This is a genomic window from Achromobacter sp. Root83 (genome assembly GCF_001428845.1).
Classification (GTDB): Bacteria; Pseudomonadota; Gammaproteobacteria; order Burkholderiales; family Burkholderiaceae_B; genus Achromobacter.
The window spans coordinates 449,713-491,743 of sequence record NZ_LMIU01000025.1 but is presented as its reverse complement, the minus strand read 5'-3'; the positions used below and the strand labels follow the sequence as shown (position 1 = coordinate 491,743).

Genomic DNA, 42,031 nt, shown 5'->3' with positions numbered 1-42,031 from the left:
TCCAAGCTGGGCTATCGGGCACCGGCTGCGTATGAACGCAGCCAAGCGCCAAAACTACCTATGCAGGTGTCCACTAAAACTTGACCACCACACAATCGCAGCCCCGCCCCCCCCAGGCCCCCGCCACGCCAGGCGTCTCAAGAACTCAACACGAACCCCAAAAAAACACCCCCCCCATCACCCCCCCGAAAAATCACAACAACTCTCCGCCAACCCCGCAACACTCTCGCAAAACGCCACATCCGCATCCCGGCGGAACATTGCGCTATAGACCGATTGCGGCGGCGCGGTGCTGGTGCGGGCGATCACCAGTTGTTTTGCGCTCACCATGTCCGCGAAGTAATCGCGCGGCAGGCAGCTCACGCCGAAGCCGGCCGCCGTCAGGCCCGCCATGGCGATCAGGCTGTTGATCGTGAAAATATTGCTGGCCGGCGTGTGGGGGCGCAGCCAGCCGTCGTAGATCATGTTCAGCCCGGACTCCCGGCTCTGCCGCAGCAGCGGCAACCGCGCGATATCGGCGGGCGTATAGATGCGGCTCGCGTCGATCAGGTCGGAGCTGCCCATCCACGCGAACTCCAGTCTTTGCAACGCCACCACTTGCAGATTCGGTTCGGCGAATTCTCCGTGCAGGAAAGCCATGTCGAGCTGCCCCGCCTGCAGGCGCTTGAGCAGGTCGGCGCCCAGGTCGATGTGCGGCTCCAGCGTGATGCGCGGGTAGTGCGCGCGCAGCAGCCGGATCAAGGCGGGCAGCCACGTCATCGCCGTGATCTCCGTGATGCCGAAGCGGAAGGTGCCGGTGAGCGTGTGCTGGCCCTTCAGCCGCACCAGCAAGCGGTCGCGGTGGCCCAGCATTTCCTCGGCCAGGGCATAGACCTCGTGGCCCCGCGCCGTCAGTTCGGCGCGATGGCCCGAGCGATCGAACAGCGCGATGTCGAAGTCGGCCTCCAGCTCCTGGATGCGCTTGGTGATCGCCGATTGCGTCGTATGCAGCTTCTGCGCCGACGCCGAAAACGTGCCCAGCCGGACGGTCCAGTACAGGGCTTCGATCTGTTTGAAAGTCAGCATGGGCGACTACCCGGCAACGCGAAGTTCATTCCGAAATTTCCATTAAGGGCTAACCCTTATATTCCAAAAAGGGATAAAGTTCGTGGAAATTTAATCCCTTTTTCGGAAACGGAAAAGCTCGCACCATTCGATCTGACTTACTTCCCGGCCGTCCGGCGCAAGGGCTCGAACTCCCTGAAACCGGCGGCATCCGAATCAGGATACGCAGATCGTCATGGCTACCATCTCCACCGGCGCCCGCATATTGCCGGCTTCCCCCGTCGCTCCCGCTTCCATTCTCGAAGCGCTCGCCGGCATCGTCACTCCGCACCTCAGCGACAACCTCGCCCGCCGCGAAGGCATCGCCGGCCTGCGCCGCTACAACGGCGCCGGCAAGCTGGTGGGCACCGCGCTGACCGTCAAGACGCGGCCGGGCGACAACCTGCTGATCTACAAGGCCATGATGCAGATCCAGCCCGGCCACGTGCTGGTGGTGGACGCCGGCGGCGACCTCTCCAACGCGGTGCTCGGCGAGATCATGAAGCGCTACCTGCAGATCCACGGCTGCGCCGGCGTCATCGTCGACGGCGCGATCCGCGACGTGGCGGCGTTCGAAGCCGACAGCTTCCCCTGCTACGCGCGCGGCCACATCCACCGCGGCCCCTACAAGGACGGCCCCGGCGAGGTCAATGTGCCGGTGTCCATCGGCGGACAGGTCATCAACCCCGGCGACATCGTCGTGGGCGATGAAGACGGGCTGGTCAGCTTCGCGCCGTCCGAAGCCGAAGCGCTGATCATCGCCGCGCGCGCGCATGCCGACAAGGAAGCGCGCATCATGGCCGAAATCGCTGGCGGCGAAAAAAACCAGAGCTGGATGCAGGCCGCGTTTGCCGCCAAGGGGCTGGCATGAGCGGCGCCGCAAGCGACTTCCTGGCCGAACGGGCGCGCGTCATCAAGCCGTCGCCCAGCATGATGGCAAAGAGCCGGGTCGACCAGCTCCGCGCTCAGGGCCGCGACATCATCGACTTCACGGTCGGTGAGCCGGACCTGCCCACGCCCGCGCACATCGTCCAGGCGGGAATCGACACGCTGAACAGCGGCGATATCCGCTACACCGCGTCCACCGGCTCCAAACCCTTGCTGGAAGCGGTGCGCGCCAAGTTCCAGCGCGAAAATGGGCTGGACTACGGGCTGGACGAGCTGATCGTCGGCGTGGGCGCCAAGCAATTGATCTTCACGGCGCTGGCCGCCACCGTGCAGGCGGGCGACGAGGTCATCATTCCCGCGCCGTATTGGGTGTCCTACCCGGACATGGTGCTGGTCAACGACGGCGTGCCGGTGGTGGTGGTCTGCCCGGAATCCGACGGGTTCAAGCTGACGCCCCAGGCACTGGAACGCGCCATCACGCCCCGCACGAAGTGGGTACTGCTGAACACGCCCAGCAACCCTACCGGCGCAATGTATGACGCGGCGGAACTGCGCGCGCTCGGCGAGGTCCTGGCGCGCCATCCGCACGTCTGGCTCATGACCGACGAGATCTACGAACACCTGGCGTATGGCGATGCGCCCCATGTGTCGCCCGCCGCCGCCGCGCCCGCGCTCGCCGCGCGCACGCTGACGATCAACGGGGTGTCCAAGGCCTACGCCATGACGGGTTGGCGCCTGGGATACGCGGGCGGCCCGAAGGCGCTGATCAAGGCCATGGCCACGCTGATCTCGCAAAGCACCAGTTGCGTCAGCGCGATCAGCCAGTCGGCATCGCGCACGGCGCTGACCGCCGACCAGCAATGCGTGCGCGATGCCGCCGCCCTGTTTCATACGCGGCGCGACCGCATCGTGGCGCTGCTGAACGAGGTTCCCGGCATACGCTGCCCGCGTCCGCAAGGCGCGTTCTATGTCTATCCGTCGGTTGAGGGCCTGCTGGGCAAGCGCACGCCGGCCGGCCGCAGGCTGGAAAGCGATCTGGACGTGGTGATGTTCCTGCTCGACGAGGCGGGCGTGGCCGGCCTGGACGGAGCGGCCTACGGCCTGTCTCCCTATCTGCGCCTCAGCTTCGCGACATCGATCGACAACATCGAAGAAGGCTGCCGCCGCATCCGCGAGGCCTGCGCAAGCCTGGTTTGAACGCACGCATTCCTGCAGTACCCATACCTATATTTCAGGGGAATTTCATGAAGACCTTCATCTCATCCTTCGCCGCCGCCATCGGCCTGGCCACCACGCTGGCGCCCGCCGCCCACGCCGATACGCTTCAGGACATCAAGGCGCGCGGCAAGTTCATCTGCGGCACCATGGGCACCGCCGAGCCGTTCAGCTTCCAGGATCCGAAGACCCGCGGCATCGTCGGCTATGAGGTCGACGTGTGCCAGGCGCTGGCCGACAGCCTGGGCGTGCCGCTCGAATTGAAGCTGATCGCCGTCGAAGCCCGTATCCCCGAGCTGATCGCGGGCCGTGTGGACGTCGTGGCCGCCAATCTGGGCTGGAGCCCCGAGCGCGCCCAACAGATCGACTACTCGCACCAGCATTTCGTGAGCCTGCAGAAAGTGCTGGCGCGCGATTCCGAAAAAGACCTGAAGGCGCCGGCCGACCTGGCCGGCAAGCGCGTCAGCGCGGTGCGCGGGTCGTCGTCGGAGCAGGGCGCGCGCAAGAACATCCCCAACGTCGAACCCGTGACCTTCAAGGACCCCAGCGGCGCGTTCCTGGCATTGCAGCAGGGCAAGGTCAGCGGCTTCGTGGGTTCCGAGCTGATGCTGGTCAAGCTGCAAAACCAGGCCGCCGCGAGCGCGGTGCCGGTCAAGATCCTGGAGCCCGCTTTGTTCGTCGAGCCCTGGGGCGTCGGCGTGCGCAAAGGCGATGCCGCCATGCTGAACCAGGTGAACAAGGTGCTGGATGGCATGGAAGCATCCGGCCAGGCCGCCAAGACCTTCGACAAGTGGTTCGGCGCGGGCACCCAGTTCAACATCAAGCGCGACTTCCGCATCGAAGCCATCAAGGGTTGATGCGCCGCGCGCGCTGGAGCCTGGTTCGATGCATTACGTCTTTGACTTCAGCGCCATTTTCCAGGGCGAGTATCCGGCTTGGCTGCTCAGGGGGTTCATCACCACCCTGGCGCTGGCCGGGATTGCCTGGATTCTGGCGTTCTTCGTGGGCAGCCTGCTGGCGGTGATCCGCCTGACCGGCTCGCCCGTCGCCAACGGGCTGATCGCGACCTACGTCGCGTTTCACCGCAACGTGCCCATGCTGGTGCACATCCTGTTCTGGTACTTCGGCGTGCCCGCGCTGCTGCCGCAGGCCGTCACCGACTGGCTAAACGGCCACGGCAGCGAATTCATTCTGTCCTGCATCGCGATCGCGCTGGTGATGTCGGCCTACATCTGCGAAGACCTGCGCAGCGCCGTGCGCGGCATTCCACCCGGGCAGGTGGAGGCGGCGCGCGCGCTGGGCCTGAGTTTTCTGAAGACGATGCGCAAGGTCATCCTGCCGCAAGCCTTCCGCATCGCGATCCCGCCGCTGCTCAACCAGACACTGCTGCTGTTGAAGAACACCAGCCTGGCAATGGCCATCGGCGTGACCGAACTGACCGCCGCCGGCCGCGAGATCGAGAACAACACGTTCCGCACCTTCGAAGCCTATGCGGTCGTGACGGTCATCTATCTGGTGCTGTCGTTTCTGATCATGGGCGGCGGCGCGATCCTGCAACGGCGTTACCGTCCCCTGGGAGTTCGCTGATCATGTGGGACATACTCAAAGACAACTGGCTCCTGCTGCTGATCGGGCAGTATCCGCACGGCCCGGTCGGCGGGCTCGCGGCCACCTTGGGGCTGGCCGCCGTCAGCCTGGCGCTGGCGTTGCCTTGCGGCGTGCTGCTGGCGCTGGGCCGCATCAGCCCCTACCGCATCCTCTACTGGCCTTCTTCGGCGGTGGTCTATCTGGTGCGGGGCCTGCCGCTGCTCATGTTCATTTTCTGGGCGTACTTTTTCGTGCCGCTGCTCATCGGCCGTCCGGTGGCCGGCACCACCACGATGGTGGTGGCGCTGGTCTGCTACGAAAGCGCCTATCTGGCCGAGATCATTCGCGCCGGCATTCAGGCGCTTCCGCCGGGCCAGCAGGAGGCCAGCCGGGCGCTGGGTCTGTCATACATGCAGACCATGCGGCGCGTGATCCTTCCGCAGGCGCTCTACAACATGCTGCCCAGCATGCTGAGCCAGTTCGTGTCCACTGTGAAGGAAACGTCGTTGGCCTACGTGATCAGCGTGCAGGAACTGACCTATGCCGCCAACCAGATCAACAGCGTATTGCTGACCAAGCCGTTCGAGGTGTTCGGGCTGCTTGCGCTGACCTATTTCGTCCTGAATTTTGGCCTGAGTTCCCTGGTGCATCTGACCGAACGCCGCATCGGCCGCCGGCGCGCCGGCCTCGCGCCTACCCCCAAAGTGGTGCCGACATGATTCGATTTTCCGAAGTGCAGAAGTGGTATGGCGACTATCAGGCGCTGGCCGACGTGACCGAGCGGGTCAAGCAGGGCGAGGTCGTCGTGGTGTGCGGCCCGTCGGGCTCGGGCAAGTCCACGCTGATCAGGACCGTCAACCGGCTGGAGCCCATCCAGAAAGGAGTCATCGAAGTCGATGGCAAGGATATCTACGGCGGCCAGATCCACCTGGATACGCTACGCAGCCACATCGGTTTCGTGTTCCAGCAGTTCAACCTGTTCCCGCATCTGTCCGTGATGGAAAACCTGATGTTGGCGCCGCTGCAACTCAAACGCGCCAAGCGCCCCGAGGCCCGCGACCGCGCGATGCAGTTGGTGGAGCGGGTGGGCCTGGCGCACAAGGCGGACGCCTACCCGGCGCAGCTTTCGGGCGGCCAGCAGCAACGCGTAGCCATCGCGCGGGCCCTCGCCATGAATCCGCCGGTGATGTTGTTCGACGAGCCGACCAGTGCGCTGGATCCGGAGATGGTGGGCGAGGTGCTTCAGGTGATGAAGGGACTGGCGAAGGACGGGATGACCATGGTGTGCGTGACGCACGAAATGGGCTTTGCGCGGGAAGTGGCGGACCGGGTGTGGTTCATGGACGCGGGTCGGATCGTGGAGACCGGAACGCCGGAGGATTTCTTCAACCGGCCGGGAACGGCGCGGGCGCAGAAATTCCTGGCTGAGATTCGACACTGAGGTCACCGCGACTGCGGGGCCGTTTCGGCCTGCGTGACACGCGCTGCGGCCAGCGCGCAGCCCCGTTGATGCAAGTGAACGCTTACCTCATGCGCCGGTATTGCGCCTTTACAGAAGCGGCATTGACACCGGAAGGCGACAGATTTACCGTTGCACGAGTTCTATGCTGCAGTTGCCTGGAGAGGATGATTTCCAGGACATTCCGACGACGTGTTGCGACCAATCAGCTTCGTGGCCGCGTCCCGCGATGTATCAATACCAGCAGAATCCAGACCCGGGAAAAAGCACGCCGATAGGCCAGTTCCAATCTTTGGAAGGAGGGCCCGTCATGCAGGAAATGCTGATCCTCGTTGACCGCGAGGACCGCCCGATCGGGTCGGGAACCAAACTTCATGTCCATCAAAGCGGCGCGCTGCATCGCGCATTTTCCATCCTGATCTTCGATCGGCTGGGAAAGCTCCTTCTGCAGCGCAGGGCATTGGACAAGTACCACTCGGCGGGTCTGTGGAGCAATAGCTGCTGTGGCCATCCACGGCCCGGCGAAGACACCGACGCCGCCGCGCATCGACGGCTGCAAGAGGAAATGGGATTCGATTGCGGGCTGCGCAAGGTGCTCGCCCTGATCTATCACGCGAGTCTGTCCGGCGGCCTGATCGAGCATGAATACGATCATGTCTATCTGGGCCGCTTTGACGGGGACCCGAATCCAGACCCGCAAGAGGCAGTGGACTGGCGATGGAGCGAGCCGGCCGAGGTGCTCGCCTGGATGGCGGATCGCCCCGATGACTTCACGATCTGGTTCAAACGCATCCTTGAGCATATCTCGCCGGTGGGGCTGGGCCACTGGGCGGCGCTTGCACAGCAGCAACCGCAGAGCTGACTTCCATGAAATCCCAGCTTTGCACGCTCGAGTCACCCCATATGTTGCGGACCTTGGCTCGGAAGGATCTGCGCGATCTTGCCGCGGAACTCCGGGCATTCGTACTGGAAAGCGTGTCTTCCACCGGCGGGCATCTTGCGTCCAATCTCGGGGTGGTGGAACTGACCATCGCGCTTCACTATGTCTTCGAGACGCCGCGCGATCTGCTCGTCTGGGACGTGGGGCATCAATGCTATCCGCACAAGATCCTCACTGGCCGGCGCGATGCGATGCGTACGCTGCGGCAGATGGGCGGGATCTCGGGCTTCCCCCGAAGAGAGGAATCGGAGCACGATACCTTCGGCACGGCGCATTCCAGCACCGCGATCTCCGCCATGCTCGGCATGGCCCAGGCCTCCCGCCTGAAGGGCGAAGACCGGCATTGCGTGGCCATCGTCGGCGATGGCGCAATGAGCGCCGGGATCGCGTTCGAAGCGCTCAACAACGCAGGCGCATGCGACAAGTTGCGCACGATCGTCGTCCTGAACGACAACGATATGTCGATATCGCCGCCCGTCGGGGCGCTGCGCAAGCTGCTGCTGCAGTTGGCCGCGCCGCATCGGCTGTTCGCCGAGGCCCGGAATCTTCTGGCGCGCGAGATCGCCGCGAGCGCGGGCGGCCTTGCCGCGCGTGGTGAAAGCCTTTGCCTGGGTGGCCATCCCGGCAAGGCGGGATTCTTCGAAGACCTGGGTTTCAGCTATCGCGGCCCTGTCGACGGGCATGACCTGGACGCCTTGCTTGACGCGCTTGAGTCAGTGAAATCGGGTGATGGCCCGCAGCTGCTTCACGTCATCACGCGCAAAGGCCAGGGCTACGCGCCGGCCGAAGCGGATCCCGTTCTTTATCACGGACCGGGCAAGTTCAATCCGACCGTCGGCATCGTCGCGCAATCCAAGCCCGCGCCGCGCACTTACGCACAGGTCTTCTGTCAGTGGCTCTGCGAAGCGGCCGAGAGCGACAAGCGGGTCGTCGCGATCACGCCCGCGATGCGCGAGGGCTCCGGGCTGAACGATTTCGAGCGCCGGTTTCCCGACCGCTATTTCGATGTCGGCATCGCGGAGCAGCACGCCCTGACCTTCGCCGCGGGCCTTGCGACCCAGGGCCTGCGGCCGGTCGTCGCGATCTACTCGACCTTTCTTCAGCGGGCCTATGACCAGTTGATTCACGATATCGCGATTCAGCGGCTGCCGGTGGTGCTTGCCATCGATCGGGCCGGCGTCGTCGGCGCGGACGGCGCGACCCATTCGGGCGCCTTCGATATCGCTTACCTGCGATGCGTTCCCCATCTGGTCGTGATGGCGCCTTCGGACGAGAACGAATGCCGGCGCATGCTTCACACCGCCTTGCTGCACGATGGCCCGGCCGCGGTCCGCTATCCGCGGGGCCATGGCCCGGGCGCGGCGACGGATCCGATGCCCAGGCGCATCCGGATCGGGAAGGCCCAGGTCAAGCGGCGGGCGCTCACCGCCCACGCGGGCGCGCGGATCGCCATCCTCGCATTTGGCCCGATGCTGGCGCCCGCTTTGATCGTGGGAGAAAGGCTGGATGCGACGGTAGTGAACATGCGGTTCGTCAAGCCGCTGGACCACGACCTCATTCGCCGTCTTGCCTCGATGCACGACGTGCTGGTGACCGTCGAGGAAGGCTGTATCGCGGGCGGCGCGGGAACCGCTTGCCTGGAATCGCTGGCGATGCAGCAGATGACCCCGCCTGTGCTGCAGCTTGGATTTTCCGATCAGTTCATCGAGCACGGAGATCCCGCCAAGCTGCTCACGGCATCGGGCCTGGACGCCGATGGGATCGAATGCTCCGTGCTGCGTTTTGTCGCGCGCCTTCGGCGCGCGGCCAAGGCGGCGGGGCCTCGTCCGGCATCGGCCCCGCCTGCTGGCGACGTAAATCACCGCGGCCTGGCCGCTGGCGCTGCGCAACTCGGAGAACTGTGATGGAAAGACACGCCCAAGTCCCTGATCAGGCTTTCATCAAGCCCGCCAACGCGGCCATGCCGCAAGCCGCTCCGTATACGGTCATCCGGGGTCCGAATCCTTGCGATTATGAACCCAAGGTCGTCCAGACCTACAGCGAAGATCCCGAGGACTGGCGCAAGGCGATAGGGGATTATCTGCTGTTCCAGTTTGGCGTATACGACGATCCGCTTTCGCCGCAGCCGGTGTCGCTGGACGAGTCGGGCATACGCTATTTCGAGCGTCAGCTCAGGCTGGCGGGGTTTGACGAGCCGGACCGCAAGCCCGTCAAGCGCATCCTCGACATCGGGTGCGGCTGGGGCCACATCCTGAGGCATCTTGCGGGCCGCTTTCCGGAATGCCAGCGGCTCGACGGCGTCAATGTCAGTGTCAGGCAACTGGAGCACTGCGCCAGGCTGTACGAGCGCCTGGACCTGGGCTGGCGCATCAACCTTTATCTCTGCAATGCTCAGGATGTGGACCTGCTCCCCGAGCCGGATAAGCCATACGACCTGGTCATCATCCGCGGGGTGATATCCCACTTTCCCGACACGCTCTACGAGCGTGCCATGAAGGCGCTCCACGCGCGGCTCCGGCCAGGCGGCAAGGTGGTGATCTCGGACAACCTCTACAACATCGACCTGGACAGCTACCAGTCCGATACGCAGGACGATGTCGACAGGATTGCGTGCAAGCACCGCAAGACGCCTGCGTATTTTCGGCAGGTCCTGGAACAAACTGGATTCGACATCCATGACATGCGCGTGCTTCCCTCCAATATCGACGTGGCGCACTGGCTCATGGATTCGAAGGCCAACATCGAGAAGCACTTTCCGAATGGGGCGCGCGGCACGCTCGAAGAGCTGCGGGTGCTTGCCGAAAACTGGTCCGTGGCGCTGATCAAGAACAAGGTTTCCACATACAGCGTCATCGCCCGCAAACCCGGGGACTGACGGCGCGCCGCCGCGCCGGGCGCTTTCCCGGAACCAACTTGAAGGAGTCGGCATCATGGACGCAGCCAAGCAAGGCCGGGAACTCGTCGCGGACTATGAGTTGCCCGAAGTGCCATGCGGTGTTCCTCCGCGGATCAATACGTACTACCCAACCATTCGAGAGCGGCACGCCGCCTGGGTTTACCAATTCGTGCCGCCGCTGCACCCCGGAACGCTTCAGCGCGGCATCGCGCAGATGGACGCGATGTACGACTCGCTGGTGTTTCCGGACGGCGTGCCGGAACGGGTCTGCAACCACGCCTGCCTGACGACGATGATCATCGATTGCGACGATCTCGCCCAATTGAAGATGGCGCTCTTTGACCAGATCGCCGAGGGCCAGGCCAGCGATCCGCACAGCCTGGCCTTTGCCGATGTCTGGTCCACCTTCAGGAAAAACGCTCCCACCGAGGCGCTCTACCGGCGCATCCGGTCCGCATGGCGAGACTGGCTGGATGCGGTGGCAACGGAGAATCGGCTGCGCCGCGGCGGTAATGTGCCGGACGTGGAAACCGTCTTGCATCTGCGCCAGACCTCGGTGGGCCTGAGACCCTATTTCATCGCCGTCGAGTATGTCCTGGACGCGGATCTTTCCGACATCACCCAGGACCCCGACGCATTGCGCGCCGTGGAAGCCGGCATCACGCACATCGAGCTGGTCAACGATCTGTATTCGTACCGCAAAGAGTACTTCCACGACGACAGCATCAATACGGTCGCCGCGCTGCGCCGCTTCCACGGCTTCAGCCTGCAGGACGCCATCGACCGCGTGTATGGGCGTCTGCACGAGTTGAACCGCGAACTGGAGGCCCTGACTTCCACCCTGTCCGAACGGTATGCGCGGCATCCCGACGGCACCCGCGCCAGGCAGTGCTTCGACGCTTATCGGTCCCTGGTGGCGGGAAACGTCCAATGGCATCTGGAAACGCCCCGCTATAACGGCAGGGGCTATGTCTGGGATGGGCGCCGTTCTCGCCGGATCACGTCCGACAGCATCCTGGCTCCGGTGGACCCCCTGTAGCCGGCGCAGGCCGGACTTTCTCGAGCGCTCTAGCCAACCCATGAAGCTGCCTGAAATCAACTGCCCCTTCCCCAGCGCCATCCACCCGGATGCGCAGGAAGCGGATATCCAGTCCATCGCCTGGATGAGAGGGTTGCGGCTGTGCCCGAACGAGGAAGAGCGCCTGCGGCTCGAACGCACCGGCTGCGGCAAGCTCGCGGCGCGCATCGTTCCGCACGCCAGCAGACAAACGCTGCAGATCGTTTCGGATTTCTTTATCTGGAACGTGTCGTTCGACGACGAGTATTGCGATGAAGGCCCGCTCAGCACCCAGCCGGGAGAGCTTGCCCAGGTTCTTGCGCGCATGCTGCGCGCCATCGATACGCCGGAAGCCGCGGTGTTCGCCGACGACCGGTACGCCTGCGCGATGCGTGAAATCCGCCTGCGATTGGAAGAGCACGCAACCACTGTGCAACTGCATCAGTGGCTCGAGACCATGCGGGGTTGGTTCTTCGCGGAAGTCTGGAAGGCGGGCAACGTGGCCGCGCATCGGACGCCCTCGCTGGAGGACTACGCGGTCCTCAGGCTTTACAGCGGAGGCGCGCTCGCATTCCCGGTGCTTGCGGCCATTGCCGAGGGCTACGATCCGCCGCTGCACTGGCTGCAGAGCCGTCCGGTGCGCGCGTTGACCGAAATGGCGGCGACGCTCTGCACCTGGGCCTCGGACATCGTCTCCTATGAGAAAGAGCTACGCCGCGAAATAGGCGGGCATAACCTCGTCTGCGTGGTTCAGCACCAGTTCGCATGTACGGCCCCGGCCGCCCTGGATGCCGCGGCCGCGATGTATCACGAGATCATGGAATTGTTCGTGCGCCTCTACGGCCACGTCAGCCTCTCGTCCCGCGACATCCCGGGCGCGCAGCAGTATTTGCGCAGTCTGGGCTATCTGGTGCGCGCATCGGTGGACTGGTGCCGCAGCTCGGAACGCTACGCGGCGCCTGACCCTGGGGCGCCGCTCATCGCCGCCGGCGGCGTCCGGGACAGCCTTCCGGCCCGCGCTGCGATGGCTCGCGCCGCCGCCCTGGGAACGATCAGTTGGTGGTGGCGATACGATCCGTTGCGCGCATCCGGACGCGACGGCAACGGCCCATCAGCCTAACGCTCACGAACATTAAAAATGACCGATAACCCGCTGCCCGTTCATGTGCTGTCCCCGCCGCCGCCGTATCCCGACGGCTGGTTTGTCCTGTGCCGCAGCGAAGACCTCAAACCCTCGGCCGTATTGAACGTCCCTTTCATGGGAGAGGACGTGGTTCTTTATCGGACGAAAGCGGGCATCGCGCGGGCGATCGAACCATTCTGTCCCCACCTGGGCGCGCATTTGGGGCACGGAGGCAAGGTCGAAGGGGAAGAAATCGTTTGTCCGTATCACCGGTTTGCGTTCGCGCCGGACGGCCGGTGCGTGCGGACCGGCTTCGATACCGCGCCTCCCGACGCGGGGCTTCGCTTGCTGGAGATGCGGGAGCAGAACGGTTGCATCTTCGTATGGTGGAGCTTTTCAGGAGAGCCGCCTCATTGGGAAATGCCTGAGCAGGACCTGGAGGGCTTCTCGCCGTCGCTCACGTGCCGTTTCGATGTGTCGGGCCATGTGCAGGACGCCGTTGAGAATTTCGCCGACGTCACGCACTTCAAGTTCATCCATAAATGGGACAACTGCGTCATCAAGGATATTGGATTCGACCAGCATCTCATGAAGGTGGAGATTTCGGCCACTTCCTGGGGGCTGCCGGTGAGCCTGCGGCTGGCCTGCCACGGACTGGGCTGCATTCTGGCGGAAAGCGAACTCATCCCGTTCGGTGTCACGACAAGATTCATGGTCGCCGCGACGCCCATGCACGCCGGCGCCTGGACCTTCCGGGTCACGGATGCCTTGCGGGTCAATCGCTTCATGAAGCTTCCGGGGCCGCTGCGCAGGATGCTCCATGCCATGAGCATTCACCTCGCGCACCGCTGGACGGTAAGCCAGATCAAACCGGATGTTGCCGTGTGGAATCACAGGCGGTATCTGGTTCGTCCCAAGCTGACCGCCCAGGACAAGTCGATCGTGGAGTTCCGGCGCTGGTCCCGGCAGTTCTACCGCACCGGGTCCACCGCTTTCACTCCGACATCGGATCCTGGAACTGCGAGCACTTGACCTGCACCAGCTTCCGATCCTGCAGGCGCAGCGCCGTCAGCGACCCTCCCCACACGCAACCGGTGTCCAGGCAGATCACGTCCGGGCGCTGCAGCAGCCCCAGCGTCGACCAGTGACCGAAAACCGTCGTGACGTCGCGGGTTGCGCGGTTGGGGACGTCGAACCACGGGACCAGCCCGGACGGCCAGGCGCCCGGCGTCACCTTGGTGGCGAATTCCATGTGGCCGTTGGGCGTGCACAGCCGGATCCGCGTGAGCGCGTTGATGATGACCCGCATCCGCTTGCCGCCCTTGTGGTCTTCCTTCCACGTGGCCGGCTCGTTGCCGTACATCTTTTGCAGCGCCTTCTGCCAATTGGGGCCGCGTAGCGCGTCCTGCACTTCGCCGGCCAGGGCCAGCGTCTTGGCGACGTCCCACTTGGCCAGCGTGCCGGCATGGACCAGCAGGTGGCCTTGCTCGAAATGCGCCAGGGGACGGAACCGCAGCCAATTCAGCAGGTCGGCCGCGTCCGGCGCGCGGAGGATGTCCTCGAGCGTGTCGGATTTGGACGGCTTGCGCACGCCGGCGGCCGCGGCCAGAAGATGCAGGTCATGGTTGCCCAGCACCACGGTCGCGCGGTCGCCCAGGTCGATCACGCGCCGCAGGGTTTCGAGCGACTGCGGGCCGCGATTGACCAGATCCCCGGCAAACCAGAAGCGCGATTGGGGGTCGCCGACCAGTTCGGGGTGGGACAGCAAGCGATCCAGCGGTGAGCAGCAACCCTGCACATCGCCGATCATCCAGATACTGCCGTTCATGCGGGACTTTTGCTCCAAGGCCAACGTTGCTGGAGGATACGGGTGATGGTGTGGCGGTATTCCATGTAGCTCATGGCGCCCAGCGCCAGGGCCATGGCGCCCAGATTCGGGCCCAGAGCGGTCAGCCAGGGCGGCCACTTGCCCAGCATGCCCACGTTTAGGGCAAGCTGGTTCAACATGAAGAAGCCCACGCCCAGCAGGATGCCCACGAAAACCTTGGCGCCGACGCCGCCGCGGCGGGTCTGCATCAGTCCGATGGGAGCGGCGATCGTAATCATGACCAGCAGGGTGAATGGGTAAGCCAGTTTGCGCCACAAGGCCACAACCTGTCGACCATATTGGAGCTGGTTGTTGCGCAAATAGTCCACATAGTCCAGCAGCGTGACGATCGACATGCGCTCCGGGGTCAGCACGCGCGCCAGCAGGCGTTCGGCGCTCAGCGTGGTGTCCACGGTGCGCTCGGGCAGCTTCACCACGGTGGCGGGCGGGTTCTTCGGCGGGCGCGCGTTGGCCAGCGCTTCGGAGGCCTCGGCGTCCAGCCGCGTCTCGGACACGTCCTTGAGCACCAGGTCGCCATGGGCGAACAGGCCGAACGGGGCGGTCGACAGCGCGGAAAGCGTCAGGTCTTTCTGGAATTCGTAGAGCATCACGCCGGCCACCTGGCCGTCGCCCTTCAGTTCGGCGATGTTGATGATGCGCGTGCCGCCATTGGCGGTGGGTTCCTTGAACCAGTAGCCGCTCTTCAGACGATCGCCGCCGGCTTTGCCGCGGAACATCAGGTTGGCCTCGCCGGTTTTTATCTCGGCCCACGGCGTGACATATTCGGACAACAGGCCCGCACCGATCATCAGGGGGATCGTGACCACCCACAGCATCCGCAACAGGCGCATGCCGCTGACGCCGGACACCCGCAGGATGACGAGTTCGTTGCGCTGGGCCAGTCCGGCCAGCGCCAGGATGGCGCCGATCAGCAGCCCGATGGGCAAAAGGTCGTAGAGACGGGTGGGGATCGCCAGCGCCTGCATGTAGAGCAGGGCCATCATGGAGAACTTGTCGCCCACGTTGTCCAGGTCGTCCACCAATGCGAAGAACGTGAAAAGCCCCAGCAGGGCCAAAAGGACCACTGCGCAAGAGCGATAGATCTCGCGGGCAAGGTAACGACGTGCGGTACGCATGTAAATGATAAAGGGAGTGGAGCGCGTAAACGTGAAAGCTTAACAAATCCCGCTGCTCAGGGTGGGACGGCCAGACCTATTCTTCCGGTTTTCGGGTCAGGGGATATCAACCATCTGCATCCGGCGCGTCAGCGTGCCGACCCGGGAGTTCAGATAGTTGGATTTGCGGTGGCTGTCGTAGAAGCGCGGGTTGGGCAGCATCGCGGCCAGCCGGGCCGACTGGCTGGCCCCCAGATTGGCGGCCGAGGTATTGAAATAATGCTTGGCGGCAGCCTGGGCGCCGAACACGCCCACTCCCCATTCGGCCACGTTCAGATACAGCTCCAGGATGCGTTCCTTGCTCATGACGTGCTCGATCATGTAGGCCAGGACCAGCTCTTGCCCCTTGCGCAGATAGCTGCGGGAACCAGACAGGAACAGGTTCTTGGCAAGCTGCTGGGTAATGGTGGAGCCGCCGCGCATCTTGGTGCGCCCGGCTTCTTCCTGCTTCTGGTTGTATTCCCAGGCCTTGCGGATGGCGTCCCACTCGATGCCGTCGTGCCCGGTGAAATTGGAGTCTTCCGATGCGACGACCGCGCGCTTGAGCGTGCGGTTGATCTTGTCGTAGGGCACCCATTCGTACTTCAGTTCGAATGCGGGGTTGGTTTCGCGCAGGCGGGACAATTCTTCGCGCATCATCGCGCTGCTGCCGGGGTTCTGGTAGTTGTACCAGACGACCTGCGCGAACAGCCAGAACTGATAAAGCAGGACAGCGCACACCAGCGCCATCAGAATGCCGGTGGTGACCCGAAACCAATGCCTGCCTTTTCCCTGGCGGTCCGTGCGCTTGGCCATGCCGCTCAATGTCCCGCCACGAGCGCCTCGCGCAGCGCCGTCAGCACTGGCGCGGGGTCGGGCCGCACGCCGTGCCAGATGAAGAAGCTCTCGGCGGCCTGGCCCACCAGCATGCCCAGGCCGTCGGCCGTCAGCGCGGCGCCATCGGCCTCGGCCTGTTTCATGAAGGCGGTGGGCTGGGCGCCGTACATCATGTCGTAGCCGGCCGCGCCGGCCGCGTACAGGCCGGGGGGGAGGTCGGGGGCTGCGTCCTGCAGTCCGCTGGCCGTGGCGTTGACGACCAGGTTCCAGCCGCCGGTGATGGCGGCGTCCGCCAACGCGCCCGCCGTCACCTGGGTCGGGGGCGATACGCCGCTCTCGCGCCAGGCAGTGGCCAGTGCCTCGGCGCGGGCGGCCGTGCGGTTGACGATATGGATGCGGGCGCAGCCGGCTTCGGCCAGCGGCTGCAGCACGCCGCGCGCGGCGCCGCCCGCGCCCACCAGCAGCACGGACGCGCCGGCCAGGCGCACGCCCAGGCGCAGCAGGTCGGATACGAGCCCGACGCCGTCGGTATTGCAGCCGTGCCAGGCGCCGTCGCGCCAGGACAGGGTGTTGACCGCGCCGGCCAGCCGCGCGCGGCTGGACAAGTGGCCGGTGGACAAGGCATAGGCGTCCAGCTTGAACGGCACCGTCACGTTCAGGCCCAGCCCGCCCTCGGCCACGAAGGCGGCGACGGCCTCGGCGAAGCCGTCCACCGGCGCCAGCAGGCGCTCGTAGCGCAGCGGCTTGCCGGTCTGCTGGGAAAACAAGGCGTGGATCTGGGGCGAGCGGCTGTGCGCGATGGGATTGCCGATGACGGCGTAGCGGGCTAGGGAAGTCGCCTCGGTCATTGGGCTTGGGTTTCCAGGGTGTCGTTGACGAAATGCCAGGTGCGGGTGATGACCAGCACGTCCGTATCGCGGGCGATATCGGGGGGGAATGGGGGGAAGGGGGCGGCAAGCTGGACGATGCGGCGGGCCGCCTGGTTCAGGACGGCGTGCGGCGAGGGCTGGTCGATCTCGACATTGGCGATGCTGCCGTCGGCGCGCACCGATACCGTGATGCGCAGCGACCCGTAGATGCGTCCGCGCGCCTCGTCCGGGTAGTGCTGGGTGCCGACCGCCTCGATGCGGGTGCGCCAGGCATCCAGGTAGGCGGCGTAGCGCGACGCTTCGGCGGAGGGGGCGACGAATTGCTTGCGGGGTTCGGCGTTGTATTGCTGGACCCGCGCCGCCAGGGCCGCTACCTGGGCGTTCTGGATGACGCTGGCCTGATCCTGGGAATCCTGGCCCAGGTCGGCGCCGTCCGGCCACGGATTGACCGCCTGGCGCTCGGTGCCGGCGTTGTGCGGGGAGCGCAATTGCGTCATCAGCCGGGTCTGCTCGGCCTCAAGCTGCACCTGACGGCGGCGCATGGCCTCCAGCACGATGGTTTCGGCCGACTCGCCGGTCTGGGGCAGGGGGGTAGTGGACAAGCCGCGCTCGGCGTTGCCGCCGCCGGCCATCTGGTTCTGCGCCTGGGCGCGGGGGGCGTCCGGCGGCTTTTCGCTGCGGGCATTGAGCAGCACGACTTCCAGGCTGGTGACGGGCGGCCGCGTCAGGGCGGGCGCGCCAAAACGCCACGCCAGGGCGCCGGCGTGAACCAACAACGATATTGCGATGCCGATGCGCAGGTAGTGCTGGGCGGGGGCGCCCAGCCACCAGAGGTAACGGCTCAGCGTGGAGGGGGAGTCAAGGCGTTGCACCAAGGCATTGTAAGGCGAGTCCAGGTCCGCCGCGTGGTCCGTCCGGGGCTGTAACAGCTCTCGGACGGACGGTCTAGGACAGCATCAAGCGGATGCCCTAGGGAAGACCCAGACCTTGTCCGCGGGCAGCGCCAGGCGGCATGGGCCGGGCTCGCGGCCCTCCGGGCCATAGGCGCGCAAGGCCAGCGTGCGGGCGGGATCGGCGTCCGGCGTGCGGAACAGATACTCCCAGCGATCTCCCAGGTACATGCTGGTCAGGAGCGGCATGTCGACGTGGTTGCCGTCCGCGTCGTCCGCCAGGCGCACCTGCTCCACCCGGATGACCGCGGTGGCGTCCTGGCCCTGGGCGACGCCGGCGCCGGCCTTGCCCCACAGCGCCCAGCCGCGGCCTTCGATCCGTGCCTGCCCGTCGCGCAGTTCGGTCACTTTGCCGTCCAGCCGGTTGTTGCTGCCCATGAATTCGGCGGTGAACAGCGTGGATGGCGACCCGTACATTTCCTGCGGTGTGCCCTGCTGTTCGATCTTGCCGTTGTTCAGCAGCAGGATGCGGTCGGAAATGGCCATGGCTTCGCTCTGGTCGTGCGTCACCATCAGTGCCGACAGCCCCAGGCGGATGATCAGCTCGCGCAGGAAGGCGCGCGCTTCCTCGCGCAGCTTGGCATCCAGGTTTGACAGAGGTTCGTCCAGCAGGATGACGGGCGGGCTGTACACCAGCGCGCGGCCGATCGCCACGCGCTGCTGCTGTCCGCCGGATAGCGCGTGCGGATGGCGCTGGCCCAGCTTGCCCAGGCCCAGCTGGTCCAGCACCGCCTGCACGCGCTCGCGCACTTCGGCTCCCGATGTCTTGCGCAGCTTGAGCGGGTAGGCGACGTTCTCGAACACGGTCTTGTGCGGCCACAGCGCGTAGGACTGGAACACCAGGCCCAGGTTGCGTTCCTCTGCCGGAATCTCCTGGCGCGCGCCACCGTCGTAGACGACGCGGTCGCCGATGGTGATGCGGCCCCGCTTGGGGCCTTCCAGGCCGGCCACGGCGCGCAGCAAGGTCGTCTTGCCACTGCCGGAGGGGCCCAGCAGCGATACCACTTCACCCTGGCGCAATTGCATCGACACGCCCTTGAGCACCGGGTTGTCGCCGTAGTCCAGATGCAGGTCTTCTACAGAAAGCTCAATCATGAAGTTTGACTCCGAATCGCAACGCGACGCCCAGGCCGATCACGACCAGAACGATATTGATGAAGGAAAGCGCGGCCACGATGTCGATGGCGCCGGAAGCCCACAGCGACACCAGCATGGACCCGATGGTCTCGGTGCCGGGCGACAGCAGATAAACGCCGGTGGAGTATTCGCGCTCGAAGATCAGGAACATCAGCAGCCACGAGCCGATCAGGCCGTACTTGGCCAGGGGCACCGTGACGTGGCGGGTGACCTGGCCGCGGCGCGCGCCGGCGCTGCGGGCGGCTTCTTCCAGTTCCGGCCCCACCTGCAGCAGGGTCGACGAGATCAGGCGCAGGCCATAGGCCATCCATACGACCGTGTAGGCGATCCACACGCTGAAGATCGTGCTGCGCATGGCGCGCAGCCACTCGACGAAGTTTTCGCGCAGCCACTCCGCAAAGGGCAGGGCCGACAGCCAGCCGTTTTCGTCCACGTCGAGCGCGTTGTCCAGCCACATCGGCACGAACAGGAACACCCACAGGAACGCCAGGCCAGCCAGCAGGCCCGGCACCGCGCGCGGCACCAGCACGCTGTAGTCCATGAAGCGCGTGACATTGTCGGGCTTGCGGTGCATCGCCAGGCCTACGAACATGTAGCACATCACCGCCAGCGCGCCGCCGATCACGCCGATCGCCACCGAGTTCACGATCGCGCGCATCAGGTTGGGCTGCGAGAACACCGTATGGAAAGCATCCAGCGACAGCACGTCCAGCAGCGATACACCCATACCCCAGTTGGACACGAATGCGCGCAGCAGCACGCCCATCAGCGGCACCACCACAGTGACCAGCAGCCACAACGCCACCACCGCGCCGGCCAGCCAGCGCCACTTGCCCAGCGGCAGCGGGCGCGCGCGCGAAGCCTTGCCCTTGACGGTCACGAAGCGGTTAGCGGTGCGCATCAAGCGGCGCTGCAGCATCACCAGCGGTATCGTCATGCAGATAAGCACCACGGCCACGGCGGCCATCAGGTGATAGGACGGGATGCCCAGCTTGTTGGTCAGCTTGTACAGGTATGTCGCCAGCACCAGGTTGCCTTCCGGGTCGCCCAGCACCAGCACCAGGCCGAATACCTCCAGGCCCAGGAAAAACAGCAGCACGGTGGCGTACAGCATGGCCGGGCGCACCATCGGCAGGCTGACCGACACCATCACGCGCAGCGGCGTGGCGCCCGCCACGCGAGCGGCCTCTTCCACGTCCGAGCCCATGCTGCGCAGCGCCGACGAGATGTACAGATAGGCGTGCGGCACGTGCGTCAGGCCGGCGATGATGACGATGCTGGTCAACGAATAGACGTTCCAGGGCACGAACCCCAGGATGTTCTGCGCCCAGATCGAGAAAAAGCCCACCGGGCCGGCCGCGACCACGTAGCCGAAGCCCAGCACCATGGGCGACACGAATACCGGCACCAGGATCAGCGGTTCGATCCACCGGCGGCCGGGCAGGTCGGTGCGGATCATCAGGAACGCCAGCATGCCGCCCAGCGGTATGGCGATGATGGCCAGCCCGAAGGCCAGGATAAGGCCGCTACGCAGCGCCTTGTAGAAATCGGGGTCCGCGAAGATGAAGCGGAATGCATCCAGGCTGAACGCCTTGGACGGAGCAAAGAAGGGCGCGGAGAGAAAGCTCTGGACGATGATGAACGACAGCGGGACGTAGATGGCCAGTGCCGTGATCAGCACCACCACGCCGCGTGGCAGGGACTGCCATTTTCTGCGCAATGACTGCATGGAGAATCCTGTGGTCTTGAATGACGCGACGGTCACGCCGCCGGAGGGGACGAACCCGCCCCGGGGGCGGTCGGGCGGGCGGCATGCCGCCCGCTACGCGCGCGGCGGGTCGGGGCAAGCGTGCTGCCCCGAACCCGCGCGGCATCATTTGCCCGTCGCCGCCCGCCATTGCTTGATGAATTCCAGGCGCTTGTTCTGCTCCAGGTAGTCCAGCAGCGTTTCGTTGACCGGAATCGGCTTGAGCGAAGCGCCCAGCTTCTTGGTCATGCCGTCCACATCGTTGTCACCGTCGATGTCGTCGCGCACGGACGCCAGATCGGCCTGGTTGGCCATGATTGCCTGGCCCTTCTGCGACAGCAGGTAGTCCATCCACAGCTTGGCGGCGTTCCTGTTCTTTGCCTTCTTGCTGATGAACGCCACGCGCGAGAGGACCAGCGCGTAGTCGGTCGGGTAGGCCACGCCCAGCGACGGGTCGGTCTTGGCGCGTGTTTCGGCGTAGGAACCCAGGATGTTGTAGCCGATCAGGTTTTCGCCCGACGACACACGTTCCATCATGGTGCCGGTGGACGACTGCACGATCAGGCCGCCCGCGCCGATGCCCTTGAGCGTCTCGAAGTACTTCGGGTCGTTGGCCTTGTCCTGCACCGCCAGCATGAAGCCGACCGCGGACTTCTCGATGTCGTAGGTGGTGACCTTGTTCTTGAACTTGTCGGGCTGGCTGGCGATCAGCTTGGCCAGGGCGCCGTGCGTGGTCGGCACTTCGTTGGCGGGAATCAGTCGCTTGTTGTAGATGAAAACGGCCGGCTCGTACGTGGTGCCGTAGGCCGAGTCCTTCCAGATGGCCCAGGCCGGCAGCTTGCTCGCTTCGGGCGACTTGTACTGCAGTGCGTAGTCGGTGGCCAGCTTCAAGGCCGAATCCATCGACGAGCTCCAGACGATGTCGCCGCTGCCGCCGCCCGCCGCCTGTTCGCTGATGTACCGGTTGTACAGCTCGGTGCTGTTCATGTCGTTGTATTCGACCTTGATGCCGGGATACAGCGCTTCAAAGCCCTTGATGATGGGGCCGGCGGCCTTGGTGTCGGTGGTCGAGTAGATGACGACCTTGCCTTCCTTCTTGGCGCCGTCCAGGATTTTCTGGTAGTCGGCCGGGTAACCCGCCGGCACGGCTTGCGCGCAGGCGCTGCCGGTGGCGATGGCGAATGCGGCGGCGCAGGCGGCCGCCAGGTGGGACTTGGCAAGCATGGGTGTAGTCTCCGATTTGGAATTGGCATCAGCCGGATCTCGGTCCAGCCTGCGGCCATCTTAGGAGCGGGCGTCTGTCGTCGTCCTGTCATGGCGGCCGGCGGCGCCTAGGGGATATCCCTTGGCGGCCACCGGCTTACGGCCGTTGCGGCGTATCCGTAACCAGCCGGATCCAGTTCTGCACGAACCGTGAATGCCGCCGCTGGTCCAGCCCCACCAGCAGCGCCGGGCTCAGCACCACCGGCTGCACGATGCCTTGGGAGCGGGCCAGCACCGCTTCGGAGGTCCAGCGGCCCGGCGTGTCTTCCATGATGGAGCCCAGCGCCGCGTGGCTGGATGCCACCTGCTGGCCGGCGGGTGAAAGCAGCCAGTCGACCAGCGCGCGGCCCAGGTCCGGATTCGGCGCGGTGCGCGCGATCAGCACGGAACGGGCCAGCACCAGCACGTAGTCCTGCGGGAAGACCACGCCGATCGCATGGCCGGCGGCCTGGCGCGAAAGGGCATAGGAGCCAAGGACGTTGTAGCCGATGTCCAGTTCGTCGCGCTCGATGGCGTCCAGGATCTCGGCGCTGGTAGCGGCCAGCCGAACGCCTGCCTGGCCCATGGCGTTGGCCAGCCCCCAGAAGTTGGAGGACACCAATTCATCCTGTTCGGCCAGCAGATAGCCCACGCTGCTGGCGGCGATGTCGTAGGTCCCGATCCGTCCGCGCAGGCGCGCGGGCTCCCGTTCCAGCAGGCGCAGCAGGTCTTGGCGCGAACGGGGCACCGCGGCCTCTGCGAAGCGCTTGGGGTTGTAGACGATGACGGCGGGTTCGAAGGTAAAGCCGTAGACCTCATGGCGCCAGACGGCCCATGATGGAAGCTTGGCGGCATACGGGGAGGCATGGCTCAGCGCGTAGCCGTCGTTGGCAAGCCGGATCTGCAGGTCCGAGGCCGAGCTCATCAGCACGTCCACGTCTTTCAGGCGGCCTTCGATGGCCGCTTCGTAGAGTTCGCGGCTGCCCATTTCGCGGTACACGACGCTCACGTCCGGCCGGTGTGACTGGAAGCCCTGGATCAGCGGCGCGACCACCGGCGTGTCCGTCGGACCGGCGATGGTCAGCACGCGGGAGGAGGTTTGCGGCGCGGGGTAGCGGGTGACGATTTCAGGAATGCCGGCGGCATGGACCTGGGCGGGTTGCGCGGTCAGCAACAGGCCGGCCGCGCACAGGGCGGCCACCCCTGCGCCCAATCCCGCGGCCAGCGCGCGTCCCGGTGTCGACCGCGCCAGCGGCAGGACGACGCGGGCGGTCAGTCCGCCGCCCGGCCGGTCCAGCAGCCACAGCGACCCGCCATGAGCCGCGGCAACCGAGCGGACAATGGCCAGTCCCAGCCCCGATCCGGGCAGGGACTCGCCCGCGCGGCCGCGGGCGAACCGTTGCTGCACTGCGTCTTTCTCGTCGTCGGCCACGCCGGGCCCGCGATCGGATACGGTCAGCGCCACCCGGTATCCGGCCACGGGCGTGGCCTGAATGTCCACGGGGCCCTCGGGCGCGTAGCGCAAGGCGTTGTCCACCAGGTTGCGCAGCATCTCCCGCAGGGCGACGCGATCGCCGCTGACCCGGGCGCGGCGGACTTCCGGCGCGATCGCAATGCGCAGCCGCCGCGCGTCCAGCGGACCGATCCGGCGCCGCGTCTCGTTGATGGTCTCCGCCACGCCCACGGGCACTCGCGCACCCTTGCCCAGGCGGTGGGTGATGGTGGCGTCCATCAGCAGTTGGTTGATCAACTGGCTGGCATGCGTGGCGTTCAGGTGGATACGTTCCAGTCTTGCGTGCAGCCGTTGCGGATCGGTCTCGTCCAGCGCGACCTCGGCCTGCGCGCGCAGCGACGCCAGCGGGGTGCGCACCTGATGCGCCGCATCGGCCACCAGCGTGTTCAGCGTGTCCATGGTGCCGGACAGCCGCTGCATGAATGCGTTCAGCGCCTCGATCAGCCGCCGCACTTCGCGCGGGACGGGCTTGACCAGGGGCGCCAGGTCGTCGGGCGCGCGGCGCCGCAATTCGCGTTCGACGACGGCCAGCGGCGCGAAGGCGCGCTGCACGCCGAACCACAGCAGGCCCAGCGCTACCAGCGACACCACGACCAGCGGCAGCACGCTGCGTCCCAGGATCTCGCTGGCCAGGGCCTCGCGCGAGCCCAGTGTTTCGGCCACCCGCAAGGTGACCCAGCCGGCGTGCTGGCTGGCGGATACCAGCCGCCCCACGGTGGCGACGCGGACGGGATCGCCGTGATAGTGCAGATAGGCGAAAACGGGCGTCGCGGATTGCGCTAGCGGCAAACCGGGCGCCAGGTCGGCGTAGCCGGTGATCAGGCGGCCATTGGATGTGCGCGCTTCATAGAACACGCGCTCGCCCGCCGACAGCATGGCCAGGGACGATACGGGCGGTTCGACCGTGACATTGTTGTCTTCGATCTGCACTGAGCCGGCGATGGTCAGCGCGGAGGCAGCCAGCAACCGGTCAAAGGCCTGCTCCGCGGCCCGCTGGGCGTAGCCGCGCAGGAAGAACACCAGGCCGATCAGGGCGCAGGCCAGCAGCAGCACGCCCAGCGTGAAGATGCGCCGGCGGATGGAAAAGCTCTCAGGGATGCTCATGGCTGCGGGCCTGGTAGCCGACGCCGCGCACAGTGACGATATCGATCGAGGCGCCCGCCAGCTTCCTGCGCAGCCGCGATATCAGCAGTTCCAACGCATTGAGCGACCCGTCGTCCAGGTCGAACAGTTGGTTCATGAGGCGTTCCTTGGCGACGGTCTGGCCCAGTTTTCCAACCAGGATCTCCAGCAGGCGGAATTCCCGCCGCCCCAACTCCAGTGGCGCGCCCGAGAGCTCAACGTTGCGGTTGGCGAAATCCAGGCTGAGGTTGCCGTAGCGGGTGACGCTGCTGGTCTGCCCGGCGGGGCGCCGCAACAGCGCGCGCAGCCGAGCCTCCAGTTCACGCAGGTCGAAGGGCTTGACGAGATAGTCGTCCGCGCCGAGGTCCAGCATGTCGATCTTGTCTTCGATTTCCGCGCGCGCGGTCATCACCAGCACCGGCGCTTCCAGGCCGGCGGCGCGCAATTCGCGGATGATGGTGAAGCCGTCCTTGCCGGGCAGGTTGATGTCCAGGACCAGGGCATCCCAGGTTTCATCCAGCCCCCAGCGCGACGCCGCCATACCGTCGCGCACCCACTGCACGCTATGGCCGGCCGAGCGCAGCTTGCTCTCCACGGCATCGCCCAGATCGAGGTTGTCCTCGACCAGCAGAATGCGCATGTTTGCTCCTCCCGGGTTGTTATGGCTTTTGGGGGGAGTTTAACGGGGAGAGGGCGGTGCGGGGAGCGCCCGCACCGCATGCAAGATCAAGAAGCCGCCGCGTCCTCGGCAGCCTCAACCTTCACCTGCCCCACATACCGGCAATCCAGTTCCAGGGACAACTCGTCCATCCCCAGAATATCGATCTCGACGGCCGTGCCGCGTTCCAGCTCCGGCATGCCGCCCACCCGCGTGACCAGCGGCGCGTTGGCAAAGCGCACCAGATCGTCGCGCAGGACGTGGGCCACCGTGCGGGTCACGCCGTTCTGCTTCAGCCAGCGCAGGCACCAGTAGCGTTCCATCGCGCTCTGGAACTCGGCCCAGGCCGCGTATTGCGCGTCGAAGGCGCCGATGATGGCGAACAGGTCCGCGTCGCGCGGCTTGAAGGGGGCGATCAGGCGCGCCGACACGCCGTGCTCGACCGCGGCGATCAGTTGCCATTGATTGACCAGGTCGACATAGCGGCGCAGCGGCGACGTGCTCCAGGCGTACTGCGGCACGCCGATGGCCTCGTGCGGCAGCGCCTGCGTGCTCATGCGCACGCGCCCCGCCTGTTGCGACCGGTAGATGCCCGGCACGCCATGCTGGTTCAGCAAGCCGCCCCACAGGTTGTTGGCCAGGATCATGTATTCGGCCACCATGCGGTCCAGCGGCGCATTGCGCTGGCGCGGGACCAGGCGCACGGTGGTGTCGGGGTCGTCGGGGTTGCCGTCCAGGTAGAAGCTGTATTCCACCCGTGAGTTGTTTTCCGGCTTGCCGCGCACGTTCTCGCGCTGCGCCGACAGCGCCTGCGCCAGCTTCCAGAGGGGGCGCAGCCAGTGGCCGTAAGGCAGCTCCGCCGACGGATCGGCCAGGCTGGCTTCGGTGACATGGGCGTCCAGCATGTTGTGGCGCAGGTTCTCGCGCACGACGATGCGTTCCAGGCGCGTTTCCGATTCGATGACCTCGCCGGTCTCCGGGTCGGCCACGACGTACAGCGACAGCACGGGCACTTCGCGGCCCGCGTCCAGCGAAAACGCCTTGATGACGCTGTCGGGCTGCATCGGGATCTTGTCGCCCGGCATGTAGACCGTGGACAGGCGCGCGCGGGCCAGCTTGTCGAACTCGCTGTCGCGGGTGACGGTCAGGCCAGGCGCGGCCACGTGGATGCCGACGCGCAGGCGGCCGTCGGGCAGGGTGGTGACGGACAGCGCGTCGTCGATTTCGGTGGTCGTGACGTCATCCACCGAGTAGACCTCGGCGTCCGACAACGGCAGTTCGCGGTCGACGGGCGGCAGTTCCAGGTCGGGGAAGGCCAGTCCTCGCGGGAAGTTCACCGCCAGGAAGCGGCGCTTGTGCAGCGCCAGCGCATGCGGCCAGGCGCCCAGTTCGAGCAGCAGACGGTCGGGGCTTTTGCCCAGCTTGGCGCAGGCGGCGTCCAGCGCCTTCCATTGCTGCGAATTCTTGTCCGGACGGATCAGGAGCGACTCGGCGGCCTGGGCGATGGGTTCGGGCAGGCGGCCGGCGGCCATGTCGTCGACCCATTCCTGCTGCTGTTCGGCCTGGCGCTGCTTCTTGTCCAGGGCGGCCAGCGCGGCGGCCAGGATGTCAGGCGGGGCGGGACGGTAGCGGCCCTTGCCGCGGCGGTGGAAGTACGCCGGCGCGCCGTGCAGGCGCATCAGCAGCGCGGCCTGTTCGACGGGCGTGGGGGCGTGTCCGAAGTAGTCTGTGGCCAGGGCGGGCGAGTCGAATTCTTCCTGGGGCGCGCATTCCCACAGGAATTGCAGGTCCAGCGATTCAGCGGTGGCGGCCGCCTGGCTCATCAGCGCGGCCGGTTCGGGCGCGGCGAAGTTGAACAGGGTATTGGCGCGCTTGATCTTGCTGCGCTTGCCCGAGTCCGACTCCACCTGAAGGCTGGCGTCGGTCTCGGACAGGATGTTGCCGGCCTTGAAGCTGCCGTCGTCTTCGTAAAACACATACATGGTGGGGATCGTCCTGGGCGGCGCGCACGCGCCGCCTTGCGCAGCTATATAGAGAGTTGAGGTTTGATACTGATTATTGAGGGCGAACCTGCTTGTCGCCAAGGGCGAATTCAAGCACTTCGGGCATCCATTCCGCGAAATCGGACAAACCGTGGTCGCTGCCTTGCACGATACGCTGGCGGCAGCCGGCATACCGATCGCGCATTTCACGCCAGTCCAGCACCTCGTCGCCGGTCGCGGCCACCAGGAAATACCGGTCGGGCAGCGTGATGCGCGGGGCATGGATGGCGGCCAGTTCGTCCACATATTCAGGCAAAAAAACGAACGGCGCGTCGGAATGATACATGTGGTGCTCGCCGACCTGGGTCGCGAGGTCCCGGGCGGCCTGCACCGCCGGATTCAGGAGCACCGCCTTGCAGCCCAGTTGCTCGGCGATCCAGGTGGCGTAGAAACCGCCCAACGAGGATCCGATCACGGTCAGGCTGCGCGGGTCCGCGCAGCCCTCCAGCCGGGACGTGGCGATGCCCATGGCAAGCGCCATGGCTTCGCGGGGGCTGGCGGGCAACTGCGGGCAGGCCCAGTCCGCGGACAGGCGGCGCCCGGCCATGGCGTCGGCCATCATCCGGGCCTTGAAGGACTCGGGCGAGGAACGGAAACCGTGTAGATAGAGGATCATTGCTTGCCGTTCCCGTCGTGCGTTGCTGGAACCCGCCGAAAAATCAGCCGCGCGCCTGCAGGGCGTCCAGCAGCTTGCCGTGTATGCCGCCGAAACCGCCGTTGCTCATGACCAGTACCTGGTCGCCCGGGCGGGCGGCGCCGGCGACGGCATCCACCAGCGCGCCGATGTCGTCGTAGCTGGAAGCCCGGTCGCCCAGAGGCGCCAGCACCTCGGCGGGATTCCACCCGAGCGCGTGCTTGCCGCCCTGGGCGCCGAAGCAGAACACCAGGTCGGCGTCGGCCAGGGCATCCGGCAGGCGGGCCGCCATGGTGCCAAGCTTCATCGTATTGGAACGCGGCTCCAGCACAGCCAGGATACGCGCCGGGCCGACCTGGCGGCGCAGGCCTTCCAGCGTGGTGGCGATGGCGGTGGGGTGATGGGCGAAATCGTCGTAGACCTTGATTCCGGTGACCGTGCCGCGCAGCTCCATGCGGCGCTTCACGCCGGCAAATCGCGTCAGCGCGGCGATGCCCTGTTCCACCGGCACGCCCGCATGCTCCGCCGCGGCCAACGCCGCCAGCGCGTTCATGCGGTTGTGCTCGCCCGTGAGGTTCCATCGCACCGTGCCGGCGTCCACGCCGCCGCGCCGCACGCCAAAGGCGCCGTCGGCGTCCGGCGCGGTGGCCTGCCACGCGCCATCCGGGCCGAACGTGACGGTATCCGACCAGCATCCGCGCGCAATCACGCGGTCCAGTGCATCGGAGCGGGCGGGTCGCACGATGCGGCCCGAGCCAGGTATCGTGCGCACCAGATGATGGAATTGGGTTTCGATCGCGGCCAGATCGGGAAAGATGTCGGCGTGATCGTATTCCAGGTTGTTCAGGACGGCGGTTCGGGGGCGATAGTGGACAAACTTGGACCGCTTATCGAAAAACGCGGTGTCGTACTCATCCGCTTCGATCACGAAGGGGCGGCGGGCCGGGTCGTAGCGCGCTGATACGTGCAGGTCCTGCGCCACGCCGCCGATCAGGAAGTTGGGGGCCATGCCCGCGGCCTCCAGCACCCACGCCAGCATCGAGCTGGTGGTGGTTTTGCCATGGGTGCCCGCCACCGCCAGCACATGCGCGCCGGGCAGGATGTTGTCGCCCAGCCATTGCGGGCCAGATACATAGCGCGCGCCGGACTCCAGTATGGCTTCCATCAGCGGGTTGCCGCGGCTGACCACGTTGCCGATGACGTACAGGTCTGGCTTGAGGGCCAGTTGTTCGGCGCCGAACCCTTCGATCAGCGCGATGCCCTGTTCGGACAGTTGCGTGCTCATCGGGGGGTAGACCCCCGCGTCGCAACCGGTGACTTTGTGGCCGGCCGCCCGCGCGATCAGCGCCAAGCCGCCCATGAACGTACCGCAGATGCCAAGAATATGCAGGTGCATTGAAAACTCTCCTGTCCTGCATTGTATATATAGCGGGCGGGCGGGCCGACGGGGCGGGGCCTTGGGCCTGTGCGGCGAAAAACGTCCGCAACGGTTATGATCGCGCCATGAATCGACGCCTACTTCTTTCCGCCGGCGTGGCGGTGGCCGCCACGGTTGCGGGCGGCTTGACCTTGTTTGGCCGCAAACCCGAAGCCCCCGCGGCTGCGCCGGCTGCCGGCGATCCTGTCGCCGCGCTGGTGCAGATGAAGCTTCCGGACCTGAGTGGCGCGTCGCATTCGCTGGCCGATTGGAAAGGCCAGCCCATGGTGGTGAATTTCTGGGCAACCTGGTGCGCGCCGTGCGTAAAGGAAATGCCCGCGCTCGATGCCTTGCAGAAAAAATACCCGAATGTCCGATTTGTCGGCATCGGGGTGGATTCTGCGGCCAACATGCAAAAATTTGCCGAGAAAGTCCAGGTTTCCTACCCCTTGTGGGTAATCGGCGCGGGTGCCATCGATACCCTGCGGAAGCTGGGAAACCCTAGCGGTGGCCTGCCTTTTACTATTGTTTTCAACGAAGATGGCGGAATTAACCGGAAAATATTGGGCGAAATACAGCCCGATGATCTGGACAAGACCCTATCCGGTTTAAAGGCGTAAGTCTGTTGGACAAATAGTATGAATTGGCGTAAAAAGCTGGTTTATCGGCTGTTTTGCCAACAATTGGCAATCCACTCACTGGCAAGCGCATGGCGCAAAACATACTGGTATTGCATGGCCCGAACCTGAACCTGCTGGGCACCCGGGAACCTCATATCTACGGCAGTCTGACGCTGCTCCAGATCAATGAGCGTCTCGAGTTGCTTGCGGGGGAATTGGGCGCCAGGCTGACCGCCTGGCAAAGCAATCACGAGGGTGCGCTGGTTGACCGCATTCAGGCGGCCCGGCAAGACGGCACGGACTTCATCATCATCAACGCAGCGGCATATACGCACACCAGCGTCGCAATTCGCGATGCGCTGGCTGGGGTCGCGATCCCATTTATTGAAGTACATTTGTCCAATCTGTATAAGCGAGAGCCCTTCAGGCATCACTCTTATCTGTCCGACTTGGCGCAAGGCCTGATTTGCGGCCTGGGCGCGGACGGCTACGAGGCGGCTCTGCGTTACGCAGCGCGGCACTGATCTCGCACCAAACTCATCGCTTTTACATCTTATACGGCGCGGACCCCACGCTGGGACGCCGCCGACACTATCTCGGGAAGCAGCTCTATGGATCTTCGAAAACTCAAAACCCTGATCGACCTGGTGGCTGAATCGGGCATCGCCGAGCTGGAAATCACCGAAGGCGAAGGCAAGGTAAGAATCGTCAAGTTCTCGCAGACCTTGCAGCCCGTCGCCTACCACCAGCCCGAAGCCGGCGTGCCCGCCGCGCCCGTGGCCGCGGCGCCCGCTGCAGCGGCAGCGCCCGCCGCGCCGGTCATTCAGGGCCACGTCGTGAAGGCGCCGATGGTCGGCACGTTCTACCGTTCGCCGAATCCGGGCGCAGCCCCGTTCATCGACGTGGGCGCCACCGTCAAGGAAGGCGACCCGCTGTGCATCATTGAAGCCATGAAGCTGCTCAATGAAATCGAAGCCGACAAGTCCGGCGTCATCAAAGAAATCCTGGTCGAAAACGGTGAGCCCGTCGAGTACGGTCAACCCCTCTTCGTCATTGGCTGATAGCTGAAAATGTTCGAAAAAATCCTGATCGCCAATCGGGGCGAAATCGCCCTGCGCATTCAGCGCGCCTGCCGCGAGCTGGGCATCAAAACCGTGGTCGTTCACTCCGAGGCCGACCGCGAAGCCAAGTACGTGCGCCTGGCCGATGAATCCGTGTGCATCGGGCCCGCGCCGTCGCGTGAAAGCTACCTGAACATGCCGGCCATCATTTCGGCCGCCGAAGTCACGGATTCCGAGGCAATCCACCCGGGTTACGGGTTCTTGTCCGAAAATGCCGACTTCGCCGATCGCGTCGAAAAAAGCGGCTTCGTGTTCATCGGCCCGCGTCCCGACACCATCCGCCTGATGGGCGACAAGGTCAGCGCCAAGCGCGCCATGATCGAAGCCGGCGTGCCGGTGGTGCCCGGTTCCGAAGGCGCGTTGCCCGACGATCCGCAGGAAATCGTTCGCATTGCGCGCGAAGTCGGCTATCCGGTCATCATCAAGGCGGCTGGCGGCGGCGGTGGCCGCGGCATGCGCGTGGTGTACACCGAGGCCGCGCTCCTGAATGCCGTCACCATGACCCGTTCCGAGGCGGGCGCCGCGTTCAACAACCCGGAAGTCTATATGGAGAAGTTCCTCGAGAACCCGCGCCATATTGAAATCCAGGTGTTGGCCGATGGCGGACGCAACGCCGTCTGGCTGGGCGAACGCGATTGCTCCATGCAGCGCCGCCACCAGAAGGTCATCGAAGAAGCGCCGGCTCCCGGCGTCGCCCGGCGCCTGATCGAGCGCATCGGCGACCGCTGCGCCGACGCCTGCCGCAAGATGGGCTATCGCGGCGCCGGCACGTTCGAGTTCCTGTATGAAAACGGCGAGTTCTATTTCATTGAAATGAACACCCGCATCCAGGTGGAACACCCGGTGACCGAACTGATCACCGGCATCGACCTGGTGCAGCAGCAGATCCTGATTGCCGCCGGCGAAAAGTTCACTTTGCGCCAGCGCGACGTCGCGTTCAAGGGACATGCGATCGAATGCCGCATCAACGCGGAAGATCCGTTCCGCTTTGTGCCCAGCCCCGGCCGCATCACCAACTGGCACACGCCCGGCGGCCCCGGCGTGCGTATCGACTCGCATGCGTTCAACGGCTATTTCGTGCCGCCGAACTACGATTCGATGATCGCCAAGGTCATTACCTATGGCGATACGCGCGACCAGGCGCTGGCCCGCATGCGTATCGCGCTGTCGGAAATGGTCGTGGAAGGCATTTCCACCAACATTCCGCTGCATCGCGAAATGCTGCAGGATGCCCGCTTCATCGAAGGCGGCACCAGCATCCACTATCTGGAAAACAAGTTGGCGCAGCGTCCCTGACCAACGATCCGGGCTCTCAGGGAGCCCTTTTTTGTTTTGTCTTTATGTATTAGGTCGATCGGGCCGCGGCACATGCCGCGGCCCGTTGGCCAGATGGAAGAAAAATCATGCGTGAACTCGTGCTCCACTGCCTAGAGGCACAAGCCGAAGCTCTGTCGGACGCTTTGCTTGAGGCGGGCGTGCTGTCCGTGTCCGTCGAGGACGCCGACCTGGGCACCGAAGTCGAGCGCCCCTTGTTCGGCGAGCCGGGCACGGAACCCGACGTCCAGGCCTGGGACCGCAACCTTGTCGTCGCCTTGCTGCCCGATGGCGCCGATCCCACGCAGATCATGGAAGAAGCCGCCGCGGCGGGCGAACTGGACCCGGCCGTGTTTGCCGGCTGGAGCCTGCGCGACGTGCCCGATGCCGATTGGGTGCGTCTGACGCAGTCGCAGTTCGGTCCCATCCATATCGCCGAACGCCTCTGGATCGTGCCTAGCTGGCACCGCGACAACCCCGAGGTTCCCGGCCTCGATCCCGCCGCCATCCCCACGCAGGACGGCGCCATCCACATCGAGCTTGATCCTGGCCTGGCCTTCGGCACGGGCAGCCACCCCACGACGCACCTGTGCCTGGCGTGGCTGGAAGCGGAGCTGCCCGCGGGCGCCACCCTGCTCGACTACGGTTGCGGCTCCGGCATCCTGGCCATCGCGGCGCGCAAGCTGGGCGCGGGGCCCACCCAGGCGGTGGATATCGACGCCCAGGCGGTGCAGAGCACGCTCTTCAACGCCGAGGTCAACCGCGTCGAACTTCAAGCCATGTTGCCCGACGCCCTGGCGGACGGCACCTTCGAAGTGGTCGTCGCCAACATCCTGTCCAATCCGCTGAAAGTACTGGCGCCCATGCTGGCTGGCCGCGTCGCCGCGGGCGGCCATCTGGTGCTGTCCGGCGTGCTCGAACGCCAGGCCGAGGAAGTGGCCGCCGCCTACGCGCCCTGGATCGCCATGTCGGTCTGGCGCGCGCGCGATGGCTGGGTGTGCCTGCACGGCCAGAAAGCCTGAACGGCGCGACGGCAGGATCTCGCATCATGGCTCTGACCACCCGTTGCCCGCAGTGCGGCACCTCGTTCAAGGTGGTGCCCGACCAGCTCCGGGTCCGCAATGGCCTGGTGCGTTGCGGCGCCTGCTCGACCGTGTTCGACGGGCGAGCCTGCCTGCTTTCCGAACCGGGCGCGCCCGTCGCGCCGACGGCGCCGGCCAGCGCGCCGTTGCCATCCTCCGTCTCGGCAGCCGGCGCGCCCGTGCTGGCCGCACCCGCGCAGCCGCGCATGATCGCGCCCTGGGAGGACGAGCCCGTCGCGCCGCAAGCCCCGGCGGTTCCGCCCGCCGTGCTGCGCGGCCGCGACCACATCCGCCGGCGTGCCGAGCCCGATCCGGACCTTCCCGAACAAGACGCCGACGACGCCGATGATGGCGACGCGGGCGGCGACACTTTCTTCCGCGAGGCGGAACCGCGTCTGACGGCGCCCGTCGCGCCACCCGTCGCGCCGCCCGCGTTCCGGGACGAACCCCGGGCCGCGGGGCGGGGCAGCGAACCGGTCTTCGATTGGGCCGCCAGCCGCCAGCACGACGATGTGCGCGATACAGAGCGCGACGACGAATACCAAGGCGAAGACGAATTTGATCCGGCAGGCGCCCGCGAGCCGGTGCTGGGCGATGCCCGAACCCGCTATTCCAGCGCCACGGACGTCGGCCGGGCGCCGCCCGAGTTCCTGGATCAGGACCGGCAGGAACGCCGCAGCCTCTGGCGCAAGCTGTGGGGCTACGCGTGCCTGATCGGCCTGATCGTGTTCGGCTTGCAGCTGCTGTATGCGTATCGCACCGACATCGCCAATTCCGTGCCGGCGCTGCGGCCGGTTCTGGAAACCGTTTGCCAGCCGCTGGGATGCACGGTGGGCTACGCCCGCCGCCTGGAACGCATCGCGATTTCCTCGTCGTCCCTGCAGCCGCCGACGGGCGCGGCCGCGATCGACGACGGCCGCAGCCGGCTGGTGCTGAACCTGGTGCTGCGCAATCGCTACGATAAGCCGCAGCATTGGCCCGCGCTGGTGCTGGACCTGACCGACCTGTCGGACACCGTGGTCGTGCGCAAGGTGCTGATGCCCGAGAACTACCTGACGCCCGCGCAGCTTGCCGGCCCCTTCGGCCCGGCCGGCGAGCTCAAGATTTCAGTGCCCATTGAAGTGACCGGTGTCCAGGTCAATGGCTATCAACTCGATAAGTTTTTCCCGTAAAGGATGACAAGCATGGCAACTCCCGTTCTGGTTTGCGGCTCGATGGCGTTTGACACCATCGCGGTGTTCGAAGGGCGCTTCAAAGAGCATATTCTTGCCGATCGCATCCACTCGCTGAGCGTGTCGTTCCTGGTGCCCAGCATGCGCAAGGAATACGGCGGCTGCTCGGGCAACATCGCCTACAACATGAACCTGCTGGGCGGCCGGCCCGTGCCCGTCGCGACGGTGGGCGAGGACGCCGGCGAATACATGGAGCGCCTGTCCGCGCTGGGCATCGATGTCAGCCGCGTCAAGACCATTCCCAACACCTTCACGGCGCAGTGCTTCATCACCACAGACCTGGACGATAACCAGATCACGGCCTTCCACCCGGGCGCGATGTCGTTCGCGGCCGACAACGACCTGAGCGACGCCGACGCGGCCTGGGCCATCGTCGCGCCGGACGCCAAGGAAGGCATGTTCGCCCACGCGGAACGCCTGCACAAACGCGGCATCCCCTTCATCTTCGATCTGGGCCAGGCCATGCCGCTGTTCGACGGCGCCGACCTCGAACGCATGCTCAAGCTGGCCCAGGCGCTGACCGTCAACGACTACGAAGCGGGCGTGGTCGAACAGCGCACCGGCCGCAGCGTCGCCGATATCGCGAGCACCCTGCAAGCCGTGGTGGTGACGCGCGGCGCCGAAGGCGCAACCCTGCTCACGGGCGGCAAGAGCATCCAGATCGCCCCCGTGCGCGCCACCCAGGTGGTGGACCCGACCGGTTGCGGCGATGCGCAGCGCGGGGGCCTGCTTTATGGGCTGACCAGCGGCTGGGGCTGGGAAGATAGCTGCCGTCTGGGCAACGTCATGGGCGCGATCAAGATCGCCTCGCGCGGTCCGCAAAACCACGCGCCCACCCGCGCCGAGATCGACGCCGTGCTGCATGCCTCCTACGGCATTCATCTGCCCGCCTGAGCCACCGCATTCATTTGGGAACCGAGGCCCGTCGGACCGGTCGAACCAGCGTGAGATCTTCAATAAGCAACGGGCTGTAGCCCGTTGTTTCGCGGGGTGTTTGCAGGGTCTGGCGGTGCGTTTCAGTGTGTTGCTGGCGCGCTTGCCGGGGTATTCCCGCGGAGTATGATCAACAACCGTCGGCAGTGCCCGATCGAGGAGTCCAAATGAATCAAGCAAAGTCTTTTCCCCTGGTGACGCCGCGCACTGGCCGCTGGCTGGCCATCGCGGCTGTTGTGACGTCGATGGCTGTCCTGGGGGGCTGCGCAAACCACAGCGCATCTAGCGGTGTGTACAGTTTTGACCAGGCCCAGCGCGAGCAGATCGTCCGCACCGGCACGGTCACGGGCGTGCGTCCCATCGTCATCCAGACCGACAAGTCCAGCGGCGTCGGCATGGTCGCAGGCGGTGCCCTGGGCGGGGTGGCGGGTAACGCCATCGGCGGCGGCACGGGCCGCACCATCGCCACGGTAGGCGGCGTCATTCTGGGCGCTCTGGCCGGCAACGCCGTGGAAAACCGGACCGGCAGGAATTCCGGCCTTGAAATCACGGTGCGCCTCGACAACGGCGAAACCCGCGTCGTCGCCCAGGAAGCGGATGTGCCCGTCAGCGTGGGCCAGCGTGTCCAGGTCATCAGCGGCGCAGGCCCGACACGGGTCACGCCGATGTAAAAAAAAGCCCGCGCAAGCGGGCTTTTTTTTGGCCGGCCGCCCGGGCCCGTGCCGCGAGCCGATCGCTAAGGCACGAAGAACGAAGCGGGCAGGGCTTGCGCATACGTAAGAATCTGTCGCTCCGCCGCAACGCGCGCCCCGGGATTTACCCGCGGACGTTACGTTTCCCAGCGTTTTCTCGCCATTTCCCCGACAAGTTTCATGGCGGTCCGCACGCCGAAGTGCAATGATTGCGACGACGCCGGGTTACGGATTTAATGTAACCGAGTGCTTCTTGGCGTCCTTTCGAAAGCCGGGATTTTTCAGTTGGGTTTCAGCTTTTTTCTATATCCTCGACGTCCTGAATCCCGGGGCGGGGGATGTTTTGCCGACACGGCAACGTTACGCTGCACTATCTATGCATACCGAGCAAGAACTCCACACCAAGATCGGCGAGATCGTCGAGTCGATCGTCATGAAGAAAGTCACTCCCGACACGCAACTGATTGCCACCGGCCTGGTCGATTCGCTCGCCGCCGTGGATATCACGCTGGCGGTCGAGTCCGAGTACGGCTGCAGCATCCCGGCTCCTGAAATCGCTGAACATCTTCAGTCGGTCCGCGTGCTTGCCGGCTATGTCGCTGCCCATACTTCGTAATACCCGCTTGTTGTCTCACGTCGCGGCTGCCGCGACGGCGGTGGCTTTGGCGGTGGGCATGTATTGCGGCGCGGATGACCTGCTGAGCCGGGTCGCGAACCCCGCGTCGACGGCCGTGGCCGCCGACAAGAGCAACTACCTGCCCAACCTGGGGCCGGACTGGGGCACCCAGCACGTCAACCTGAACCGCCTGGGTAACGCCCTGAGCGACGGGACGCTGGTCGTGCTTGGCTCGTCGGAACTGTCCAGCCATGACCTGCGCTTCGTGCCTTACCGCTTCTTCCCGCAAGAGCTGAAGGTGCCCACGCTGGCGTATGGCCACGCGATGTTCCAGTCCTACGGCATTGTCAGCGTGCTGGAATCCGTGGCGGATTCGCTTACGCCGAATACGCGGCTGGTGATCATGGTGTCGCCCGCCTGGTTCGCGTCCGGCGGACAGTTGCCGCGCAGCGCGTTCGCCGAGCACGTGACGGGCCCGGTATGGGACCGCCTGTGGGACCAGCCCAGCACCCGCGAGCAGATGCAGACCTGGATCAGCGACAACGCCAACTGGGGCTTGCTGTGGCTCATCGCCAATGGCCAGGTCTCCGAACTGAAGGACAAGCTGGCGCTGTGGTGGCATGCGCGCGGGGAGCCGGCGCCCGACCGCCCACGCAGCAAGCTGTCCGTGCCCGCGCACCGTTTCGTGTCGTGGCCGCTGTCCGCCCGCCTGAATTCCGGGCAATGGGGGCGGCTGACCCATGAGGCGCGCGAGGTCGAGCGCGGCCTGGGGGGCAACAACCCCTACGACGTGCGGGACGACTACTACAAGCAATACCTGGCGCCGCTGTATTCGCCAGCCCGCAACGAATTCGCCGACGTCGACCCGATCACCCGCACCGAGCTGGGCGATCTCTCGCGCGTGATGGCTTTGCTGCAAAAGCGCAAGGTCAAGGCCTACTTCGTCATACAGCCGTTCAATCCCAAGCTGATCCTGGACGTCGAGCGTTTCGATCCGGTCGTGGATGCCATCACCGGCATGTGCGCCCGCTATCGGATGGGTTGCCTGGATCTCTACAGCATTCCCTTCGAGCCCGGCATGGTCCGCGACGACATGCACCTGGCCGAACTCGGCTGGGCGATGGCCGACCAAGGCATTGCGGAGTACTTTTCCCGATGAAATTCTTTAGAAACGACGCCTCGAAGGAGGCCGGTTCCGCCGACGGAACCGAAGCCCGCAAGGCGGGCATGCTCTGGGGGCGCCGGTTCCTGTGGCATTTGTGCCTGTATCTCGGGGTGATCTTGGTATTCGTGCTTCAGGCGCAGCCCACGACGGGCAGCGGCGGTCCGATCAAGGTCGAATTCCAATATCAACAGTTCTGAGCGCGGCATGGAATTGTTCGCAAGTCTGAGCTTTTTTGGCGGCGCCCTGTTCGGCGGCCTGGGCCTGTTGGCGTACCGCTCCGTCGGGATGCCGCTGCACATCGGCTACCGGCACATCATCGGCGTCATCTGCCTGGGCGTCTGGATGGCGGTGTTCTGGGCGCGTCCGTATCAGCCGATAGCGCTGCTGGCCATTTCGGGCAGCGCGCTGTGGGCGATGCGGCGCAACTACATCCCGACCTGGCTGGCCGTCATCATCACCATGACACCGCTGCTGCTGGTGAAGACTGGCGTGTCGCACCTGGGCGCGATGCTGGGCCTGTCGTTCGCCACCTTCCGCGCCATCGACGTGCTGTTGTTCGCCCCGCGCAACGAACGCGTGTCGCCGCTGGACTACTTCATCTATCTGTTCTTCCCGCTGACGCTGCTGGCCGGTCCCATGTACCGCTGGCGCGCGTTCCAGGCGGATCTGAAGCGCGGCTATGAAGGCGTGAACCTGAATACCTGGCTGACCGGCCTGGAACTCATCATGCTGGGCGTCATCCAGAAGTTCGGCCTGGCCGAGCTGATCTGGCGTTACGGCCTGGCGACGCTGGACGCGCACGACTACTCGTTCACCGGCGTGGCGCTGAACGCCTCGCTCTACAGCGCCTACCTGTTCTTCGACTTCGCGGGGTACTCCACGATGGCGATCGGCATCGGGATGCTGTTCGGCTTCACCCTGCCGATCAACTTCCGCAACCCCCTGGCCACCCTGAATCCGCAGGACTTCTGGCGGCGTTGGCACATCAGCCTGTCCGAATGGCTGCGCGACGTGGTGTTCATGCCGATCTACAAGGCATTGAGCAAAACCAAGTTCTTCGGGCGCCACCGCATGGCGGCGCAGAACATCGGCATATTCGCGACCCTGCTGGCCATGGGCGTATGGAACGGCCTGTCGCTGCATTACATCGTCAGCGGCCTGATGTTCGGTTCGTACTCGGTTGCCCACAACCTGCTGATCAACGCTTCGCGCACCCGGCCTGGCCTGCAAGCCCTGCTTGCGCGGCCTGTCATGCGTTTTCTCGGGCGCGTGCTCACCTTGATCCTGGCCGCGCTGGCGCTTTACGTGTTCAGCGGCCGCAGTCCCATCTGACGCCGGGAGTTTCGGCATGCGTTTCGACCTGAAGTCCTTCCAGTTCGTGGATTCCGAGCGTGCCCCCGGCGCGCTGGCCATCGCCGCCGCCGACCGCAGCCTGACCTGGGCGCAATTGCGCGCCGAGGCAGAGGCCTGGGCCGACGAGGCTCGCAAGCACGGGGCCGCGCCGGATGTGCCGGTCGCCATCTACGGCCACAAGGAAGCCTCGTTCTTTGTCGCCATGGTCGGCGCGCTGCTGATCGGCGCTCCGTTCGTCCCGGTGGACACCATCTATCCGCCGGAGCGCCTGCGCCGCATCGTGGAGATCGTCCGCGCGGCGGCCGTGTTTGACGCCGCGGCGGGCAGCTTCACGGCGGGCGAGGGAGCCACGCTGGCCGAGCGCGGCCTGGCTTACGTCATGTTCACCTCTGGCAGCACCGGCGATCCGAAAGGCGTGCAGATCGGACGCGAAAGCGTCGGCCTGCTGGGCGACTGGATGCTGGGCAGCTTCGGCCTGGGCGATGCGCCTGTGTTCATGAACCAGGCGCCGTTCAGCTTCGACTTGTCCATGTACGAGGTGTTCGCCACGCTGGCGTCCGGCGGTAGCTGCGTGCTCAATGCGCGTGAACAGATCGCGACGGCGGGTGCGTGGATCCCCCGCCTGGCCGGGCACGGCGTCACGGTGTGGGTATCCACGCCCTCGTTCGCGCACCAGCAGTTGGCAAACCGCGACTTCTCGCCCGGCGCGCTGCCGACGTTGCGCACGTTCCTGTTTTGCGGCGAGCCCCTGCCGGCGGCGTTGGCCAGGAAACTGCGCCAGCGCTTCCCCGACGCGGTCATCCTGAATACCTACGGCCCGACCGAGGCCACGGTCGCCACCACCTGGATCGAGGTGACGGACGCGGTGCTGGCGGCGCATGATCCGCTGCCCGTGGGGCACGCCAAGCCGGACAGCGTGCTGCTGGTGGACGAGGGCGAAATCTGTATCGTCGGCGATCACGTCATGCGCGGTTATCTGAACCGCGCCGACCTGAACGAGGCCAAGCTCTACACCTATGCCGACGGACGCCGTGCCTTTCGCACCGGCGATCTTGGGCTGATGGAGGAGGGGGGGCTGCTGTTCTGCCGAGGGCGGATGGATGACCAGATCAAGCTGAACGGCTACCGCATCGAACTAGCCGAAATCGACGAGGCCCTGCACAGCCTGCCGGGCGTGGAAGGCAGCGCCTGCGCCGTGCTGCGCCGGCCCGATGGCACGGCCGTGCGCCTGATAGGCTTCGTGGCGGGGATTGGCGCGGGGGGCCAGGAGGCCGCCTTGTTGGCGCCGGATGCGCTGGCGGGTTGGAAAGAGCGGCTGGCCGAACGCCTGCCGCCCTATATGGTGCCTTCCGAGCTGGTTGCCTGCCCGGCGCTGCCCATGTCCAACAATCACAAGATCGATCGCAAGAAGCTGATCGACATCTACACCGCCATTCCGGTGTAAGGCGGGGCGTTGCCCCGCCCGGTGCCTCACACGCCCATCATGCCGTAGCTCAGGCGGGCCAGGACCATCAAAAGAACCTGGGCCACGATCAGCAGCACCAGCGGCGAGAAGTCGATCGTCGTGCGCGGCAGGATGCGGCGGATAGGGTCGAGCATCGGCGCGGTCAGCGATTGCAGCAGCGGCATCATGGGAGCCGTCGGGTTGACCCAGGACAGCACCGCCTGGATCAGCGTCAGCCACACCACCAGGTTCAGGGCCCATTTGGCGGTCATGATCAATGCCGATCCCATTGCGGCGGGCAGGAGCGCGGCGGGAATCAGTGCGCCGATCGCCACCAGCCAGACCAGCACCAGGTAGATCAGGGCGGCAAGCCATGCGGCGACCAGGCTGGTCCAATCGATCTTGTTGCCTGCGGGGATGATCTTGCGCAACGGTATCACCAGCCAGTTGGTGGCCTGATAGATCGCGCGCGCCAGGGGATTGAAGGCGTGCAGCCGTATTGCGTGCATCCAGGCGCGGGCAATCAGCGCCGCGCCAAACAGCGTGAACACGATTTCGAGAAGGAAGCGGAAGATTTCACCGAGCATGGATGCGATCACCCCAAAAAAGAGGAGTCAATTGTCGCACGCTCAAGGGTAAAAATAGCTTGGAGGTTTGCTGTCGATGGGACAGTGCTCAGCCGTCAGGATGACCGGCGCAAAAAAGCCGCCCGGCCAAGGCCAGGCGGCTCTGGTGAAGCTAACGCTTCGTACCGTCCTGATTAGGGACGGCCACCCGTCGGGAACGGCCACGACGCAGCGGGATTCAGCGCGGTCTTCGCGCCCGGGGCAGCGGCCGTGGTCGGCGGCGTTGCGGGCTTCTTCGGAGCGGCTTTCTTCGCGGCAGGCTTCTTCGCAGCAGCAGGCTTCTTGGCGGCAGCAGCCGGCTTTGCGGCGGCAGGCTTCTTGGCGGCGGGAGCCTTCTTGGCAGCCGGGGCCTTCTTGGCTACGGCCTTCTTGGCAACCGCTTTCTTGGCGGCAGGC

41 protein-coding genes (1 of these 41 cut by a window edge) are annotated in these 42,031 nt (G+C 65.5%); 25 read left to right on the top strand and 16 right to left on the bottom strand.

Going from position 1 to position 42,031, the window contains the following annotated elements; translation table 11 throughout:
* Nucleotides 1-177 precede the first annotated feature (177 nt).
* A complete protein-coding gene (locus ASE30_RS25430; RefSeq protein ID WP_057287033.1) occupies nucleotides 178-1,065 on the bottom strand; it encodes a LysR family transcriptional regulator in 888 nt (295 codons plus the stop codon).
* 214 nt (nucleotides 1,066-1,279) lie between these two features.
* Between ASE30_RS25430 and ASE30_RS25425 the strand changes: the two genes are divergently transcribed.
* From ASE30_RS25425 to ASE30_RS25370, 12 genes are all read left to right on the top strand, one after another.
* Entirely contained in the window at nucleotides 1,280-1,954 is a 675-nt protein-coding gene (locus ASE30_RS25425) for an RraA family protein (RefSeq protein WP_057287032.1), read from the top strand.
* A complete protein-coding gene (locus tag ASE30_RS25420; protein WP_057287031.1) occupies nucleotides 1,951-3,168 on the top strand; it encodes an aminotransferase class I/II-fold pyridoxal phosphate-dependent enzyme in 1,218 nt (405 codons plus the stop codon). Before ASE30_RS25425 ends, ASE30_RS25420 begins: the two co-directional genes overlap by 4 nt.
* A 47-nt stretch (nucleotides 3,169-3,215) precedes the next feature.
* On the top strand, nucleotides 3,216-4,043 hold the full coding sequence (locus ASE30_RS25415) for an ABC transporter substrate-binding protein (RefSeq protein WP_057287030.1): 828 nt from the start codon (nucleotides 3,216-3,218) through the stop codon (nucleotides 4,041-4,043).
* A gap of 28 nt (nucleotides 4,044-4,071) precedes the next feature.
* On the top strand, nucleotides 4,072-4,773 hold the full coding sequence (locus tag ASE30_RS25410; RefSeq protein ID WP_057287029.1) for an amino acid ABC transporter permease: 702 nt from the start codon (nucleotides 4,072-4,074) through the stop codon (nucleotides 4,771-4,773).
* A 2-nt stretch (nucleotides 4,774-4,775) separates the two neighbouring features.
* On the top strand, nucleotides 4,776-5,492 hold the full coding sequence (locus ASE30_RS25405) for an amino acid ABC transporter permease (RefSeq protein WP_057287028.1): 717 nt from the start codon (nucleotides 4,776-4,778) through the stop codon (nucleotides 5,490-5,492).
* Nucleotides 5,489-6,214 (top strand): amino acid ABC transporter ATP-binding protein, encoded by a 726-nt coding sequence (locus tag ASE30_RS25400; RefSeq protein ID WP_057287027.1) that lies wholly within the window; start codon nucleotides 5,489-5,491, stop codon nucleotides 6,212-6,214. The genes ASE30_RS25405 and ASE30_RS25400 overlap by 4 nt, the downstream gene beginning before the upstream one ends.
* A gap of 328 nt (nucleotides 6,215-6,542) precedes the next feature.
* Entirely contained in the window at nucleotides 6,543-7,094 is a 552-nt protein-coding gene (gene idi, locus ASE30_RS25395) for an isopentenyl-diphosphate Delta-isomerase (RefSeq protein ID WP_057287026.1), read from the top strand.
* A 5-nt stretch (nucleotides 7,095-7,099) separates the two neighbouring features.
* The gene (gene dxs / locus ASE30_RS25390) at nucleotides 7,100-9,076 is read left to right on the top strand and encodes a 1-deoxy-D-xylulose-5-phosphate synthase (RefSeq protein WP_082601724.1); all 1,977 of its coding nucleotides are present in this window, start codon (nucleotides 7,100-7,102) and stop codon (nucleotides 9,074-9,076) included.
* Nucleotides 9,076-10,047: a cyclopropane-fatty-acyl-phospholipid synthase family protein gene (locus tag ASE30_RS25385; RefSeq protein ID WP_057287025.1), complete on the top strand. Its 972-nt coding sequence runs from the start codon at nucleotides 9,076-9,078 to the stop codon at nucleotides 10,045-10,047. Before dxs ends, ASE30_RS25385 begins: the two co-directional genes overlap by 1 nt.
* Nucleotides 10,048-10,102: 55 nt before the next feature.
* A complete protein-coding gene (locus tag ASE30_RS25380; protein WP_057287024.1) occupies nucleotides 10,103-11,107 on the top strand; it encodes a terpene synthase family protein in 1,005 nt (334 codons plus the stop codon).
* A 40-nt stretch (nucleotides 11,108-11,147) separates the two neighbouring features.
* On the top strand, nucleotides 11,148-12,245 hold the full coding sequence (locus ASE30_RS25375; RefSeq protein ID WP_057287023.1) for a hypothetical protein: 1,098 nt from the start codon (nucleotides 11,148-11,150) through the stop codon (nucleotides 12,243-12,245).
* Nucleotides 12,246-12,263: 18 nt separating this feature from the next.
* A complete protein-coding gene (locus ASE30_RS25370) occupies nucleotides 12,264-13,280 on the top strand; it encodes a Rieske 2Fe-2S domain-containing protein (RefSeq protein WP_057287022.1) in 1,017 nt (338 codons plus the stop codon).
* On the opposite strand, the gene ASE30_RS25365 is transcribed toward ASE30_RS25370, so the two are convergent.
* From ASE30_RS25365 to mpl, 13 genes are all read right to left on the bottom strand, one after another.
* Nucleotides 13,243-14,076: a symmetrical bis(5'-nucleosyl)-tetraphosphatase gene (locus ASE30_RS25365; RefSeq protein WP_057287021.1), complete on the bottom strand. Its 834-nt coding sequence runs from the start codon at nucleotides 14,074-14,076 to the stop codon at nucleotides 13,243-13,245. The two genes, ASE30_RS25370 and ASE30_RS25365, sit on opposite strands and share 38 nt — an antisense overlap.
* Nucleotides 14,073-15,251 (bottom strand): LPS export ABC transporter permease LptG, encoded by a 1,179-nt coding sequence (lptG, locus tag ASE30_RS25360; RefSeq protein ID WP_057287020.1) that lies wholly within the window; start codon nucleotides 15,249-15,251, stop codon nucleotides 14,073-14,075. Before lptG ends, ASE30_RS25365 begins: the two co-directional genes overlap by 4 nt.
* Nucleotides 15,252-15,347: 96 nt before the next feature.
* The gene (gene mtgA, locus ASE30_RS25355; protein ID WP_057287019.1) at nucleotides 15,348-16,085 is read right to left on the bottom strand and encodes a monofunctional biosynthetic peptidoglycan transglycosylase; all 738 of its coding nucleotides are present in this window, start codon (nucleotides 16,083-16,085) and stop codon (nucleotides 15,348-15,350) included.
* A gap of 5 nt (nucleotides 16,086-16,090) precedes the next feature.
* A complete protein-coding gene (gene aroE / locus ASE30_RS25350; protein ID WP_057287018.1) occupies nucleotides 16,091-16,954 on the bottom strand; it encodes a shikimate dehydrogenase in 864 nt (287 codons plus the stop codon).
* The gene (locus ASE30_RS25345) at nucleotides 16,951-17,847 is read right to left on the bottom strand and encodes a TonB family protein (RefSeq protein ID WP_156407763.1); all 897 of its coding nucleotides are present in this window, start codon (nucleotides 17,845-17,847) and stop codon (nucleotides 16,951-16,953) included. The genes aroE and ASE30_RS25345 overlap by 4 nt, the downstream gene beginning before the upstream one ends.
* A gap of 84 nt (nucleotides 17,848-17,931) precedes the next feature.
* Complete coding sequence (locus ASE30_RS25340; protein WP_057287017.1) at nucleotides 17,932-19,020, bottom strand: ABC transporter ATP-binding protein; 1,089 nt, start codon at nucleotides 19,018-19,020, stop codon at nucleotides 17,932-17,934.
* Complete coding sequence (locus tag ASE30_RS25335) at nucleotides 19,013-20,791, bottom strand: iron ABC transporter permease (RefSeq protein WP_057287016.1); 1,779 nt, start codon at nucleotides 20,789-20,791, stop codon at nucleotides 19,013-19,015. Before ASE30_RS25335 ends, ASE30_RS25340 begins: the two co-directional genes overlap by 8 nt.
* Nucleotides 20,792-20,935: 144 nt before the next feature.
* A complete protein-coding gene (locus ASE30_RS25330; RefSeq protein WP_057287015.1) occupies nucleotides 20,936-22,033 on the bottom strand; it encodes an ABC transporter substrate-binding protein in 1,098 nt (365 codons plus the stop codon).
* Nucleotides 22,034-22,169: 136 nt separating this feature from the next.
* Nucleotides 22,170-24,668, bottom strand: a complete 2,499-nt coding sequence (locus ASE30_RS25325) for an extracellular solute-binding protein (RefSeq protein ID WP_057287014.1) — start codon at nucleotides 24,666-24,668, stop codon at nucleotides 22,170-22,172.
* Nucleotides 24,655-25,326 (bottom strand): response regulator transcription factor, encoded by a 672-nt coding sequence (locus tag ASE30_RS25320; protein WP_057287013.1) that lies wholly within the window; start codon nucleotides 25,324-25,326, stop codon nucleotides 24,655-24,657. The genes ASE30_RS25325 and ASE30_RS25320 overlap by 14 nt, the downstream gene beginning before the upstream one ends.
* 86 nt (nucleotides 25,327-25,412) lie before the next feature.
* Entirely contained in the window at nucleotides 25,413-27,326 is a 1,914-nt protein-coding gene (locus ASE30_RS25315) for a ribonuclease catalytic domain-containing protein (protein WP_057287012.1), read from the bottom strand.
* 73 nt (nucleotides 27,327-27,399) lie between these two features.
* Nucleotides 27,400-28,002 carry a YqiA/YcfP family alpha/beta fold hydrolase gene (locus ASE30_RS25310; protein ID WP_057287011.1) on the bottom strand — a complete coding sequence of 201 codons (603 nt, stop codon included), beginning with the start codon at nucleotides 28,000-28,002 and terminating at the stop codon, nucleotides 27,400-27,402.
* Between the two features lie 43 nt (nucleotides 28,003-28,045).
* A complete protein-coding gene (gene mpl / locus ASE30_RS25305; protein WP_057287010.1) occupies nucleotides 28,046-29,416 on the bottom strand; it encodes a UDP-N-acetylmuramate:L-alanyl-gamma-D-glutamyl-meso-diaminopimelate ligase in 1,371 nt (456 codons plus the stop codon).
* A gap of 107 nt (nucleotides 29,417-29,523) precedes the next feature.
* On the opposite strand from mpl, the gene ASE30_RS25300 reads away from it, so the two are divergent.
* The 13 genes from ASE30_RS25300 (at nucleotide 29,524) to ASE30_RS25240 (ending at nucleotide 41,009) form a co-directional block, all read left to right on the top strand.
* Nucleotides 29,524-30,057 (top strand): TlpA disulfide reductase family protein, encoded by a 534-nt coding sequence (locus ASE30_RS25300; RefSeq protein ID WP_057287009.1) that lies wholly within the window; start codon nucleotides 29,524-29,526, stop codon nucleotides 30,055-30,057.
* An 89-nt stretch (nucleotides 30,058-30,146) separates the two neighbouring features.
* The gene (gene aroQ, locus ASE30_RS25295) at nucleotides 30,147-30,581 is read left to right on the top strand and encodes a type II 3-dehydroquinate dehydratase (RefSeq protein ID WP_057287008.1); all 435 of its coding nucleotides are present in this window, start codon (nucleotides 30,147-30,149) and stop codon (nucleotides 30,579-30,581) included.
* 87 nt (nucleotides 30,582-30,668) lie between these two features.
* The gene (accB, locus tag ASE30_RS25290) at nucleotides 30,669-31,118 is read left to right on the top strand and encodes an acetyl-CoA carboxylase biotin carboxyl carrier protein (protein WP_057287007.1); all 450 of its coding nucleotides are present in this window, start codon (nucleotides 30,669-30,671) and stop codon (nucleotides 31,116-31,118) included.
* A 9-nt stretch (nucleotides 31,119-31,127) separates the two neighbouring features.
* Entirely contained in the window at nucleotides 31,128-32,474 is a 1,347-nt protein-coding gene (gene accC, locus ASE30_RS25285) for an acetyl-CoA carboxylase biotin carboxylase subunit (RefSeq protein WP_057287006.1), read from the top strand.
* Nucleotides 32,475-32,581: 107 nt separating this feature from the next.
* The gene (gene prmA / locus ASE30_RS25280) at nucleotides 32,582-33,514 is read left to right on the top strand and encodes a 50S ribosomal protein L11 methyltransferase (protein WP_057287005.1); all 933 of its coding nucleotides are present in this window, start codon (nucleotides 32,582-32,584) and stop codon (nucleotides 33,512-33,514) included.
* A 26-nt stretch (nucleotides 33,515-33,540) separates the two neighbouring features.
* Nucleotides 33,541-34,746: a DUF3426 domain-containing protein gene (locus ASE30_RS25275; RefSeq protein WP_057287004.1), complete on the top strand. Its 1,206-nt coding sequence runs from the start codon at nucleotides 33,541-33,543 to the stop codon at nucleotides 34,744-34,746.
* 12 nt (nucleotides 34,747-34,758) lie between these two features.
* On the top strand, nucleotides 34,759-35,700 hold the full coding sequence (locus ASE30_RS25270) for a carbohydrate kinase family protein (RefSeq protein WP_057287003.1): 942 nt from the start codon (nucleotides 34,759-34,761) through the stop codon (nucleotides 35,698-35,700).
* A 206-nt stretch (nucleotides 35,701-35,906) separates the two neighbouring features.
* Nucleotides 35,907-36,410 carry a glycine zipper 2TM domain-containing protein gene (locus ASE30_RS25265; protein WP_057287002.1) on the top strand — a complete coding sequence of 168 codons (504 nt, stop codon included), beginning with the start codon at nucleotides 35,907-35,909 and terminating at the stop codon, nucleotides 36,408-36,410.
* A gap of 397 nt (nucleotides 36,411-36,807) precedes the next feature.
* The gene (locus ASE30_RS25260; RefSeq protein WP_008159625.1) at nucleotides 36,808-37,047 is read left to right on the top strand and encodes an acyl carrier protein; all 240 of its coding nucleotides are present in this window, start codon (nucleotides 36,808-36,810) and stop codon (nucleotides 37,045-37,047) included.
* Entirely contained in the window at nucleotides 37,025-38,206 is a 1,182-nt protein-coding gene (locus ASE30_RS25255) for a D-alanyl-lipoteichoic acid biosynthesis protein DltD (protein WP_057287001.1), read from the top strand. Before ASE30_RS25260 ends, ASE30_RS25255 begins: the two co-directional genes overlap by 23 nt.
* Entirely contained in the window at nucleotides 38,203-38,409 is a 207-nt protein-coding gene (locus ASE30_RS25250; protein ID WP_057287000.1) for a hypothetical protein, read from the top strand. The genes ASE30_RS25255 and ASE30_RS25250 overlap by 4 nt, the downstream gene beginning before the upstream one ends.
* Before the next feature lie 7 nt (nucleotides 38,410-38,416).
* The gene (locus tag ASE30_RS25245; protein WP_057286999.1) at nucleotides 38,417-39,544 is read left to right on the top strand and encodes an MBOAT family O-acyltransferase; all 1,128 of its coding nucleotides are present in this window, start codon (nucleotides 38,417-38,419) and stop codon (nucleotides 39,542-39,544) included.
* Nucleotides 39,545-39,560: 16 nt separating this feature from the next.
* Nucleotides 39,561-41,009, top strand: a complete 1,449-nt coding sequence (locus ASE30_RS25240) for a D-alanine--poly(phosphoribitol) ligase (protein WP_057286998.1) — start codon at nucleotides 39,561-39,563, stop codon at nucleotides 41,007-41,009.
* 26 nt (nucleotides 41,010-41,035) lie between these two features.
* Here ASE30_RS25240 and ASE30_RS25235 read toward each other — a convergent pair whose 3' ends face one another.
* A complete protein-coding gene (locus tag ASE30_RS25235; RefSeq protein ID WP_057287069.1) occupies nucleotides 41,036-41,596 on the bottom strand; it encodes a YggT family protein in 561 nt (186 codons plus the stop codon).
* 173 nt (nucleotides 41,597-41,769) lie between these two features.
* Nucleotides 41,770-42,031 carry the end of a histone H1-like DNA-binding protein gene (locus tag ASE30_RS25230; RefSeq protein ID WP_057286997.1) on the bottom strand. It continues 464 nt past the right edge of the window, so 262 of the gene's 726 nt are visible here — the last part of the coding sequence; the start codon falls outside the window, past its right edge; the stop codon is at nucleotides 41,770-41,772.

Excerpts from the sequence above, each read along its gene's own strand:
- ASE30_RS25315 (WP_057287012.1), bottom strand. The coding sequence starts at position 27,326 with ATGTATGTGTTTTACGAAGACGACGGCAGCTTCAAGGCCGGCAACATC.
- ASE30_RS25330 (WP_057287015.1), bottom strand. The coding sequence starts at position 22,033 with ATGCTTGCCAAGTCCCACCTGGCGGCCGCCTGCGCCGCCGCATTCGCC.
- ASE30_RS25420 (WP_057287031.1), top strand. The coding sequence starts at position 1,951 with ATGAGCGGCGCCGCAAGCGACTTCCTGGCCGAACGGGCGCGCGTCATC.
- ASE30_RS25340 (WP_057287017.1), bottom strand. The coding sequence starts at position 19,020 with ATGATTGAGCTTTCTGTAGAAGACCTGCATCTGGACTACGGCGACAAC.
- ASE30_RS25380 (WP_057287024.1), top strand. The coding sequence starts at position 10,103 with ATGGACGCAGCCAAGCAAGGCCGGGAACTCGTCGCGGACTATGAGTTG.
- accB (WP_057287007.1), top strand. The coding sequence starts at position 30,669 with ATGGATCTTCGAAAACTCAAAACCCTGATCGACCTGGTGGCTGAATCG.
- ASE30_RS25320 (WP_057287013.1), bottom strand. The coding sequence starts at position 25,326 with ATGCGCATTCTGCTGGTCGAGGACAACCTCGATCTGGGCGATGCCGTG.
- prmA (WP_057287005.1), top strand. The coding sequence starts at position 32,582 with ATGCGTGAACTCGTGCTCCACTGCCTAGAGGCACAAGCCGAAGCTCTG.
- ASE30_RS25300 (WP_057287009.1), top strand. The coding sequence starts at position 29,524 with ATGAATCGACGCCTACTTCTTTCCGCCGGCGTGGCGGTGGCCGCCACG.
- lptG (WP_057287020.1), bottom strand. The coding sequence starts at position 15,251 with ATGCGTACCGCACGTCGTTACCTTGCCCGCGAGATCTATCGCTCTTGC.
- ASE30_RS25400 (WP_057287027.1), top strand. The coding sequence starts at position 5,489 with ATGATTCGATTTTCCGAAGTGCAGAAGTGGTATGGCGACTATCAGGCG.
- ASE30_RS25245 (WP_057286999.1), top strand. The coding sequence starts at position 38,417 with ATGGAATTGTTCGCAAGTCTGAGCTTTTTTGGCGGCGCCCTGTTCGGC.
- ASE30_RS25375 (WP_057287023.1), top strand. The coding sequence starts at position 11,148 with ATGAAGCTGCCTGAAATCAACTGCCCCTTCCCCAGCGCCATCCACCCG.
- ASE30_RS25325 (WP_057287014.1), bottom strand. The coding sequence starts at position 24,668 with ATGAGCATCCCTGAGAGCTTTTCCATCCGCCGGCGCATCTTCACGCTG.
- ASE30_RS25370 (WP_057287022.1), top strand. The coding sequence starts at position 12,264 with ATGACCGATAACCCGCTGCCCGTTCATGTGCTGTCCCCGCCGCCGCCG.
- ASE30_RS25235 (WP_057287069.1), bottom strand. The coding sequence starts at position 41,596 with ATGCTCGGTGAAATCTTCCGCTTCCTTCTCGAAATCGTGTTCACGCTG.
- dxs (WP_082601724.1), top strand. The coding sequence starts at position 7,100 with ATGAAATCCCAGCTTTGCACGCTCGAGTCACCCCATATGTTGCGGACC.
- ASE30_RS25430 (WP_057287033.1), bottom strand. The coding sequence starts at position 1,065 with ATGCTGACTTTCAAACAGATCGAAGCCCTGTACTGGACCGTCCGGCTG.
- mtgA (WP_057287019.1), bottom strand. The coding sequence starts at position 16,085 with ATGGCCAAGCGCACGGACCGCCAGGGAAAAGGCAGGCATTGGTTTCGG.
- accC (WP_057287006.1), top strand. The coding sequence starts at position 31,128 with ATGTTCGAAAAAATCCTGATCGCCAATCGGGGCGAAATCGCCCTGCGC.
- ASE30_RS25365 (WP_057287021.1), bottom strand. The coding sequence starts at position 14,076 with ATGAACGGCAGTATCTGGATGATCGGCGATGTGCAGGGTTGCTGCTCA.
- ASE30_RS25425 (WP_057287032.1), top strand. The coding sequence starts at position 1,280 with ATGGCTACCATCTCCACCGGCGCCCGCATATTGCCGGCTTCCCCCGTC.
- ASE30_RS25335 (WP_057287016.1), bottom strand. The coding sequence starts at position 20,791 with ATGCAGTCATTGCGCAGAAAATGGCAGTCCCTGCCACGCGGCGTGGTG.
- ASE30_RS25265 (WP_057287002.1), top strand. The coding sequence starts at position 35,907 with ATGAATCAAGCAAAGTCTTTTCCCCTGGTGACGCCGCGCACTGGCCGC.
- ASE30_RS25385 (WP_057287025.1), top strand. The coding sequence starts at position 9,076 with ATGGAAAGACACGCCCAAGTCCCTGATCAGGCTTTCATCAAGCCCGCC.
- idi (WP_057287026.1), top strand. The coding sequence starts at position 6,543 with ATGCAGGAAATGCTGATCCTCGTTGACCGCGAGGACCGCCCGATCGGG.
- ASE30_RS25310 (WP_057287011.1), bottom strand. The coding sequence starts at position 28,002 with ATGATCCTCTATCTACACGGTTTCCGTTCCTCGCCCGAGTCCTTCAAG.
- aroE (WP_057287018.1), bottom strand. The coding sequence starts at position 16,954 with ATGACCGAGGCGACTTCCCTAGCCCGCTACGCCGTCATCGGCAATCCC.
- ASE30_RS25260 (WP_008159625.1), top strand. The coding sequence starts at position 36,808 with ATGCATACCGAGCAAGAACTCCACACCAAGATCGGCGAGATCGTCGAG.
- ASE30_RS25415 (WP_057287030.1), top strand. The coding sequence starts at position 3,216 with ATGAAGACCTTCATCTCATCCTTCGCCGCCGCCATCGGCCTGGCCACC.
- aroQ (WP_057287008.1), top strand. The coding sequence starts at position 30,147 with ATGGCGCAAAACATACTGGTATTGCATGGCCCGAACCTGAACCTGCTG.
- mpl (WP_057287010.1), bottom strand. The coding sequence starts at position 29,416 with ATGCACCTGCATATTCTTGGCATCTGCGGTACGTTCATGGGCGGCTTG.
- ASE30_RS25250 (WP_057287000.1), top strand. The coding sequence starts at position 38,203 with ATGAAATTCTTTAGAAACGACGCCTCGAAGGAGGCCGGTTCCGCCGAC.
- ASE30_RS25405 (WP_057287028.1), top strand. The coding sequence starts at position 4,776 with ATGTGGGACATACTCAAAGACAACTGGCTCCTGCTGCTGATCGGGCAG.
- ASE30_RS25270 (WP_057287003.1), top strand. The coding sequence starts at position 34,759 with ATGGCAACTCCCGTTCTGGTTTGCGGCTCGATGGCGTTTGACACCATC.
- ASE30_RS25275 (WP_057287004.1), top strand. The coding sequence starts at position 33,541 with ATGGCTCTGACCACCCGTTGCCCGCAGTGCGGCACCTCGTTCAAGGTG.
- ASE30_RS25240 (WP_057286998.1), top strand. The coding sequence starts at position 39,561 with ATGCGTTTCGACCTGAAGTCCTTCCAGTTCGTGGATTCCGAGCGTGCC.
- ASE30_RS25255 (WP_057287001.1), top strand. The coding sequence starts at position 37,025 with ATGTCGCTGCCCATACTTCGTAATACCCGCTTGTTGTCTCACGTCGCG.
- ASE30_RS25410 (WP_057287029.1), top strand. The coding sequence starts at position 4,072 with ATGCATTACGTCTTTGACTTCAGCGCCATTTTCCAGGGCGAGTATCCG.